This is a genomic window from Stutzerimonas stutzeri, from assembly GCF_000952685.1.
Taxonomy (GTDB): Bacteria; Pseudomonadota; Gammaproteobacteria; order Pseudomonadales; family Pseudomonadaceae; genus Stutzerimonas; species Stutzerimonas stutzeri_E.
In genome coordinates, this window is record NZ_JYHV01000013.1 from 57,395 (window position 1) to 113,866 (window position 56,472).

Annotated in this window: 52 protein-coding genes, 1 tRNA gene and 1 pseudogene (1 of these 54 running past the window's edge); 39 read left to right on the forward strand and 15 right to left on the reverse strand. The window is 59.8% G+C overall.

Translation table 11 applies throughout. The features are described from left to right. Nucleotides 1-164 precede the first annotated feature (164 nt). The 5 genes from UF78_RS06395 to UF78_RS06415 all read left to right on the forward strand — a co-directional run bounded on the left by UF78_RS06395 (nt 165) and on the right by UF78_RS06415 (nt 4,980). Entirely contained in the window at nt 165-2,297 is a 2,133-nt protein-coding gene (locus tag UF78_RS06395; RefSeq protein ID WP_045161239.1) for a glycoside hydrolase family 5 protein, read from the forward strand. Nucleotides 2,298-2,744: 447 nt separating this feature from the next. Further along, nucleotides 2,745-3,566, forward strand: coding sequence for a hypothetical protein (locus UF78_RS06400; protein WP_045161240.1), 822 nt, complete (start codon nt 2,745-2,747; stop codon nt 3,564-3,566). Continuing rightward, nucleotides 3,563-4,006 carry a phage holin family protein gene (locus UF78_RS06405; RefSeq protein WP_045161241.1) on the forward strand — a complete coding sequence of 148 codons (444 nt, stop codon included), beginning with the start codon at nt 3,563-3,565 and terminating at the stop codon, nt 4,004-4,006. The genes UF78_RS06400 and UF78_RS06405 overlap by 4 nt, the downstream gene beginning before the upstream one ends. Further along, a complete protein-coding gene (locus UF78_RS06410) occupies nt 4,003-4,812 on the forward strand; it encodes a DUF3618 domain-containing protein (protein ID WP_045161242.1) in 810 nt (269 codons plus the stop codon). Before UF78_RS06405 ends, UF78_RS06410 begins: the two co-directional genes overlap by 4 nt. Nucleotides 4,813-4,904: 92 nt before the next feature. Continuing rightward, nucleotides 4,905-4,980 (forward strand) — tRNA-Thr (locus UF78_RS06415). Between the two features lie 60 nt (nt 4,981-5,040). Here UF78_RS06415 and UF78_RS06420 read toward each other — a convergent pair. Next, nucleotides 5,041-6,279, reverse strand: coding sequence for a polysaccharide pyruvyl transferase family protein (locus UF78_RS06420; protein ID WP_045161243.1), 1,239 nt, complete (start codon nt 6,277-6,279; stop codon nt 5,041-5,043). Continuing rightward, nucleotides 6,276-7,547, reverse strand: coding sequence for a polysaccharide biosynthesis C-terminal domain-containing protein (locus tag UF78_RS06425; protein WP_045161245.1), 1,272 nt, complete (start codon nt 7,545-7,547; stop codon nt 6,276-6,278). Before UF78_RS06425 ends, UF78_RS06420 begins: the two co-directional genes overlap by 4 nt. A gap of 386 nt (nt 7,548-7,933) precedes the next feature. On the opposite strand from UF78_RS06425, the gene UF78_RS06430 reads away from it, so the two are divergent. From UF78_RS06430 to UF78_RS06450, 5 genes are all read left to right on the forward strand, one after another. Further along, nucleotides 7,934-8,809 carry a YihY/virulence factor BrkB family protein gene (locus tag UF78_RS06430; protein ID WP_045161246.1) on the forward strand — a complete coding sequence of 292 codons (876 nt, stop codon included), beginning with the start codon at nt 7,934-7,936 and terminating at the stop codon, nt 8,807-8,809. Nucleotides 8,810-8,999: 190 nt separating this feature from the next. Then, complete coding sequence (locus tag UF78_RS06435) at nt 9,000-10,115, forward strand: glycosyltransferase family 4 protein (RefSeq protein WP_045161247.1); 1,116 nt, start codon at nt 9,000-9,002, stop codon at nt 10,113-10,115. Further along, nucleotides 10,108-10,872 carry a DUF2334 domain-containing protein gene (locus tag UF78_RS06440; protein WP_045161248.1) on the forward strand — a complete coding sequence of 255 codons (765 nt, stop codon included), beginning with the start codon at nt 10,108-10,110 and terminating at the stop codon, nt 10,870-10,872. Before UF78_RS06435 ends, UF78_RS06440 begins: the two co-directional genes overlap by 8 nt. Further along, nucleotides 10,869-11,861, forward strand: a complete 993-nt coding sequence (locus UF78_RS06445; protein ID WP_045161249.1) for a lysylphosphatidylglycerol synthase transmembrane domain-containing protein — start codon at nt 10,869-10,871, stop codon at nt 11,859-11,861. Before UF78_RS06440 ends, UF78_RS06445 begins: the two co-directional genes overlap by 4 nt. Nucleotides 11,862-11,973: 112 nt before the next feature. Next, nucleotides 11,974-12,165 (forward strand): CsbD family protein, encoded by a 192-nt coding sequence (locus tag UF78_RS06450; RefSeq protein ID WP_045161250.1) that lies wholly within the window; start codon nt 11,974-11,976, stop codon nt 12,163-12,165. 58 nt (nt 12,166-12,223) lie between these two features. On the opposite strand, the gene fdxA is transcribed toward UF78_RS06450, so the two are convergent. Next, nucleotides 12,224-12,547 carry a ferredoxin FdxA gene (gene fdxA, locus UF78_RS06455; RefSeq protein WP_021206625.1) on the reverse strand — a complete coding sequence of 108 codons (324 nt, stop codon included), beginning with the start codon at nt 12,545-12,547 and terminating at the stop codon, nt 12,224-12,226. Between the two features lie 132 nt (nt 12,548-12,679). Beyond that, nucleotides 12,680-15,253, reverse strand: coding sequence for a DNA mismatch repair protein MutS (gene mutS / locus UF78_RS06460; protein ID WP_045161252.1), 2,574 nt, complete (start codon nt 15,251-15,253; stop codon nt 12,680-12,682). A gap of 270 nt (nt 15,254-15,523) precedes the next feature. Between mutS and UF78_RS06465 the strand changes: the two are divergent. From UF78_RS06465 to recX, 4 genes and pseudogenes are all read left to right on the forward strand, one after another. After that, nucleotides 15,524-15,947, forward strand: a pseudogene (locus tag UF78_RS06465) (potassium channel family protein). Between the two features lie 134 nt (nt 15,948-16,081). After that, nucleotides 16,082-16,582, forward strand: coding sequence for a CinA family protein (locus UF78_RS06470; protein WP_045161253.1), 501 nt, complete (start codon nt 16,082-16,084; stop codon nt 16,580-16,582). Nucleotides 16,583-16,666: 84 nt separating this feature from the next. Further along, on the forward strand, nt 16,667-17,710 hold the full coding sequence (recA, locus tag UF78_RS06475; protein ID WP_045161254.1) for a recombinase RecA: 1,044 nt from the start codon (nt 16,667-16,669) through the stop codon (nt 17,708-17,710). Nucleotides 17,711-17,715: 5 nt separating this feature from the next. Further along, entirely contained in the window at nt 17,716-18,183 is a 468-nt protein-coding gene (gene recX, locus UF78_RS06480) for a recombination regulator RecX (protein ID WP_045161255.1), read from the forward strand. A 57-nt stretch (nt 18,184-18,240) separates the two neighbouring features. Here the strand turns inward: recX and UF78_RS06485 are convergent, their stop codons facing one another. Together UF78_RS06485 and UF78_RS06490 are read right to left on the reverse strand one after the other, a co-directional pair. Next, complete coding sequence (locus tag UF78_RS06485; protein ID WP_045161256.1) at nt 18,241-19,323, reverse strand: LOG family protein; 1,083 nt, start codon at nt 19,321-19,323, stop codon at nt 18,241-18,243. A gap of 251 nt (nt 19,324-19,574) precedes the next feature. Next, nucleotides 19,575-20,984: an MBL fold metallo-hydrolase RNA specificity domain-containing protein gene (locus UF78_RS06490; protein WP_045161257.1), complete on the reverse strand. Its 1,410-nt coding sequence runs from the start codon at nt 20,982-20,984 to the stop codon at nt 19,575-19,577. A gap of 130 nt (nt 20,985-21,114) precedes the next feature. Between UF78_RS06490 and UF78_RS06495 the strand changes: the two genes are divergently transcribed. Next, nucleotides 21,115-23,520: a xylulose 5-phosphate 3-epimerase gene (locus tag UF78_RS06495; protein WP_045161258.1), complete on the forward strand. Its 2,406-nt coding sequence runs from the start codon at nt 21,115-21,117 to the stop codon at nt 23,518-23,520. Between the two features lie 50 nt (nt 23,521-23,570). On the opposite strand, the gene UF78_RS06500 is transcribed toward UF78_RS06495, so the two are convergent. Next, nucleotides 23,571-23,963, reverse strand: a complete 393-nt coding sequence (locus UF78_RS06500; RefSeq protein ID WP_045161259.1) for a PA3611 family quorum-sensing-regulated virulence factor — start codon at nt 23,961-23,963, stop codon at nt 23,571-23,573. A gap of 119 nt (nt 23,964-24,082) precedes the next feature. Here UF78_RS06500 and UF78_RS06505 point away from each other — a divergent pair, with 119 nt between their 5' ends. Beyond that, nucleotides 24,083-24,799 (forward strand): tRNA-uridine aminocarboxypropyltransferase, encoded by a 717-nt coding sequence (locus tag UF78_RS06505; RefSeq protein WP_045161260.1) that lies wholly within the window; start codon nt 24,083-24,085, stop codon nt 24,797-24,799. Between the two features lie 13 nt (nt 24,800-24,812). On the opposite strand, the gene UF78_RS06510 is transcribed toward UF78_RS06505, so the two are convergent. Next, nucleotides 24,813-25,736, reverse strand: a complete 924-nt coding sequence (locus UF78_RS06510) for a DMT family transporter (protein ID WP_045161261.1) — start codon at nt 25,734-25,736, stop codon at nt 24,813-24,815. A 228-nt stretch (nt 25,737-25,964) separates the two neighbouring features. On the opposite strand from UF78_RS06510, the gene erdR reads away from it, so the two are divergent. Beyond that, entirely contained in the window at nt 25,965-26,615 is a 651-nt protein-coding gene (gene erdR, locus UF78_RS06520; RefSeq protein ID WP_045161264.1) for a response regulator transcription factor ErdR, read from the forward strand. Between the two features lie 77 nt (nt 26,616-26,692). Here the strand turns inward: erdR and UF78_RS06525 are convergent, their stop codons facing one another. Next, a complete protein-coding gene (locus tag UF78_RS06525) occupies nt 26,693-27,619 on the reverse strand; it encodes a LysR family transcriptional regulator (protein WP_045161319.1) in 927 nt (308 codons plus the stop codon). Nucleotides 27,620-27,733: 114 nt separating this feature from the next. On the opposite strand from UF78_RS06525, the gene fpr reads away from it, so the two are divergent. Then, nucleotides 27,734-28,510, forward strand: a complete 777-nt coding sequence (gene fpr / locus UF78_RS06530) for a ferredoxin-NADP reductase (RefSeq protein ID WP_045161265.1) — start codon at nt 27,734-27,736, stop codon at nt 28,508-28,510. Between the two features lie 73 nt (nt 28,511-28,583). Here fpr and UF78_RS06535 read toward each other — a convergent pair whose 3' ends face one another. Further along, nucleotides 28,584-29,072: a YchJ family protein gene (locus UF78_RS06535; protein WP_045161266.1), complete on the reverse strand. Its 489-nt coding sequence runs from the start codon at nt 29,070-29,072 to the stop codon at nt 28,584-28,586. Between the two features lie 4 nt (nt 29,073-29,076). Next, the gene (locus UF78_RS06540) at nt 29,077-29,601 is read right to left on the reverse strand and encodes a response regulator transcription factor (RefSeq protein ID WP_045161267.1); all 525 of its coding nucleotides are present in this window, start codon (nt 29,599-29,601) and stop codon (nt 29,077-29,079) included. Between the two features lie 180 nt (nt 29,602-29,781). Here UF78_RS06540 and UF78_RS23180 point away from each other — a divergent pair, with 180 nt between their 5' ends. Further along, entirely contained in the window at nt 29,782-30,384 is a 603-nt protein-coding gene (locus tag UF78_RS23180; RefSeq protein ID WP_045161268.1) for an OmpA family protein, read from the forward strand. A gap of 65 nt (nt 30,385-30,449) precedes the next feature. Here the strand turns inward: UF78_RS23180 and UF78_RS06550 are convergent, their stop codons facing one another. Continuing rightward, on the reverse strand, nt 30,450-30,914 hold the full coding sequence (locus UF78_RS06550) for a CopD family protein (protein ID WP_045161269.1): 465 nt from the start codon (nt 30,912-30,914) through the stop codon (nt 30,450-30,452). A gap of 86 nt (nt 30,915-31,000) precedes the next feature. On the opposite strand from UF78_RS06550, the gene dinG reads away from it, so the two are divergent. The 4 genes from dinG (at nt 31,001) to pdxH (ending at nt 35,954) form a co-directional block, all read left to right on the forward strand. Further along, the gene (gene dinG / locus UF78_RS06555; protein ID WP_045161270.1) at nt 31,001-33,145 is read left to right on the forward strand and encodes an ATP-dependent DNA helicase DinG; all 2,145 of its coding nucleotides are present in this window, start codon (nt 31,001-31,003) and stop codon (nt 33,143-33,145) included. Nucleotides 33,146-33,284: 139 nt separating this feature from the next. Then, nucleotides 33,285-34,433, forward strand: coding sequence for an EstA family serine hydrolase (locus UF78_RS06560; RefSeq protein ID WP_045161271.1), 1,149 nt, complete (start codon nt 33,285-33,287; stop codon nt 34,431-34,433). A 138-nt stretch (nt 34,434-34,571) separates the two neighbouring features. After that, nucleotides 34,572-35,201: an OmpA family protein gene (locus UF78_RS06565; protein WP_045161272.1), complete on the forward strand. Its 630-nt coding sequence runs from the start codon at nt 34,572-34,574 to the stop codon at nt 35,199-35,201. Nucleotides 35,202-35,303: 102 nt separating this feature from the next. Continuing rightward, nucleotides 35,304-35,954 carry a pyridoxamine 5'-phosphate oxidase gene (gene pdxH / locus UF78_RS06570; protein ID WP_045161273.1) on the forward strand — a complete coding sequence of 217 codons (651 nt, stop codon included), beginning with the start codon at nt 35,304-35,306 and terminating at the stop codon, nt 35,952-35,954. A gap of 62 nt (nt 35,955-36,016) precedes the next feature. Here the strand turns inward: pdxH and UF78_RS06575 are convergent, their stop codons facing one another. Continuing rightward, nucleotides 36,017-36,253: a hypothetical protein gene (locus tag UF78_RS06575; protein WP_045161274.1), complete on the reverse strand. Its 237-nt coding sequence runs from the start codon at nt 36,251-36,253 to the stop codon at nt 36,017-36,019. A gap of 184 nt (nt 36,254-36,437) precedes the next feature. Here UF78_RS06575 and UF78_RS06580 point away from each other — a divergent pair, with 184 nt between their 5' ends. From UF78_RS06580 to UF78_RS06610, 7 genes are all read left to right on the forward strand, one after another. Continuing rightward, nucleotides 36,438-36,899, forward strand: a complete 462-nt coding sequence (locus UF78_RS06580) for a glycine zipper domain-containing protein (protein WP_045161276.1) — start codon at nt 36,438-36,440, stop codon at nt 36,897-36,899. 305 nt (nt 36,900-37,204) lie between these two features. Next, nucleotides 37,205-39,997 (forward strand): monovalent cation/H+ antiporter subunit A, encoded by a 2,793-nt coding sequence (locus UF78_RS06585; protein ID WP_045161277.1) that lies wholly within the window; start codon nt 37,205-37,207, stop codon nt 39,995-39,997. Continuing rightward, on the forward strand, nt 39,997-40,326 hold the full coding sequence (locus tag UF78_RS06590) for a Na+/H+ antiporter subunit C (RefSeq protein WP_045161278.1): 330 nt from the start codon (nt 39,997-39,999) through the stop codon (nt 40,324-40,326). Before UF78_RS06585 ends, UF78_RS06590 begins: the two co-directional genes overlap by 1 nt. Continuing rightward, nucleotides 40,323-41,825: a monovalent cation/H+ antiporter subunit D gene (locus UF78_RS06595; protein WP_045161279.1), complete on the forward strand. Its 1,503-nt coding sequence runs from the start codon at nt 40,323-40,325 to the stop codon at nt 41,823-41,825. Before UF78_RS06590 ends, UF78_RS06595 begins: the two co-directional genes overlap by 4 nt. Next, the gene (locus UF78_RS06600; RefSeq protein WP_045161280.1) at nt 41,822-42,322 is read left to right on the forward strand and encodes a Na+/H+ antiporter subunit E; all 501 of its coding nucleotides are present in this window, start codon (nt 41,822-41,824) and stop codon (nt 42,320-42,322) included. Before UF78_RS06595 ends, UF78_RS06600 begins: the two co-directional genes overlap by 4 nt. Further along, nucleotides 42,307-42,576 carry a K+/H+ antiporter subunit F gene (locus UF78_RS06605; protein WP_045161281.1) on the forward strand — a complete coding sequence of 90 codons (270 nt, stop codon included), beginning with the start codon at nt 42,307-42,309 and terminating at the stop codon, nt 42,574-42,576. The genes UF78_RS06600 and UF78_RS06605 overlap by 16 nt, the downstream gene beginning before the upstream one ends. 9 nt (nt 42,577-42,585) lie before the next feature. After that, complete coding sequence (locus tag UF78_RS06610) at nt 42,586-42,915, forward strand: Na+/H+ antiporter subunit G (RefSeq protein ID WP_045161282.1); 330 nt, start codon at nt 42,586-42,588, stop codon at nt 42,913-42,915. A gap of 15 nt (nt 42,916-42,930) precedes the next feature. Here UF78_RS06610 and UF78_RS06615 read toward each other — a convergent pair whose 3' ends face one another. Beyond that, complete coding sequence (locus tag UF78_RS06615; RefSeq protein WP_045161283.1) at nt 42,931-45,633, reverse strand: [protein-PII] uridylyltransferase; 2,703 nt, start codon at nt 45,631-45,633, stop codon at nt 42,931-42,933. 35 nt (nt 45,634-45,668) lie between these two features. Next, nucleotides 45,669-46,451 (reverse strand): type I methionyl aminopeptidase, encoded by a 783-nt coding sequence (gene map, locus UF78_RS06620; protein WP_045161284.1) that lies wholly within the window; start codon nt 46,449-46,451, stop codon nt 45,669-45,671. Nucleotides 46,452-46,763: 312 nt separating this feature from the next. Between map and rpsB the strand changes: the two genes are divergently transcribed. The 9 genes from rpsB to bamA form a co-directional block, all read left to right on the forward strand. After that, nucleotides 46,764-47,504, forward strand: coding sequence for a 30S ribosomal protein S2 (rpsB, locus tag UF78_RS06625; protein ID WP_025240918.1), 741 nt, complete (start codon nt 46,764-46,766; stop codon nt 47,502-47,504). A 126-nt stretch (nt 47,505-47,630) separates the two neighbouring features. Then, nucleotides 47,631-48,500, forward strand: coding sequence for a translation elongation factor Ts (tsf, locus tag UF78_RS06630; protein ID WP_045161285.1), 870 nt, complete (start codon nt 47,631-47,633; stop codon nt 48,498-48,500). Nucleotides 48,501-48,694: 194 nt separating this feature from the next. Next, nucleotides 48,695-49,438, forward strand: coding sequence for a UMP kinase (gene pyrH / locus UF78_RS06635; protein ID WP_019342381.1), 744 nt, complete (start codon nt 48,695-48,697; stop codon nt 49,436-49,438). Beyond that, on the forward strand, nt 49,435-49,992 hold the full coding sequence (frr, locus tag UF78_RS06640; protein ID WP_045161286.1) for a ribosome recycling factor: 558 nt from the start codon (nt 49,435-49,437) through the stop codon (nt 49,990-49,992). The genes pyrH and frr overlap by 4 nt, the downstream gene beginning before the upstream one ends. A gap of 159 nt (nt 49,993-50,151) precedes the next feature. Continuing rightward, on the forward strand, nt 50,152-50,913 hold the full coding sequence (uppS, locus tag UF78_RS06645) for a polyprenyl diphosphate synthase (RefSeq protein WP_045161287.1): 762 nt from the start codon (nt 50,152-50,154) through the stop codon (nt 50,911-50,913). After that, entirely contained in the window at nt 50,907-51,722 is an 816-nt protein-coding gene (locus UF78_RS06650) for a phosphatidate cytidylyltransferase (RefSeq protein WP_045161288.1), read from the forward strand. The genes uppS and UF78_RS06650 overlap by 7 nt, the downstream gene beginning before the upstream one ends. Continuing rightward, a complete protein-coding gene (gene ispC / locus UF78_RS06655) occupies nt 51,719-52,909 on the forward strand; it encodes a 1-deoxy-D-xylulose-5-phosphate reductoisomerase (protein ID WP_045161321.1) in 1,191 nt (396 codons plus the stop codon). Before UF78_RS06650 ends, ispC begins: the two co-directional genes overlap by 4 nt. Before the next feature lie 93 nt (nt 52,910-53,002). Further along, nucleotides 53,003-54,352, forward strand: a complete 1,350-nt coding sequence (gene rseP, locus UF78_RS06660; protein WP_045161289.1) for an RIP metalloprotease RseP — start codon at nt 53,003-53,005, stop codon at nt 54,350-54,352. Nucleotides 54,353-54,421: 69 nt separating this feature from the next. Then, nucleotides 54,422-56,472, forward strand: partial view of an outer membrane protein assembly factor BamA gene (gene bamA, locus UF78_RS06665; RefSeq protein WP_045161290.1) — the 5' portion only. 313 nt of this gene lie beyond the right edge of the window; the window shows 2,051 of its 2,364 coding nt (coding positions 1-2,051); its start codon is at nt 54,422-54,424; its stop codon lies beyond the right edge, outside the window.

The window sequence follows — 56,472 nt, forward strand, 5'->3', positions numbered from 1 at the left end:
TGCCGGGTTCCCCTACTGGTAATCCGGCGTTCGTTGTAACGCGGTTCGTCCGGTTGCGCGAAGTGATGCATCTGCCCAGTAAGCGCCTGTACGACTTAATTAAAACTCCCGCCACTTTTTTAAAGGCTTCGGCCTTTCGAAGTATTAAGTTCCGGAGAGACTGAATGTCTATCAATGTATTTACTGGTGCCCCTAAGGCACTTGTTCGTTCCATCGCTCTTGCTGCCATATTCGGCGCTGTTGTTTTCACTGGCGAAGCGGCTGCTGACATCACGGTAAGTGCCTCTTCCACGACCGCTTTCACTTCAAAGATCAATACCTTCACCAGCACCGATTTTCTCAACGGTGTGTGGCGCCGGACCGCGGCTCTTTCCGTGCCGGCGAGCTCTGCCGCTATCGCCGCGTTCAAGCCGGGCGTCCAGATCAAGTTTGCCGATGGCCAAGTACGCAAGATCACCAAGGTCTACGTCGTCGGTAGCAACATCAGTATTTACGTTGACGGTGGTCTGCTCGACGGCGCCAAGGTCGGCGCACCGCGCACAGTCAGCACCGTGGTTGCCTCCGCAGCAGCTCCTGCTACAACGGCTCCGGCAGCGACTGCCCCTAGCAGCACGCTCTCGGTCGCCCTGAACAACTTCACCAGCACTGATTGGGATCGCGGGATCTATCGCCGGTCGCCCGGTTTCTCCATCCCGGATACCGCTGCCAACAAAGCTGCGTTCGTTGTCGGTGCATCGGCGAAGCTGGCGGATGGCCAGGTACGCAAGATCACTGCGGTCTATGACACGGGTGCCAACCTGTCGATCATGATGGGCGGCTCCGCGCTGTCTGGCAGCGCCGTCGGCTATCCGAAGTCCGTCAGTGTGGCGTCGGCCACCGGCACCACTTCGCCTTCCGTAACCCAGCCGGCACCTGCTCCGGCGCCCGCCCCCGCGCCGACTGCCCCTGCGTCCGGCACGACGTACAGCGCCGGGTTGAACAGCTTCACCAACTCGGATTGGGAAAACGGTATCTATCGCAAGGCCGCTGGCTTCTCGATCCCAGACACCGCTGCCAACAAGGCCTCGTTCGTTAAAGGTGCATCGGTAAAACTGGCAGACGGCCAGGTACGTCAGGTTGCCGCCGTCTATGACGTGGGCGCCCACCTCTCCGTCATGCTGAGCGGCACAACGCTGTCCGCCAGCGCCGTTGGCTATCCGAAGACCATCAGCGTGGTGTCCAGCACCGGCGGCACGACTACGCCGACGGCTCCTGGTACCTCGTCGCCTGCTCCGGCACCGGCACCAACGCCTGCTCCGGCGCCCACCACTCCGGTGGTCAGCGACGGTAGCGGTATCGATCTGGTCGGCGTGAACTTTGGTTCGGGCGTGTTCGACCCGGCGAATGTTCCGGGCATCTACAACAAGGGTTACACCTACGCCGACGAGTCCTACTACAAGCGTCACGCTGGTCTTGGCTTCAAACTGGTGCGTCTGGGCTTCCTCTGGGAGCGAATCCAGCCCAAGCTGGGTACCGAACTGGATGCCGCTGAATTGGCGCGCATCAAGCAGTCCCTGGATTACGCTCAGAAATACGGCATCAAGGTCATCCTTGATATGCACAACTACTACCGTTACTACGGCAAAGTCATCAACTCGCCGGAAGTTCCGCGGGCGCAGTTCGCTGAAACTTGGCGCAAGATCGCTGTGCAGGTATCCAAGCACCCGGCCCTGTATGGCTACGGTCTGATGAACGAGCCGTACAACACCGGTAACAACCTGTGGCCGCAAACTGCGCAAGCCGCTGGGCAGGCAATCCGTAAGATCGATCCGACCAAGTGGATCATGATCGCTGGTGATCGCTACTCAAGCGCCTTCCATTGGCAGAAGTACAACACCCAGCTGATCAACGATCCGTGGATGCGTGATCCGAAGAACAACCTGGTTTACGAAGCTCACCAGTATCTCGACTTCGACTACTCGGGCACCTACACCAAGCGCTCCGAAACCTTCGCCCCGATGCTGGGTGTAGAGCGAGTCAAGCCGTGGGTCGAGTGGCTGAAGGCCAACAAGCTGCGCGGCTACCTTGGCGAGCATGGCATCCCGGACTTCTCTCCGTCTGCTGTAGTCGCCACCGACAAGCTGCTGGCGTACCTTGCCGAGAATTGCATCCCGAGCACCTACTGGGCAGCCGGTCCTCGCTGGGGTGAGAACATCATGGCACTGGACGTCGCGAGCGGTAAGCACCGTCCACAGCTGGCTCCGCTGCAAAAGCATGCCGCTGCGAAGAAGACTTGCTCCACCATCGGCCCGCTGTAACGGCGACCGGTATAAAAGACGGGCCCTCGGGCCCGTTTTTTTTTGCCTTCAACTATTTGAAGACATCATCGCGGTGCTGCTCGTCGGCTGCAGTTTCGTTTCCTGTCAGTTTCAACCGGTAAGTTCGGCTAATGGGCATTTTGTTAACGATAGATCATCCGTTTCGCTTGTTAGTTATACCGTTCCGCTTAAGTTCAATAACGACGCCGGTTTATAGATGTACGAAGGCAACTTGCCACTAATCAAGCGTGCCGAGGATTAGGCTTCCTGCCGTTCTTTCACAACCAAGGCGCGCTATTAATGGCGCGCCGAAATAATGGAACTCGAAAATAGCGCCCCGGTCACCTTATATGTGCACACCGAAATTACACAGTTTGCGGTTCCCCGCAGTTGCTGTGTTCCTACGGACCGTGGTCTTCCGGCCAAGCCATATAAAAGGTGAATCAAATGACTACACCCGACGAAGAAATCACTGGTTACGGTGGCCTATCCAAGACCGGCCCCGATACCGCTTCTGCGACATCCAACTCCACCAATGGCCAGTCGACTTCTAGCGCGTCGACCGGGCATGTCGCCGAGGATGCCAAAGCCAAAGCCAGGCAAGCCGCCGATCAGGTGAAAACTCAAGGCAAAAGCCAGCTCGAAGGCTACCGCGAAACAGCCGCCGACGAGCTCGAGAAGGTTGCTCAAAGCGCCAAGGCCGCCGCTGAGGAATTGGAAGGGCAGGATCGTCTGGGGCTGTCCAACTACGTTTCCAGCATGGCGCAAAGCATGGTCAAGCTCTCCGACGATCTACGCGGCAAGAGCGTGGACGAGCTGTTCCAGGACGTGAATCAGTTGGCACGGAACAATCCGGGTCTGTTCATTGCCGGCAGCGTCGCGCTGGGATTCGGTTTGACCCGTTTTGCCCGCGCATCCAGCAAGCGAGCTGCCCAGGGCGATTACGGCCATCGTGACAGTTCCACCTCGTTTTCCTCGGGAAGTCAGTATGGCTCCTCTCGCGATGGGTATCGCTCCGATCAGGAAGAGCTTAATGATCGCCTGAACACCGGCGAACCTGGAACCATCGGTAGCGTCAGTAACGCCGGCGTTTCGTCTGCAACCAGTGCTTCCCGCTCCACGACCTCCACCACGGGAACAGGTGTAGGTATTGGAACCGGTGCGGGCACCGGGGCGAGTAGCAATGGCTTGGGCTCCACGTCGGGGACTGGCCTGGGTTCCACTTCCAGCCGTGACGGCAAAGGTACTGACGGAGGGCTTTTCCCATGAGCGAAGCACGTAAGACAACCTCAACCACTGTGCATACGCCTGAACCTGGTCTACGCACCGAAAGCGATAGCTCTGTAGGCGGCCTGCTGCGGCAGCTGACTCACGAAGTGCCGTCTCTGATCACCAAAGAGCTGGCGCTGGCGAAAGCCGAACTGAGCGAATCCATTCGCGCCACCAAGGCCGGCGCCGCGAGCGTCGCGACCGGTGGGGCCGTCCTGCTCGGTGGATTCATCGTCCTGTTGATGTCGGCCGTCTATGGACTGAGCAAAGTCATGGAGCCCTGGCTCGCCGCGTTGATCGTTGGCGGAGTGGTGGTGGTGATCGGTTTGATCATGGTGTCCGCCGGCAAGAAGAAGTTCGAGGCATCCTCGTTCAAGCCCGAGCGCACCATTCATTCGGTTAACAAGGATAAAGAAGCCGTGAAGGGGCATACATCATGAGCACACGTAACCAGATAGATGTCGAAGCACAAAAGGATCCCGCAGAGCTGGAGCGCGAAATCGACCAGCAGCGTGCCGAAATCGGCAATATCGTCCATGCGTTGGAAAGCAAATTATCCCCGGGCGAGCTCATCGACACCGCATTGGGCTACATGAAGGGCGGCAGCGGCGAGTTCTTCTCCAATTTGAGCAATACGGTCAAGGCCAACCCGGTTCCAACGGTGCTGACATCCATAGGCCTGCTCTGGATGATGGCGGGACAGAATCGCCAGCCGCATTCGAACGTGACCACGACCGGCTATGGCAATGGATCAACCGGGCCCTCGATGGGTGAAAAGCTTTCCGCCAAGACCGCGAGCCTCAAAGAGCAGGGCTCGGGGATAAAGGACAAGGCCAGTCAGATGAGCCACAGCGTATCCGAGTCACTCGGTAACGCCCGTACTCGAGCCAGTGATTCCAAGCGCCATGCCTCAGAGCGGTTGCGGGGCGGGGCCGACCGGGCGCGTGGCGGTTTCAATCATTTGCTTCAAGAGCAACCCCTGGCGTTGGGTGCCATCGGTATCGCCCTGGGGGCGCTGCTAGCGGCCTCGGTGCCACCGACGCGACGTGAAGATGAGGCGCTGGGTGAGATGAGCGATCGCGTGACCGATCGGCTCCGCCACAAGGCCGAGGAGGGGTACCAAAAGGTATCTGCCAAGGGCGAAGAGGTGGCTGCCCAGGTCAAGCAGGGCGCCAGCAACGGCGAGGCCAGCCGATCGCCCTCCGGCACGGCGACTTCGACCGGCTCCACATCTGCCGGTCTATGACACCGCGCGACACCGCATAGCGAATGCGGCACGTTTTCACCGGTGCGGGCCTTGAGTCCGCACCGGCGAAAACCGATAATGCGCCGCTCCATGCCGGTGTAGCTCAGTAGGTAGAGCAGCGCATTCGTAATGCGAAGGTCGGGGGTTCGACTCCTCTCACCGGCACCACAGATCCACGAAAAGGCCCGCATTGCTGCGGGCCTTTTCGTTTGTCGGTTCGCTGTTCGCTCAGTTGGCTGCTACGGCTTCCGCCTTGGTCTGAGCCATCGACGACTCGCCACGTGCCGGTGCTTGTTCATACAGCGTAATCATATGGTCTAAATTGGCGCGTACCCGGCCTTTCATGGCTTCGACCACAGTGCTTAGCTCGGCCCGATGGCTTTCGCCGAATGAATTGATCAGGTTGGTGCCGATCTGGCTGATCTGTGGGACCTCAGCGAACCCGCATGACTGCTTGGGTACCCAGGTTTCGAGGAAGCTCGACAACTTGACCACTCGCTGCGGAAGCAGTGCGATCTGCGGCACGGCGAAGGCCAAGGCAGTGATGGCGCCATGCAGGCTGGTGCCACAATAGAGCTTGCTGGTAGCGATGCAGCGGATGATGTCGTCGATCTTGCCGCTATCGACGCGGTAGGCGCGCTCGTCACCCAGGAGGCTGTGCAGCTTGTCCAGTGGACCGTCGTCGGAGTGGCCGGGCGCCTTGCCGATGGTCAGCAGGGCGATCTTCAGGCCGGTGTTGACGTTGAGTTCGGTCAATTGCTGGGCGATCGCCTCGATGCGGCGCTTGGCATGGTGGTCGGAAATGTGAAACACGATATGGCCGGGCTCGGCCGGGTCGACCTGCTGCTGAAAAATATCCGAAATCAAGATCGCGCTGTCGGGCACCAGATTATGTTGGACCCCGAGCTTGTCCAGCTCGGCGGACGTTTCGCGGTCGCGAACCGATATGTAGGTGCAGTCGTTGAGGTTGCGCTTGATTGCCTCGTGGATCAGCGGTTTTTTGCGGCTGATCTCGTTACCGCCCACGCTGTTGTACATCACCTTGTAGCCGGGCAGGTCGCGTTCGCCCAGGACCAGCGGGATGTCCGATGGAATCGAGGTGAACATTCGGCTCAGGCGAATGAATGCCTTGTGGCCGATCAGGTAGGGGCTAGCCTTGATCGGGTAGTAAATCGCTTGCGGCGCGAGATAGCCGATGATGCTTTCCCATTGCGCCGTCAGGCATTCGCCACCAGCGACGATGAGCATGGTCTTGGGCTGCTGGCGCGTGGCCTCCAGGGCTTTTTTCAGCGGGACCGTCGGCAGTGCGCCATAGCCGGACAGGTCCGACTTCTTGGTTGCCGCGACCAGCACGTTGAAGCGGCCGTCGGCCTCCAGGTAGCGTTTGAGGACGATTGCAAAGAGCAGGTCGCCATAGTTGTGCCGGTCATAGGCTCCGTAAGCGATTACGTTAACCCGGTCAGTCATGGCGTCGGACTCCTTTCGATTTGTTTGAATTGCAGGTAGAGCAGGGCGTTTTTCAGTGCCAGCGCCACGGCCGTGGCGAAGCAGGCGCCATTGACGCCATAGCGCGGAATCAGGATGAGGTTGAGCGCGAGGTTGATCACGCACGCCGCTATGTTGTTGTGTAAATAGCGGCGGTGATTGCCCGTCATGGTCATGAAAATGCCCAGGGGCCCGGCGGCCAATACGAAGAAGTAACCGATGGCCAGCACCAGCAGGGGGTAGACACCCTGTTCACGGTATTCGGCGCCGAAGACGGCGAGGATGTATTCGCGCAGCAGGCCGATAGCGAGCAGGATCATTAGCGCCAGTGCCAGCATGAAGCGCGAGTATTTCCTGACCATGGCAAAGGCGCCAGCACGGTCGTGCCGGGCCCAGCGTCTGGAAATGTCAGGCCCGATGGTGCCGTTGATAATGAACAACAGGGTGGTCGAAAGGGCGGCGATCTTCGCAGCGATGTAGTAGATGCTGACTTCGCCTGCCGAGCGCAGCACACCGAGCAGCAGCGTATCGGAGAGTTCGATGACGCTGTTCATCACGGCGATGAGCATCAGCGGAGCGCAGAGTGTGAGCATCTCCCGCCAGCCGAGTGCGCGCTCTGAGGTTGAAGCGGGCAGACTGGCGTTGGCGCGCCATATAGAACCGAAGATGGCCAGGCCGTAGCTGATGACGAAGCAGCCCGCCACGGTGGTCAGGTCGTTACCGCTGACCGATACCAGCAACAATGTCAGGGCCGGCTGGAATGCGGTCTGCCAGAACAGCCCCTCGCTGGTTCTATGCTTGGCTTTCAGTGTTTCGCTGGCGATGCTCAGCAGTGACAGACCGAGCGCGGTGACGGCAAAGAGGACCGCTGCATGGGCGAAATATGCTTGGGTGGTTTTGGAGAAATACACCACGACCAGGCCGATCAGGAAGGCCGGTACGTTCATCAACGCGGCAAGACCCAGTGCGCGATGGAAGTAACGGCGCTGCTGGCCATCGCTCAGCGAGGAAATATTCTTCAGGCATGCGATATCCAGCCCTATCCGGGCTATCAGCGACAGGAAGATGCCCAGCGCCACGCAGAAAAACACCGTACCGGCCAACTCGGGGACGAGCAGTCGCGCCAGCAGGATGTTCAAGCCAAGCGTAGCGCCAGCCCCGCTGCCTTTGGTGACGATAAGCCTGGCATATTTGAGAAGGTCGGCTTTCATTCCTGGCTGTGGGGCGTCCGTTGCATATGCCGCTTTCATTCAATGCTCCTGCGGTCGCAAAAACGACTAAGCCATGTCTGGCGTATCCGAATGGCGATGCCGGGCGAGCCGAGGTTCGGAACAGAACTCTCCGCCTGCACCGATCGTTGCGCTGTACGGTTGCGCCTGCAGCTCAACGATGGGCTGAACTGGAGACTCCATCAAGAGCCTCGCTACGGCTGAAAGTTCCTTGAACGAAGTCGTCGTTGGGATGAATGCTGTTCGTCCGTTCAGGGGATGGCGAGCCGTTCACAACGTCGTAGACGTCTGCTCAACAGCCTGCAACAGGCCACCGACGACGGTCGGGGCGACCGGCAGCGAACTCTTGTTGCAGCTGGTCGTCCCATTTTTTGATGGCCTAATTTTGATGGTTCGGGGGAAACGCAATGGCATTGCTGGATACGCGCGGCATCGGCAGTTTCGAATTGCTGAAACGCACCTTCAAGGAGTTCAGCAATGACGACATGACGACTTACGCGTCGGCGTTAGCCTATCGAGCGATCTTTTCGTTGTTCCCCTTCTTGCTGTTTCTGATCGCCATGTTGGGCATGCTCGATCTGCAGACCTTCTTCATCTGGCTACGGGAACAGGTGTCGCTGGTGTTGCCACCTGATGCACTGAATCTGGTCAATCCGGTGATCGACCAAATGCAGGCACAGAAGAGCGGTCTGTTATCGGTGGGGATCCTCGTTGCGCTGTGGTCCGCGTCGATCGGTGTTCGCTCGCTGATGAACGCCATGAACAAGGCGTACGACGTCGAAGAGGGGCGCCCGACCTGGAAGCTGATGCTGCTGGCTGTTGCCTACACCATCGGACTGGCGCTGATTCTGCTCGCGACGGCGGGTTTGATGGTGACCGGCCCGCAGGTGATGGAATGGCTGGCCGATCAGGTGGGGCTGAAGGAAATAGTCGTGACGCTGTGGACGTGGCTTCGTTGGCCAGTCGTCGTGATCCTGATGATGCTGGTGGTGGCCTTGCTGTACTACGTCACGCCGGACGTGGAGCAGGAGTTTCGCTTCATCACGCCCGGTTCGGTGCTGTCGGTGATCGTCTGGATTGCCGCCTCGGTGGGTTTCGGCATCTACGTGCAGAACTTCGGCAACTACGACGCCACCTACGGCAGCATCGGGGCGGTGATCGTGCTGTTGCTCTATTTTTATATTTCGGCGGCGGTACTGCTGTTCGGCGCGGAAATGAACGCAGTCATCGAACATGCATCATCCGAAGGTAAGGAGCAGGGGGACAAGCGCGTCGATGGCTGAAACCAGCCGAGCGGTATTTATCGACTAGCTGAGCGTGCCGGCGAACAACCGCCTAGGCCGGTGGTCCATTGATTTCATTGCAGAATCTTTCGGGCGAGACCTGACGTTGACCCGATGGGGTGGCGATTAAATCTCCGTCGGCCTTCGCCTTCGACGGCTCTGCATCGAGACCTCACGGAGACGCTCCATTTTGCATATCGCCGACATGACCATGTTTTACGCACCCGCCAGTGGTGGGGTGCGTACCTACCTCGAAGCCAAACACCGCCGCTTGCAGCTGTATTCGGGGGTCCGTCACAGCATTCTGGTGCCGGGAGACAGCTACAGCCATGACGGCGGCATTTACCAGATACCTGCGCTGGCGCTGCCTTTCGGCAAGGGCTATCGCTTCCCGGTCCGACGTGCGCCGTGGCGCAATCAGCTACGCGCGCTGCGTCCCGATGTCATTGAGGTGGGTGATCCATACATGACAGCCTGGGCGGCTCTGGATGCTGGGCGACGCCTCGATGTTCCGGTGATCGGTTTCTATCACTCCGACCTGCCCCTACTGGTCAGCAATCGTATCGGCGGCTGGCTCGGCACCAACATGAATGGTTATGTCTCACGGCTGTACAGCAGTTTCGACCGGGTGTTGGCGCCCAGCCGGGTCATGGCGGAAAAGCTGCGGCAGCTGGGTGTCGGCAATGTCTACGTGCAGCCGCTAGGTGTCGATCTGGAAACCTTTCGCCCGGATCGCCGCGATCCCGGGCTACGCCAGGAGCTGGGGTTAGAAGACGATGCGCGGCTGATGATCTTCGCTGGGCGCGGCTCGAGGGAGAAGAATATCGATGTCCTGCTGGAAACCGCCCGTCTGCTCGGTAAGCCCTATCATCTGCTGCTGGTGGGATCGAGCATGCCCCACCGCGTGCCGGCCAACGTTTCGGTGATCGATCGCTTCTGTCCAGCATCGGACGTCGCGCGCTACATGGCCAGCTGCGATGTGCTGTTGCATGCCGGCAATCAGGAAACCTTCGGCCTGGTCGCGCTGGAAGCCATGGCCAGCGGTATTCCAGTGATTGCGGCGCGAGCCGGTGCGCTGCCCGAATTGGTGCCGTTTCATACCGGTCGCCTGTGCCGCCCGCTGGATGCCCAGGCGATGGCGCAGACAGTGCAGGAGCTGTTCGAAGACGATCCCAGGCTGCTGGGACTGCAAGCCCGCCAGCATGTCGAGGCGCATCACGCGTGGGACGCCGTGGTCGCGGGACTGCTTGCGCACTATCACGCCGTGTTGGGTACAGCCGATCTGCCGGTTGCCGTGCATGGCTGAGCGCAGTCTGATGCTGGTGCTGCACGATGTAGCGCCTGAAACATGGCTGGACTATCAGCCTTTCGTGCAGGCGGTCGACGCGCTGGGCGACATCCCGATTTCCTGGCTGGTGGTGCCGGATTTTCATCGGCGCAATCGGCTCGACGATCATCCCGAATTCTGTCGCATGCTCGACGGCCGGCTGGTGCGCGGTGATGAGCTGGTATTGCACGGCTACCATCATGCCGACGAAGCACCGCCGCCTCGCGCGCCGCGGGACTGGTTCATGCGTCGTGTGTTCACTCACGAGGGCGAGTTCTATCCGCTCGACGAAGCCGAAGCGGCGCGACGGCTGCAGCGAGGCATCGAGTTGTTCGCACGGCTGCAATGGCCGTTGTACGGCTTCGTGGCACCGGCCTGGTTGCTTGGGCCGGGCGCGCGACGCGCGCTAGCGACCACCGGATTGACCTATACCAGCGACCCTGGGCACTTTTACCTGTTGCCCGATTACGCCCCCTTGGATGCGCCGGGCCTGGTCTGGAGCGCGCGCAGCGCTTGGCGTCGCGGTATCTCCCGAGTGGTCAGCGAACAGATGCTCAATCGTCATCGGCAGGCACCGGTGCTACGTCTGGGGTTGCATCCGGTGGATATGCGGCATGATTTTTCGCGTGGTTACTGGCTGGACCTGTTAATTCGGCTGATGGAAGACGGTCGGCATCCGCGGACCAAGATCGATTGGTTGAATCACCATGCGCTGGCGCCGAGCGTTGCGGCATGAGCGGCCGTTGGTGGCTGCTGCTGGGGGCATTGCTGGTTGCGGCGCTGATCCCGCTGTTGTTAGGGGGAAGCGGGCTGTTCGAGCGGTTGTTGGGCTTTCCGCCGTGGTTATTGCTGAGCATGCTCGGGATGATTCTGCTCGGCTGGTACCTCAATGCGTTACGTCTGCGCTTGCTGGTGGGCAGACGGCGGATTGGGCAGCGCCGCGCCCTGGGTGTCGTCATTGCTACCGAATTCGCGATCTGCGCGACACCTGGCGGTGCGGGCGGGCCGCTGACGATGATGGCCTTGTTGCGTCGGCAGGGCGTTACACCCGCGAAGGGCACGGCAACCTATGCAGTCGAACAACTGACCGACCTGCTGTTCTTCGCGTGCGCCCTGGTGGGGGTGCTGATCTATGCGGTGACCCATTCGCTGAATGCTTACATCGCCAGCCTGCTCGGCTTCAGTGCAGCGTTGCTAATCGGCCTGATGGTACTGCTGGCGTTGCTTGGACGTTTTCACCGTCAGGTCTTTTTGCTGAATGGCTGGCTGGTCGGTCGGCTCGGCGTGGGGGCATCGCGCAAGCGTACCTGGGCCAGGAAGGTGCTGAGTTTCCGTAATGCTTTGCTGGAGTGCTTCCGGCTGCCCCGGACGATCTTGTTGGGGGTATTCATCCTGACCACGCTGCATTGGTTGCTGCGCTACAGCGTGTTGTATCTCACCTTGCAGGGGCTGGGTAGCCAGCTCGCCTGGGCCTGGACGTTCATCGTCCAATTGCTGGCATTGACCGCCGGCCAGCTGAGTCTGTTGCCGGGTGGCGCCGGTGGTGCCGAATTGGCTTCGGCGGCGTTGCTTGCACCGCTGGTGGGCAAGTCCACAGCTGCGGCAGCGATCCTCATCTGGCGCTTCGTGACCTATTACTTCTATCTGATCGCGGGTGCGCCGCTGTTCTTGCACCTGGCGGGTCGGCCTTTATTCAACCGCTTGGTGAAAGCGCGTAACGGTTGAGCATGCGGCCGCTTTGGAAGGCCGGTTGTCGGTACCGTTCTTGGAAAATCGAAACTATCCGGCCACCGTCCCGGTCCACTTAACGACACCCATGAAGAAAGAGGAATATGCCATGAGCAGTACCGAAGACAAGATGAAAGGCAACCTCAACGAAGCCGCCGGCAAGGCGAAGCAAGGCCTTGGTGAAGCAACCGACAATGAGCGCATGAAGAATGAAGGCCAGCGCCAAGAGATCAAAGGCGATGCGCAGCAGGTCAAGGGCGAAGCCAAGGACACCTTGAAGAAAGGCATCGATCGCGCCTGATCGACGGCTTATGAAAAATGCCCGCATCAGCGGGCATTTTTTTGTTTCGGCGAGCGTATCAGCGCTCCAGATGCTGGAGTTTATCCTTCACGCCGTCCCACTCTTCGGCGTCTGGCAGGGCGTCTTTTTTCTCGGTGATGTTCGGCCAGACTTCCGCCAGGTCGGCGTTCAGTTCGATGAACTCCTGCTGATCGTCGGGCACTTCGTCTTCAGAGAAGATCGCCTGAGCCGGGCATTCCGGCTCGCAGAGTGCGCAGTCGATGCACTCATCCGGATGAATGACCAGAAAATTCGGGCCTTCGTAGAAGCAGTCGACCGGGCAGACTTCCACACAGTCGGTGTATTTGCACTTGATGCAGTTGTCGGTGACGACGAAGGTCATTTCTAGCTATCTCCTCGGGCGTGTCAGGTGGCGTTGCAATGACGCCCCCGTTCGGCAGGGCTATGGCGACACCAGGCAAATGCCGCACATATCCAAAAAATGCGCGCGATTCTAGCAGCTTTTTCGCAGCCGTCAGACACGCGCTTTCAGGTTGTATAGCAGGTCCAGCGCCTGACGCGGAGTCATATCATCGGGTTTGATTCGTCCCAATTCTTCGACCACTGGGTGCGGCAGGCTTGCGAACAGGTCGTTCTGCATCGGTGGTGCGGGCTGGCCAGCGGCTATTTTCGGCGTTTCGTGGGGCAAACTGGTGGTTTCCAGCCGCGACAGATGGTCGCGTGCGCGTTGGATCACGCTGCCTGGAACGCCCGCCAGCTGCGCCACTGCCAGGCCGTAACTCTGGCTGGCCGGCCCCGGCAGAACGTGGTGGAGAAAGACGATGCGCTCGTTGTGCTCGGTGGCAGACAGATGCACGTTGGCCACGACCGGTTGGCTTTCCGGTAGCACCGTCAGTTCGAAATAATGAGTCGCGAACAGCGTGAAGGCACGTAAGTGCGCCAGATGCTCGGCCGCCGCCCAGGCCAGAGACAGGCCGTCGAAGGTGCTGGTGCCGCGACCGACCTCGTCCATCAGAACCAGGCTGCGGTCGCTGGCGTTGTGCAGGATATTGGCGGTCTCGCTCATCTCCACCATGAAGGTCGAGCGACCGCCGGCCAGATCGTCCGAAGAACCGATACGGGTGAATATGCGGTCGACCAGCGACAGCTCGCAGGTCTTTGCCGGGACGAAGCTGCCGATCTGGGCGAGCAGGACGATCAGCGCGGTCTGGCGCATGTAGGTGGACTTACCACCCATGTTCGGTCCGGTGATGATCAGCATGCGAGTGTCATCATCCAGCTCGAGATCGTTGGCAACGAAGGGCGTCTGCAACACTTGCTCGACGACCGGATGGCGGCCTTGCTCGATCTGCAGACAAGGGTGCTCGACGAAGCGTGGGCGATTGAGGTCAAGCGTCAGGGCGCGTTCGGCCAGGTTGCTCAGGACGTCGAGCTCAGCCAACGCCGCGGCGCTTTCCTGTAGCGGTGCCAGGTGGCCGATGAGCCGCTCGAGCAGTTCCTCATAAAGCTGTTTTTCCCGTGCCAGGGCCCTGCTCTTGGCCGACAGCGCCTTGTCTTCGAATTCCTTCAGTTCCGGGGTGATGAAACGTTCGGCGCCCTTGAGCGTCTGCCGGCGGATGTAATCGGCCGGTGCCGATTCGGCCTGCTTGCTCGGCAACTCGATGAAGTAGCCGTGCACGCGGTTGTACCCAACCTTGAGATTGGCCAGCCCCGTTCGGGCCTTCTCGCGGACTTCCAGATCCATCAGATACTGGCCGGCGTTTTCGGATAGCGATTGCAACTCGTCCAGCTCGGCGTCGTAGCCGGTTTTCAGCACGCCGCCGTCGCGGATGACCGCCGGTGGGTTATCGATGATCGCCTTGGCCAGCAGCTCGGCCAGTTCGGGATAGGTGCGGATGGTGTCGGCCAGCGCGGTAAGGTGCGGCGCTACCAACTCCCGCATACCGTCCTGCAACTGTGGCAAGGCGGCCAGGGCATCGCGCAGGCGCGCCAAGTCACGCGGGCGGGCGTTGCGTAGGCCGATTCGCGCGAGAATGCGCTCTAGATCGCCGATTTCCTTGAGCTGCGGCTGTATCTGTTCGAAGCGGTAATGCTCGAGCAGGCAGGTGATCGAGTCCTGGCGGGCTTCAAGCACACTGCGATCGCGCAACGGGCGGTTCAGCCAGCGGCTGAGCAGACGACTGCCCATAGCGGTCTGGCAGCGGTCGACGACTGACTGCAGGGTGTTGTCGCGTCCGCCACCAAGATTGATGTCCAGCTCCAGGTTGCGCCGGGTCGCACCGTCAAGGATCACGGTATCGTCGAGACGTTCATGGCGCAGGCTGCGCAAATGGTGCAGAGCTGTTCGCTGGGTTTCCTTGGCGTAGGTCAGCAGGCAACCGGCGGCGCCGATGGCCAGGGTCAGCTTTTCGCAGCCGAATCCTTTCAGATCCTGAGTCCCGAACTGCTGGCATAGGCCCTTGAACGCGCTGTCGCGGTCGAAATCCCAAGGCGCGCGCCGGCGCACGCCACGGCGTTTTTCCACCGGCAGGTTGGTGGGCCAGTCGTCCGGAATCATCAGCTCGGCGGGATTCAGGCGCTCCACCTCTGCCAGCAGGGTTTCCCAGCCGCTGAATTCCTGCACGCTGAAGCGGCCGCTGGTGATGTCCAGCACCGATAGCCCGAACAATTTTTCGTCGCCGACCACCGCGGCCAGCAGGTTGTCACGGTGCTCGTCGAGCAGCGCTTCGTCGCTGACCGTGCCTGGCGTGATGATGCGTACCACCTGACGTTCCACCGGTCCCTTGCTGGTCGCGGGGTCGCCAATCTGCTCGCAGATCACCACCGACTCGCCCAGCTTGACCAGGCGGCCAAGGTAGCCTTCAGCAGAGTGGAAAGGGATCCCTGCCATGGGGATCGCATTGCCGCCGGACTGGCCTCGAGCGGTGAGGGTGATGTCCAGCAGTTTCGCGGCCTTCTTGGCGTCTTCGTAGAAGAGCTCGTAGAAGTCGCCCATGCGGTAGAACATCAACTGGTCTGGATGCTCACGCTTGAGCTTCCAGTATTGCTGCATCATCGGGGTGTGGTGGGACAGGTCTTGTGACGACATATAGCTCGATACTTGAAGTGGATGCAGAAGTGGCGGCCGTTGTCTGCGCGTCTCGGCAACTGTTGCGACCATCGGCTGGCAACCCTATTGTGCCGGCTGGATCAAACCGGCAAGGTTAGCATGGGCTGCCGACGTACCGATGCGGCACTTCTCTGATTGCTTTGGCTGGGTTCTGCTGCTGACAGCAGAGGGGCAGCACCTCCGCCATGTCAAAGTTGCTGTATCGAGCACATGACAGAACTGACGCAAGCACTGGATTCGGCACCCAATTTGATGGTCGTCTCGCTGGTGAACCTCCTTATCGTCGTGACAGTCGTGGTGTGCATTACGAGTTTCTGTCGTGTCTGTCGGTTCGCCGAGTCGAGCCGCGCTTCAATATTCGAATCGGCGTCGTTTTTGGCGTATGCGGCGCGATCGCGGCGCATACGGTGGAAGTGTGGATATTCGCGTTCGCCTACTTCTTCGTGCATTGCGCGTCTGGATGGGGCGAACTTTTGGGACAGTTCGGCGGTGGTCTGATGGACTGCGTCTATTTTTCCTTCACGACCGTCACCACCCTTGGCTTCGACGATATCCACCCGGTTGGGCCGGTCAGGTTTCTGACCGGGGTCGAGGCGCTGACGGGTTGGTGCTGATTACCTGGACTGCTTCGTTCCTGTTTCTTGAGATGCAACGGCACTGGGGTAACAGGTGAGCTTCCGAATGCGCCGCCGAGGCACTGCCATCTGGCGCTGCGCCGAGGCCTGGCTGTTGTGATGACGGCGGGATGGATCATCGCTCGGCAAGGCCTGTTAATGTACGCATTTCGAATCCGCTGTCGGAGCACTCATGGCGTCTTTGACCGATCTGGCTGCGAGGCTGGGCGCTGCGCTAGACGCGCAGTCTGCACAGGTGACCACTGCCGAATCCTGCACCGGCGGCGGTATCGCCGAAGCCATCACCCGCATTGCCGGCAGCTCGGCCTGGTTTGAAGCGGGCTTCGTGACCTACTCCAATACGCAGAAAACCCGTCTGTTGGGAGTGCCGCCCGAGTTGTTCACGCAGGTGGGCGCCGTCAGTCGCGAAGTCGTCGAGGCCATGGTCCGTGGCGCGCAGCATGCCAGCGAGGCACATTATGGTGTCGCGGTGAGCGGTGTCGCCGGGCCAGGCGGGGGCTCGCCGGAGAAGCCGGTTGGCACGGTGTGGCTCGCCTGGGCGGCGGGCGAGCAGGTCGTTGCCCGGCGCTTCCAGTTTGACGGCGACCGGCAGGCCGTACGCGAGCAGAGCGTGGAGGCCGCGCTCGTCGGATTGATCAGGCTCACGGCGGGAGAAAATCCGCTTCAGGGCTAGGCGCATCATTTTGCCTATGCTCTAATACTGTCTACTTATACAGTTGTTGTGGCCTCTGGCCCTCTTGATCAAGTGAGGATTGTAATGGACGAGAACAAGAAGCGCGCCTTGGCTGCTGCCTTGGGCCAGATCGAAAAGCAGTTCGGTAAAGGCGCGGTCATGCGCATGGGCGATCATGATCGTCAGGCTATTCCTTCCATCTCCACCGGCTCGCTGGGCCTGGATATTGCGCTGGGCATCGGTGGTCTGCCGAAAGGGCGAATCGTCGAAATCTATGGACCGGAATCTTCCGGTAAGACCACTCTGACGCTGTCGGTCATTGCCGAAGCGCAGAAGATGGGGGCGACTTGCGCCTTCGTCGATGCCGAGCATGCGCTCGATCCCGATTACGCCGGCAAGCTCGGTGTCAATGTCGACGACCTGCTGGTCTCGCAGCCGGATACTGGCGAGCAGGCGCTTGAGATTACCGACATGCTGGTGCGCTCCAATGCGGTCGACGTGATCATCGTCGACTCTGTAGCTGCCCTGGTACCCAAGGCGGAAATCGAAGGCGAGATGGGTGATACCCATGTGGGGCTGCAGGCGCGTCTGATGTCCCAGGCGCTGCGCAAGATCACCGGTAACATCAAGAACGCCAATTGCCTGGTGATCTTCATTAACCAGATCCGCATGAAGATCGGCGTGATGTTCGGTAGCCCGGAAACCACCACAGGCGGTAACGCGCTGAAGTTCTACGCCTCGGTTCGTCTCGACATCCGTCGTACCGGTGCGGTGAAGGAAGGTGACGAAGTGGTCGGCAGCGAAACCCGCGTCAAGGTCGTCAAGAACAAGGTGGCGCCCCCGTTCCGTCAGGCCGAGTTCCAGATTCTCTACGGCAAGGGTATCTACCGCAACGGCGAGGTCATCGACCTTGGTGTGCAACAAGGCCTGGTCGAGAAGTCCGGCGCCTGGTATGCCTACAAGGGCAACAAGATCGGTCAAGGCAAGGCCAACGCGGCCAAGTTCCTGGAAGAGAACCCCGAAATCGGCCGCGAAATCGAGCAGCAGATTCGCGACAAGCTGTTGGTGGTGGCGCCGAATACCAAAGCCAACCCGGTTGCAGAAGATCTGGCCGAAGCCGATCTCTGATCTGCATGCCTGTTGTGCTCGATAGCCCCGCCGCGGTGCGGCGGGCTGCCATGGATCTCCTGGCCCGCCGTGAGCATGGTCGCATCGAACTGAGCCGCAAGTTGCGCTCACGCGGCGCGCCTGTAGAGCTCATCGAGCCGGCGCTGGATCGGCTGGCTGAGGAAGGCCTGCTCAGCGAAGCACGCTATTTAGAGAGTTTCGTACGCATGCGCGCCAATGCGGGTTACGGTCCCTTGCGCATCCGTGAGGAGCTGTCCCAGCGCGGCTTGTCCCGTGAGGACATCGAACAGGCCCTGCGTGATAGCGGTTTCGATTGGAGTGCGCAGCTGCAGGACGTCTGGAGGCGCAAATTTGCTGGCGAATTGCCGAGCGATCAGCGGGAAAGAGCGCGGCAGGGCCGTTTCCTCAGTTACCGGGGTTACCCGTTGGACCTGATAAGCCGGCTGTTACGGGGTAACTCAGCCGACGACTGAGGCACTTCATCGGCCGCTTCTCTCCTTTAGCTAATCCGATAGCCGCACCGGCCCGGTTCAGCTCCCCGCGCCCACCCAGTTCTGCGGTTCATTGATGAAATCGGTCAGCTCGCGCAGACGACCATGGTCGCGGCCGTTGAACACGAAGCTCAGCCGTGGCAATTGCTGCAGCTCCGGCTCGTCCAGCTCCATCTCGCAGCAAGTTTGCTGCTCGAAGCGGCCTTTGAGGCGCAAATCGGCGAATTCGCTATCCAAGAACTCCAATGCGGCATCGGTCAGCATATGGTTCATGCGCATGACGAAGCGTTCTTTTATCCAGCGGCTCGAGTGGAAGTTACTATAGAACCTATCGATCTCTGCGGCGGCATCTTCGGCGTTATCGACCAGCCGCATCAGGCGCATGTCCGTGGGCAGGATGTAGCGGTTTTCCTCTAGCTGGCGATGAATGAAGCTCAACGCGTCTTTCCAGAATGAGCCGTCGGGCTCGTCCAGCAGCACCACCGGTACCAGCGGGCTCTTGCCGGTCTGTATCAGTGTCAGCACCTCCAGTGTTTCGTCCAGCGTGCCGAAACCGCCCGGACAAAGCACCAGTGCATCGGCCTCCTTGATAAAGAACAGCTTGCGCACAAAGAAGAAATGGAACGACAACAGATGGTCGGTGCCGTCTACCGTCGGGTTGGCGTGCTGTTCAAAGGGCAAGGTGATGTTCAGTCCGAGGCTGTTGTCCGTACCGGCGCCTTCATGCGCCGCCGCCATGATGCCGCCGCCAGCGCCGGTAATGACCATCAGGTCATAGCGCGCCAGCGTTTCCCCGAGTTCTCGTGCTAGCGCGTATAACGGGTGCTCGATGGGTGTTCGCGCCGAGCCGAAGACCGTGACCTTGCGGCGGCGTTTGAACTGGTCGAGTCGGCTGAATGCGTGTTCCATCTCACGCATGGTCTGCAGCAGAATCTTGGCATCCCAGCGACTTCGATCGGCCTGAGCCATACGCATGACGGTGACCAGCATTTCACGGTAGAGAGGGAGGTTTTGGCTGTTGGGTGGGACGACCAGTTCCACCAGCTCATCGAGCTTTTTCGACAGTTCTGCACCGCTGGTCTTGAAATGCCGCGAAAGGTAATCGTCCGGGTCGAAAGGCATACTACGTCTCCCTTGTATTGAAACTTGCGGCTCTGTGTGGTGCCGCCCTGCGCAAGGTGCTGCCCGTGTGTAAGCGTGTGCCAGCGGTCCAGAAATGGCGTGAATGGTGTCGCACGACGAACCGTGCGGCACCTATTGCAAGCCTAGCAGCCGCCCATCACCAATAGCGCGCGCTTTCGGCCGTCGATGCTGAACCGTGAACCCGGGAGCGGCTTCTCGGTTATCGCATGGCTAACGCAAGATTGTCTGGATCAGAGGGCGATGCGATCACCGGGTTCCGGAATGTTAGCCTTCCAGTCGAGGCGGTCGTCCAGCGCTTGCTGCAGGGCTCGCATCTTTTCCAGCTCACCGTGTACGAGATAAAGCTCCGGGCGAGCCTGAAAATGGCTCGCCCATTCGATCAGTTGCGATTGCCCTGCATGCGCTGAAAAACCGCCGAGCGTATGCACCTGAGCTTTGACCGCGATCCGCTGATGCATCAGCTTGACGGTCTCGGCACCATCGACGATGGCGCGGCCGAGTGTGCCGCGAGCCTGGAACCCGGGGATAACCACATGGCATTCCTTACGCCAGAGGTTGTGCTTGAAGTGATGGAGAATCCGCCCGCCGGTACACATGCCGCTGCCGGCGATGATGATCGCGCCACTCTTGAAGCGGTTGATGGCCATTGATTCTTCGGGCGTCGGCGTGGCCCGGAATATCGGCAGCCATTTCTCGATACGCTGTATCTGCCCGCCGCCGAGTATCTCGGTGGGCGCGGCATCAATATCGAGCTGCTTATGAAAGAGTGAATAGACAGCGTTCGCGCCGATGGCCATCGGGCTGTCCAGAAACACCGTCTGCTGCGGTACTCGACCCCGCTGATAGAGAAGGCCGAGGTAATAGATGAGATCTTGAGTCCGGCCAACGGCGAAGGACGGCATCAATACGTTGCCGCCGTCGCGGTGGGCCTGCTGAAGAATGTTGGCCAGCTCCTCGATGGTTGTCTCATGGTCACGATGGTCGCGGTCGCCGTAGGTGGATTCCATAAGCACCACATCGGCTTCGCTCAGCGGCGTCGGCGCATGCATCAGTGGTGAGCAGGCATTACCCAGGTCGCCAGAGAATACCAGGCGGCACCTGCGACCAAAGTCCTCCACGTCGACCTGGACGATAGCCGAGCCGAGGATATGCCCCGCGTCGAACAAGGTCACGCTGAGGCCGGGTGCGGCTTCGAAGGTTTCGCCATAGGCATGCGGTTCACGCTGCGCCAGCATGCGTTCGGTATCGACTCGAGTGTAAAGAGGCTTGATCGGAGGTTTACCCAGGCGCGCGCGCCACTTGTTTTCCCACTCGGCGTCTTTCTCCTGGATATTGGCCGAATCGAGCAACATGAGTTCGACCAGCTTGCAGGTCGCGTCAGTGGCGTGAATGGGTCCCTTGAAGCCCGCCGCCACCAGTTTGGGCAGCAAGCCGCTGTGGTCGATATGCGCGTGGGACAGCACCACCGCATCGAGGGTAGCCGGATCGAAGGTGAATCCCGCTCGATTGCTGTCTTCTTCCTCGTGTCGCCCTTGGTGCATCCCGCAGTCGAGCATCACGCGCGCGCCTGCGTGGGTTTCGATCAGATAGCAGGATCCGGTGACCTGCCGAATAGCGCCGAGAAAACTGAGCAAAGCCATGAGAACCCTTCCTCTGTGTACGGTTTTGATCAGCATGCCCGTCAATCCGCTTGGCCATCTTGATGTACATCAGCGATGGCCCCGCAGCCGCTGACTAGACTATCGGCACCGCCACTCAACGGAGCGCTCCATGAATCAGCTACTGCCCAGTCTCGCCGAGCTGGATCGCCACGCCGAAATCCAGTCGGAATTCGCTCGCTGGAGAACCGGCTATGGTGTCATCGAGCATGCCTTGGAAACCCAAGCCGCCGTATTCCGCCTGGCCCATCAGTTGGTCCAGGCGCATCTGCAGCCGGATCTCGCCAGTGTCTATCGCTTGTTGCAGGCAGTCGATCGGCTCGGCTCGGCAGGGTTATGGCTGGTCGTGCACATGACATATGCGCGTCGTGCCCGGCTCGATGGCTCGGCGCTGGATGCCGAGGATTTCAAATCATCCCCGGAGGGGCATACCGGCGGCTCGCTGAATATGGTTCCGGCCTACGCTGGCTACCTCGGGTTGAATGCTCTGACCGGTAGCACCCGTTCCTGGCTGATGGGGCAAGGCCATTGTGTCGCAGCGATCGAAGCGTTGAACCTGCTCACCGATAATATGCAGCCTGAGCAAGCTCGGGCCTACGGTGAGGGCGAGGCTGGCATCAATCGCTTGCTCGAAGATTTCTATGGTTATCACCTGGCGGCGGATGGCAGCCCGTCCGCGCCGCTGGGTAGTCACGTTAACGCGCATACCGGCGGCGGCATTGCCGAAGGGGGGTACCTTGGCTTCGCGGAGCTGCAGTACGCCCATATGCCGCTTCCGGGCGAGACGCTGGTGGCCTTTCTGTCCGATGGCGCGGCCGAGGAGCAGCGCGGCAGTGACTGGATTCCGCGCTGGTGGCGCGCCGAGGATTGCGGTATGGCGTTGCCAATCATGATTGCAAATGGCCGGCGCATCGAACAGCGAACCCAGCTCGGCACACATGAAGGACTGGAAGGGTTTCGTCAGCACCTGAGCCGTTGCGGTTTCGATCCGATTCCCTTCGACGGGCGTGATCCAGCGGCCTTCGTTTGTATGCTTTGGGAGATGGAGCAGCGCCTGGCCCGGCGCGTAGAGGAAAAGGCGCGTGGGTTGCTCAGCTACCCGTTGCCGATTCCTTATGGCATCGCTGAGACGGTCAAGGGGTTCGGCTTCTATGGGGCTGCGAGCAATGCCGCGCACAACCTGCCGCTGCCGGGCAATCCGCGTTTCGACGACTCCTCGCGCGAGCTGTTCAATACCCACGTTGCGCCGCTTTTCGTGCCGCAGGACGAACTCGAGTCCGCTCGTGACCTGCTGCGGCAATCCCGGCAGGGGCGTCCGGCGGAGCGGGATAGTGCTCTGGCCCTGCGACGCCCCGCCGAGCCGGTGATACCACCGCTCAATTACCAGGGGAACGCCTGCTCGCCAATGGCAGCGGTGGATGATTTCTTCGTCGCGCTCACCTGCGCCAACCCGTCGTTGCGTCCCCGTGTAGGTAATCCGGATGAACTTGCGAGCAACCGCCTCGGTGGCGTGCTTCAAGCGCTCAAGCATCGTGTGATCGATCCGGAGAGTGAGCTTGAGGCCGTGGACGGGAAGATCATTACCGCTCTGAATGAGGAGGCGGTGGTTTCCGCATGCCTGGCCAACCAGGGCGGGTTGAACCTAGTTGCAAGTTACGAAGCCTTTTGCGTGAAGATGCTCGGCGCGGTGCGCCAGACGCTGATCTTCGCGCGTCAGCAGAAGGAAGTGGGACGTCCGGCAGGCTGGCTCGGCTGGCCGTTGATTGCCACTTCCCATACCTGGGAGAACGGCAAGAATCAGCAATCGCACCAGGACACCAGTTTCTGCGAGGCGCTGTTGGGGGAAATGAGCGATATGGTCAGGGTGCTGTTCCCCGCGGACCATAACAGTGCTTTGGCGTTGCTGCCGTCGATCTATCGTGCGCGCGGCAACTTGGCCTGTCTGGTCATGCCCAAGCGTGAGCGCCCGGCGGTATTCAATCAGGCGCAGGCCGAGCAGCTGGCAAAGGACGGAGCGATCATCGTCGACGAGCAGGCCGGCGGCGATGCCATTCTGCTAATAGCCAACGGCAGCTATCAGCTGACCGAAATGCAGCGTGCAGCGGCGCGCCTGAAAGAAGCGGACGTTGCTTATCGGCTGATCTATCTGCAGGAGCCCGGACGTTTCAGGGCCCCGCGCGATCGTTGGGAAATTGATGGGCTTGCAGCAGATGGCGTGACCGAGCGACTCTTTCCTGAACGAATGGAGTTGCGGGTGATGCTCACCCACATGCGGCCAGAGGTCGCGCGCGGCCATCTCTGGCCCATACTGCCGGACGCGCGGCGAAACTCCGTGCTGGGCTATCGCAATCGCGGCGGTACGCTGGACACGGAGGGCATGCAGTTCGCCAACCGGGCGTCCTGGGCCAACGTATTGGCCGCTTGTGCGCGATTGCTCGACGTACCGCGAACCGCCCTGCTCAAACCGGACGAGGCTGCCGCGGTGGCCGGTAAGGGCGACCCGCGAGTTTTACGCTAGACGGGGTTGCCGAGGGCGGCGATTGCTGTTGCCCTCGGCAGGTGAGGGCATCAGCAATCGCTGGAGCGGTACCGTTCGGTAGTGATCGGCTTCTTGCTCTGGTATTCGCTGAACTCGAAGCGCAGCACCGCACCCTGGCTCATCAGTTGACGCAGGCCGTCATTGTTGCAGACGCTCGCCGCTAGCTGGGTGCGAACCTGCTTTGGATTGTCGCGCATCTGCGCGGCGTGGCGCGGTTGGACGCTCAGGTGGTTGACCAGTTCGTTGCCGTCGACACTGTAGCCCTCGTCGAGAAGGTCGGAATTGATCGCGCGCGGCGTGCCTACGCTACTTTCGCGGGCAACCTTATCGAGCAGTTGGCCCAGTGCCTGGTCCTGTGCCGAGGCGGCATGGGCGAAGGGCAGGGCGAGGCAAAGCGTGAATAGGGTGGTCAGACGGTGCATGAGAAATCTCCTGGTAACTGCCGTCGTTCGACCGGTGTCTGTCGACACGGTTCAGCGGCGCATGGATTCCGGTCGGGCTGATAAACTGCCGCTCCACTTGAATCGATCGAAAGACTCCCATGCCACATGCAGTAGCCCGTTTACGCGATGCGCGCCTGGCCCGTAGCGCCAAGCCCTTTATCGCGCGGGGGTCGCGTACACCTCGCTGCGCCCGTTGCCGCGTTGCCAGCAGTCATTGTCTCTGCGAATGGCTTCCGCACGTAGCGGCGGACAGCTCAATGTGCCTGATCATGCACGACATCGAGCCGTTGAAGCCGAGCAACACCGGCTGGCTGATCGCCGACATCGTGGCCGATACCCACGCTTTCACCTGGCAGCGGACGGGTGTGGAACCGGCCTTGCTGAAATTGCTGGCTGATCCTCGATATCAGCCGTTGGTGGTGTTTCCTGGCGAATATGCCGAACCCGAGCGGGTGGTTTCCGGCGTCGAGCTGTCGACGGACAAGCGTCCGCTGTTCATCCTGCTCGATGCGACCTGGACCGAAGCGCGCAAGATGTTTCGCAAGAGTCCCTATCTGAATCGTTTACCAGTGCTGAGTCTGCAGGTCGACGTATTGTCGCGCTATCGCCTGCGCCGCTCGACACGCAACGAGCACCTGTGCACCGCTGAGGTTGCTGCGTTGTGCCTGGGGCTAGCAGGTGATGACCAGGCCGCAGGCGCGCTGGACGCTTGGCTCGACGCCTTCACCGATCACTATCTGGCTGCCAAACATCACCGTACACCCGACCTAGGTGATGTTACTCACCGAGCGCTGGCTGCGTTCAGACAGCGCTGATCGGCCAGTGTAGTCAGTGCCTGGCCGTTTGCGGAATTCCGTTATCGGTCGTCGCCGGCATTGCCTTGCGCGGCCAGAGCTGCGCGGCGAGCATGCCAACGAACATCAGTGCGCAGCCGAAGTAACCACGCAAACTGAGGCTTTCATCGAGGAACAGGGCGCCGGCCATGGCTGCGAATACCGCCTCGAGCGAAAGGATGATGGCTGCATGCGAGGCAATCGCGTGCTTCTGTGCCACGACCTGCAGCGTATAACCCACGCCGACCGCGAACAGCCCGCCGTAAATCAGTGCCGGTGCCGCCAGCCAGACACTCTCCAGACTGGAACGCTCGAAGACGGCCGCTAGCGCAAGACTGACGACGGCGCAGGTGACGAACTGCAAAAAAGCCAGGCGGATAGCGTCGTGACGGCTGACGAAGAAACTCACCAGCAACACGTGGACGCCCCAAACGAATGCACCGGCCAGCTGTATCCAATCACCGGAAGCGACTTGAAAGTTTTCGTCGACGCTGAGCAGGGCCATACCCGCCACTGCCAGAGTCGCACCCAACCAGGTACCCAACCCGGTTTTCTGGCCTATGATCAGCCCCAGCAACGGCACGACGATGACATATAGGCCGGTGATGAAACCGGAGTTGGTGACACTGGTGAAGAGCAGGCCGACCTGTTGCAGGTTGATGCCCAACGTGAGTGCTAGCCCCATGCTGAGACCGCCCAGCAGCAAGCTTCGCTGAAAGAACGGCTCATGCCGAGCGGCGCCGCGGCCCTGGTGCAGCAGCAAAGGCAGCAGCACGATCGCACCCAGTGCGAAGCGAAGGCCGGTGAATAGAAACGGGCCGATGTTATCCATCCCGACCCGCTGTGCGACAAAGGCACTTCCCCAGATCATGGCCGTTATGAGCATCAGGAAATCGGCGCGAAGGGCTTGGTTACGCATGTTCGGGCTCTTGTGGGAAAGCCGCGAACTTTGCCTCAATCCGATGCGCTTGGCCACAACTGCACCGCTCTGGGCTCCTGAACGCTTGATTAAATGCGGAACGATGATCGAATTTCGAGTGGTGGCGCGATATCATCACGCGGTCAATCCCGAGCAATATTCCGGGTTCTTGTCGACCTGATACCGATCCGGTCGGCGAAAGCGCCAAATAAAAACTATAGGTCCGCCATGGCTGCTTACGAAATCCTTATCGCCGACGATCACCCTCTGTTTCGCAGTGCCCTTCAGCAAGCGTTAACGCTTGGCTTAGGTGACGGTGTGCGATTGTCAGAAGCGGCGAGCATTGCCGAACTGGAAGCTCAATTGACCCGAACCTCGGATTGGGACCTGGTCTTGCTGGATCTGAACATGCCGGGCGCTTATGGCTTTTCCGGGCTGGTGCTGCTCCGGGGGCAGTATCCGCAATTGCCGGTGGTGATGATTTCTGCCCAGGAAGATGCTGCGGTAGTGGCCCGCTCCCGCGAGTTCGGTGCCAGTGGCTTCATTCCCAAATCCAGCTCGCTGGAAACCATCCAGGAAGCGGTGCAGGTCGTACTCGACGGCGACGTCTGGTGGCCCGCCAACATCCAGGATGTCGCGTATGTCAGTCCCGAAGCCAAGGCGGCCAGCGAGGGGCTCGCCAGTCTCACGCCGCAGCAGTTCCGGGTTCTGACCATGGTCTGCGACGGCTTGCTGAACAAGCAGATCGCCTACGAGCTCGGCGTTTCCGAAGCGACCATCAAAGCCCATGTCACTGCGATCTTTCGCAAGTTGGGCGTCCGCACCCGGACCCAGGCAGCCCTGCTTCTGCAACAGATGGGCTCGATTCCAGGCAGCTGACACAGACGTGCCGATACGGGTTCGGAGACTGTATCGACCAGCCATTTCAGCGGAGCGAAGCCGCCGCTTCGCGATCATCAGGCTATGGTTGGCAGCACGATTTCGTCACTGCGTCGAATCCCTGCGGTCAGCGCCCGGCATTGTTCGACGAATTCGCGCATCGCTGCGGTCTGGTACTTCGATGAATGCCAGATGAAATAGAACTGCCGGGCCAGATCCAACTCGGGTGTCTCCACGGCAACCAGGCTGCCCCGGCGAAACGCGTCACGTAATGCCAAACGGGAAATACAGCCGATACCCAATCCGGACTCAACGGCGCGCTTGATCGCCTCGGTATGCTCCAGTTCGAGCCGGATGTTCAATTTGGCTGGATGATGGCGCATAGCATGGTCGAATGTCAGGCGCGTCCCCGAGCCTTGTTCGCGAAGGATCCAGGCTTCTCGAGAAAGCTCGTCCAGGCTCACTTCGGCGCGTTCGGCCAATGCATGTTGCGGCGCGCAGAACACCACCAGTTCATCCTCGACCCAAGGTAGCACCTCAATATCCGGGTGCTGGCAATCGCCTTCGATCAGACCCAGATCAAGTTCATGCTGCGCGACCTGCTGGACAATATGTGCAGTGTTCTGCACGTGCAGCTTCACTCGGCACTCAGGATGGCGCTGCATGAAACTGCCGATCAGTAGCGTGGCGAGATAATTGCCGATCGTCAGCGTTGCGCCGACATTGAGCGAACCGAAGCCGGTCTTGCCGGCCAGCAAATCTTCGATGGCCTTGGCCTGATCGAGCAGGCTCACGGCTTGCGGGAGCAGTTGTCGGCCCAGGGCATTCAGCCACAGGCGCTTGCCGGCACGATCGAATAACTGGCAGCCGGACTGACGCTCCAGTTCAGCCAGTGAAGTGCTGGTAGCCGACTGGGATAAAGCCAGGCTCTGCGCAGCGCGGGACACGCTCTCCTGGCGGGCGATGGAGACGAACACTTGCAACTGGCGCAGCGTAAAATGCATATCTATATAACCGATAAGCCATATCATTAATATTCGTTTAACGGATATTAACGATGCCGGTAGACTCTCGTAAATATCGAAGCGCCCATCGCGCGCGAGAAGGGGAATCCGTACATGAGCAACCTGAACGTCGAGCGAGTCCTCAGTGTGCATCACTGGAACGACACGTTGTTCAGTTTCAAAACTACCCGTAATCCGGGGCTTCGCTTTGAAAATGGCCAATTCGTGATGATCGGCCTGGAAGTGGAAGGCCGGCCTCTGATGCGTGCCTACAGCATCGCCAGCCCCAATTACGAAGAGCATCTTGAGTTTTTCAGCATCAAGGTCCCGGATGGCCCGCTGACATCACGCCTGCAGCATCTCAAGGAAGGTGACTCGCTGATGATCAGCCGCAAGCCTACCGGTACGCTGGTGCTGGACGATTTGCTGCCCGCCAAGCACCTCTATTTGTTGAGCACCGGGACCGGTCTGGCACCGTTCATGAGCGTAATTCAGGATCCGGAAACCTACGAGCGTTTCGAAAAGGTCGTGCTGATTCATGGTGTGCGCTATGTGAACGAGGTTGCTTACCGGGAATTCATCACCGAGCACCTGCCGCAGAATGAATTCTTCGGCGAGGCTTTGAAAGAAAAGCTGATTTACTACCCGACCGTGACGCGTGAACCCTTCGAAAACCAAGGCCGCCTGACTGACCTGATGCGCAGTGGCAAGCTGTTCAGCGACATTGGCCTGCCTCCGATCAACCCCGAGGATGACCGGGCAATGATCTGCGGAAGCCCGAGCATGCTGGCCGAGACCAGCGAGGTTCTGGACAGCTTCGGTCTCAAGGCTTCACCGCGTATGGGTGACCCGGGCCATTACTTGATCGAGCGTGCATTCGTCGAGAAATAGCCGCTCGGAGTGGAAAAAGAAAGAAGGCCGGCTGGGCGCGATGCGCTGGCCGGCTTTTTTGTTTGTTGCGCGCTTACATATAGGCGGCGCAGCACTTCTTGAATTTCTGGTTGCTACCGCAGGGGCAGGGATCGTTACGACCGGCTTTGAGCGGGACGGTCGGGTCGATGAAATACCATCGACCGTCATGTTGGACGAAGGCCGAGCGCTCATGTTGCGCATGTTCGCCGCTCGGGTCGTGCCAGCGCGCAGTGAAACTGACCAGCGCATGTTCCGGCTGCCCGCCGAGCAGCAGGCTTTCTTCGACCTCAAGCCCCAGCCAGACACTGGCCGCGCTCCACTCCGTCATTGATTGAAGATCCAGCGATTCTTGCTGAACAGGCAGTGTGGTGGCTTTGAGGTAGTCAATGAGCCCCAGCACATAGGCGCTGTAGCGTGATCGCATGAGTTGTTCCGCGCTCGGTGCCGGAAGGCCATCGTGATAGCGTCCGCAGCACTCGCCGAGTCGGTCACCACTACCGCATGGGCAGTTCACGCCACTTTGTGAGTGATCGCTAATCATTGTTTCACCACCAATATTTGCCGAACATCTGCGGATTGGCCCAGAACTTCGCGTTCAGCCAATCCGGAACCTGTTTGTAATCGAGCAGGTCGTAGGTGAAGAGGGTTAGGGTTTGCTCGTCTCGTTCGAAGCGGGCGCTGATTTGCAACGCGAGTGCGAAGAAGTCCGTGGCTTGCCAGTTGCATGCGCTAAGGTCCACTAGGACTGCCATACGGCTGGTATTGAGGTTGCGGATACCACCCAGCAGCTGTAGACCATCGCGCTTCGGCAGGTGCTCAAGGCAATCAGCGACAAGCACCAAATCATATCGGCGACCAGCCAGATGTTCGGATAACGGTGCCGCTGGGGCGCGATCGATTTGGCTGTTTTCATGGCTGCGGCTGAATGCATCGACTGCTGGTATATCGCTACTGCCGACATGCAGCAGCCGTGTCGGAACATGGTGTTCGAGCAGGGCGGCCAATGCCTGTTGTGGCGTTTGTGATGTATTGGATGCAACCAAGCCGGGATCCTCGGTATCAGGTGACATTGATCGTAGAAATGCGATTCGTACGGTCTGTCAAAGCGTAAAGACTAGCGCGGCGGCGCGTGCCGTCCTAGTCTCGTTGTTACTGGAGCCGCTTATGCCGTCCGCATGGCGCTCTGGCCGATCCCAAACTAGGAGGTTTTACCAATGAGTAGCTTACGGACAGCAGTACCCGTGATAGTGATGACCACCGTCCTGGCCGGCTGTGCAGGGGTGCAGAAACAGGATTGGCCCACCTGTGCGGCTGTTGGTGGCGTGAGCGGCGCCGCATTGGGCGCAATAGAAAGCAGTACCTATGCTGGATACGGCGCGTTGATCGGCGGCGGTATGGCAGCAGCTTACTGCTGGGCCAACGGTACCGAACAGGAAACCGTCGCTATGGTCGAGACCGTCGAGCCGACCCCTGTTGCCGAGCCGGAGCCCGAGCCCATGGCAGAGCCTGTTCGCGTCGAGCTAGACGTCAAGTTTGACTTCGATCGTGCGGAGGTCAAACAGGACAGCATGGCCGATATCAAGGATCTGGCAGACTTCATGAAGCAATACGGGCAGACGTCGACTGTGGTTGAAGGACACACCGACTCGGTGGGTACCGATGCATACAACCAGCGTCTATCCGAGCGTCGTGCCAATGCCGTGCGTGATGTGCTGGTCAATCAGTACGGCCTGGAAGCAAGCCGTGTCGACTCGGTCGGCTACGGCGAGTCCCGTCCGGTTGCAGACAACTCGACGGATGAAGGCCGCGCCATCAACCGCCGTGTAGAAGCCGAGGTTGAAGCGCGTCCATGATGGGATGCTGAAACGAAAGCCGGGCTTTTTAGCCCGGCTTTTTTTGCGCTGCCGATCCTCCCTGGTCAGAACAGAGGGCGAGCACTGGCCAGCGCTACGACCAACAGTCCCAGCAACAGATTGATACCCACGAGTCGGCGGATCTTCCCTAGCGCTGCGCCGCCTTCCGGCCAATTCTGCGCGGCGATTGCGCGCTTGAGCTCAGTCAACTGCAGCAGCTGAATGCGCAGGAAAAGCGCCAGCATCACCAAAAATATTCCGGTCATGATGTGTACATAGCGGGGCGCCGCATTCAGACCGTCGAAGCGCATGTGCCACATGCCGATACCGCTGATCGGCAATATCAACACCGTGACCCAGACCCATTTGAAGAAACGGCGAAACACCTCGGCCCAGAGTTTAAGTCGTTCGGGTGCCTGCAGCTCGGAGACGGCGGCGGGGCGTAGCACCATCCAGGCGAAGAACATGCCGCCGACCCAAATCACGGCGGCCAGGACATGGAGTGAATAGGGCAGAGCGAAGGCGGTCATGGGAAATCTCCGGTGGCGATTGAAGAAACGCGCGCTATCATAGCCACCCACTTGAAATACTGAAAATATATACAGCTTCCGCGCCCATGCTCAGCACCGAACTCAAGTCCCAGATCCAGGGCGCCTACTCTCGATTTCTCGACGCCAAAGGTCTCAAACCCCGCTATGGCCAGCGCCTTATGATTGCTGAAGTGGCGAAAGTCCTGGGTGCGATCAAGGCTGACGACGAAGGTCGACGAGATGGGGAGCCTGCAGTGGTCGCGGTCGAGGCCGGGACGGGTACCGGCAAGACGGTTGCCTACAGTCTAGCGGCCATTCCCACGGCGAAGGCCGCCGGCAAGCGTCTGGTGATCGCGACGGCAACCGTCGCGCTACAGGAGCAGATCGTGCACAAGGATCTGCCCGACCTGATGCGCAACAGCGGTCTGAACTTCTCCTTCGCCCTGGCCAAAGGCCGCGGGCGCTATCTGTGCCTGTCCAAGCTCGATGTCTTGCTGCAAGAAGGCCAGGCGCAGAGCGCCACTGCTCAGCTGTTCGAAGAGGAAGGCTTTCGCATCGACGTGGACGAGCGCAGCGAGAAGCTGTTCGGCAGCATGATCGAGAAGCTTGCCGGCAACCGTTGGGACGGCGATCGCGACAGTTGGCCTGAAGAGCTTGCCGACCCGGATTGGGCCCGTCTGACCACTGACCACAGTCAATGCACCGGCCGCCACTGCCCCAATTTCCAGCAATGTGCGTTCTACAAGGCGCGCGAGGGCATGACCAAGGTCGATGTCATCGTCACCAATCACGACATGGTGCTCGCTGACCTGGCGCTGGGCGGTGGGGCGGTACTGCCGGATCCGCGCGACACCCTCTATGTGTTCGATGAAGGCCATCACCTGCCGGACAAGGCCATCGGCCATTTCGCCCACTTCACGCGGCTGCGCTCCACCGCGGATTGGCTGGCGCAGGTCGAAAAGAATCTGACCAAGCTGCTCGCCCAGCATCCGCTACCAGGCGACCTCGGCCGGCTGATCGAGGCGGTGCCTGAAATCGCTCGTGATCTGCGCAGCCAACAGCAATTCATGTTCAGCGCCTGCGAGCAGCTGGCCGATTTCAAGGCCGGGGAAGACATGGAAGGCCGCGAGCGGCCACGACACCGTTTTGTCGGCGGCGTGGTACCCGAGCACCTGATCGAACTGGGCGTCGAGCTGAAAAAGGGCTTTGCCAAGCTCAACGACCTGTTCACGCGACTCACCGAGCTGCTCAAGGAGGCGATGGATGGCGAAGCGGGGGTCGGCATTGCCAGTCACCAGGCAGAGGAGTGGTATCCGTTGTTTGGCAGCCTGCTGACCCGGGCGCAAGGCAACTGGGAGCTGTGGACGGCCTTTACCGCCGACGACCCCCAGGACAGCCCGCCGATGGCGCGCTGGCTCACGTTGGCCGAAGGTGGGGCGCTGTTCGATATCGAAGTCAATGCCAGCCCGATCCTGGCGGCCGAGACGCTGCGGCGCAATCTGTGGAATGTCTGCTACGGCGCACTGGTGACTTCGGCGACGCTCACCGCGCTCAACAGCTTCGATCGATATCGCATGCGTGCCGGTTTGCCGCGCTGCGCGATCACCGCAGTGGTGCCTAGCCCGTTTCATCACGCCGACGCCGGTGTGCTGCGAGTGCCCAATCTCAATGCTGATCCACGCGATGCGGCGGCGCATACGGCAGCGATCACGCGCGATCTGCCTGAGCTGGTCGAAGCCTCGCGTGGCACGCTGGTGCTGTTCTCATCGCGCAAGCAGATGCAGGACGTATTCGACGGGCTGGAGCGCGACTGGCGTCGGCGGGTACTGATTCAAGGCAATCTGTCCAAGCAGGAAACGTTGAACAAGCACAAGGCGCGTGTGGATGACGGCGAAAAGAGCGTGCTGTTCGGGCTCGCCAGCTTCGCCGAAGGCGTGGATCTTCCGGGCGCCTACTGCGAACACGTGGTGATCGCCAAGATCCCCTTCGCGGTACCCGACGATCCGGTGGAAGCAGCGCTGGCCGAATGGATCGAGGCGCGGGGCGGCAATCCCTTCATGGAAATCGCCGTACCCGATGCATCGTTGCGTCTGGTTCAGGCCTGTGGGCGACTGCTACGTACCGAGGAGGATCGCGGCACCATCACGTTGCTCGATCGCCGGGTCGTCACTCAGCGCTACGGCAAGGCCATTCTCAATGCTTTGCCGCCGTTTCGACGTGAGATCGGTTAGCAAGTTACGCGTCGGCCCGCCCGCCGCATGCATCGCTATTCAGACGATTAATGATCCGGCAATCGATGACGGGTTTGTTTTCATGATCCGGTGCGGCTGAAACAATGCATCGATCAATACCTAAGCGAGAGGCGCGAGCGTGCAGATCCAGGGATATTTCGATCTTCGTTTCGAGGCAGTCAAAGAAGCGTTCAGTGACCTGTTCGAGCAAACCCAGCAGCGTGGCGCCGCGGTCTGCGTGAAGGTTGGTGGCGAAACTGTCGTCGATCTCTGGGCAGGCGTAGCCGATAACGCCGGTGAGCAGGCCTGGCAGAGCGATACGCTGGTCAATCTGTTCTCCTGCACCAAGACCTTTACCGCGGTGGCTGCCCTGCAGTTGGTCGGCGAAGGCAAGCTGCAGCTGGACGAGCCGGTGGCGCGGCTTTGGCCTGAGTTCGCCGCCAACGGCAAGCAGGCGATTACGCTACGGCAGCTGCTCAGTCATCAGGCCGGGCTGCCCGCCATTCGTCAGCCGCTTCCCCCGGAAGCGTTGTACGACTGGGACGTGATGACCGCGGCGCTGGCCGCCGAGGCTCCTTGGTGGATGCCGGGCGACGGTCATGGCTACGCCGCGATCACCTATGGATGGCTACTCGGTGAGCTGATCCGTCGCGCCGATGGACGTGAGCCGGGGGAGGCAATCGTCGCGCGTACCGCTCGGCCCTTGGACCTGGACTTCCATCTCGGTCTGGCCGATTCCGAATTCGACCGTGTCGGATACCTGACCCGGCAGAAGAACAACTTCGGCGATGCGGCTGCCCAGCGCGTATTCAAGGCGTTGACCGGGGATCCGCAGTCGCTGACTGCGCGCGCCTTCACCAATCCGCCGTCGATCATGAACAGCGCCAACAAACCTGAGTGGCGTCGGATGGCACAGCCCGCGGCCAATGGTCATGGCAATGCACGCGCGTTGGCGGGCTTCTATGATGGGCTGCTACGCGGCGAGCTGCTCGATTACGACCTATTGACCGAGATGACGCGCGAACACTGCCTCGGCGAGGACCGCACTTTGCTCAGTCGCACACGTTTCGCGTTGGGCTGTTGGCTGGATCAGCCGGAGGTGGAAAACGCGACCTTCGCGATGGGTCCCGCCGCCTTCGGTCATCCGGGGGCGGGTGGTTGCATTGGTTTCGCTGATCCGCAACGTGATCTGGCGTTCGGTTATGTCACCAATACGCTTGGTCCCTATGTTCTGATGGATCCACGCCCGCAAGCGTTGGCGCGGGTCGTAAAAGCCTGCCTGGGTTGAACCGCTCGTCTGTTCGCCATGGAGGGACTTTTCATAACAATGACCTGCGTCCACAATTTGAGACAAATCCTTGCTTAAGCTCGTTGCCTGCTCCGCGCGGCTTGTATTCGCAAATTCACCTTTCACGGAACCTGGCTCATGAACCTGCTGAAAAAAAGCGCCTCCTTTATTCTCTGCATGGTCATTGCCGGCTGTAGCTCCAATAGCGACAAGCCGACCGAAGTAGCCGTTGTGCCAGAACCCGTGATTGATCCTGCCTGGGCGGATAATTATGAGTCCCGATTGCGTGATGCCTTGAAAGACAGTCGTTTCGAGCTTGAGCGTCGCGAAGGCATGCTGGTAGTCACCGCGCCTGTCGACGCATCGTTCAACCCGGACCGCCCTGGCATGTTGCTGCCTGTGACGCTCGGCCCCATCAGTCGAGTGGCGAAATTGGTGGAAGGTGACGAGAAAACCGCTGTGGTCGTGCTGGGACATGCCGACAGTACCGGATCGGCCGATATCAACCGTGACATCAGCCGTCAACGTGCCGGCGCGGTAGCGGCGATCTTCCGCCTCAGCGGTTTGAAGCACGACCGGCTGCGCATTCGCGGGCTGGGCTCCGATCTGCCGCGGGCCTCGAATGAAAATGAAGAAGGTCGTGCGCTGAATCGTCGTGTCGAAATGGTTCTGGCGCCACAGCCGACTCTTCTGACCTTGATTGCCCAGTACAGCGAGGCGCCCAAATCGACTCAAGTGGCCGCTGCAGAGGTAACCAAAGCCAAGTAAGACAGACTGAATCTGCTGCGATGGCTTGTTTTGCGTTGCGTCAAGTTGGGCTCGCGACCAAACGGGTACCCTCAGGCTTCGACTGTTTCAGGAATTGCTGCGATGACCCAGACCTTGGCCGATATGCGCCGCGACTACACTCGTGAAGGCCTCAGTGAGGCGAACGCACCCGATGAGCCCTTCGCGCTCTTTCGCCAGTGGTTCGCAGATGCGGTACAGACGGAGCAGCTTCCGGTCGAACCCAACGCCATGACCCTGGCCACAGTGGATGCCGAAGGGCGTCCGCATTGTCGTGTACTTTTGCTTAAGGCGCTGGACGAGCGCGGCTTCACGTTCTTCAGCAACTATGACAGTGCCAAGGCGGAGCAGATGCAGGCCTGTCCGTTCGCCGCAATGACCTTCTTCTGGCCGAGCCTTGAACGCCAGGTGCGCATCGAAGGACAGGTCGAGAAAGTCAGTGCTGCCGAGTCGGATGCCTATTATCAGGTGCGGCCGCTGGGCAGCCGTCTGGGTGCCTGGGCGTCACCGCAGAGCCAGGTTATTCGTGATCGGGCCGAACTCGAGCGATTGCTCGCCGAAACCGAACAGCGCTTCCTGGACCAGATGCCACATTGTCCGCCTCACTGGGGTGGCTACCGCTTGCTGCCGGAGCGAATGGAGTTCTGGCAGGGCCGTCCCAGTCGTCTCCATGATCGACTCAATTATCGACGCGTCGCCGCCAGCACCTGGCAGCGCGAGAGGCTGGCGCCCTGATTCGTTGAGAGGGAGCGGGACATCGCTGAGGTCATGGTAAGGGACCGTCCTTTATCATGACGTCACTTCGCGCTGTAACGCTCCAGGTCTCGTTCCAGCCAGCTCTGCAAATCTTTCCGTTTCACGCGGGCCGCCTTTGCTGCCGCGAGCCGTTGCAGCGCCCATTCACGTTTCTTCGGATCGTTACCCGCCAGGGATAGCGCCAAATCCCGGTCGGCCCAGCGCCTGAAACGAACGAACAGCCAGGCATGGAAAACCAGTCCGGCCAGGGTGGTAACGGTGATGATGAAATAGTCCATAACAAAATTCCGTGAAACAGCTCAGCGAGCGTCATGCATGCGAGGCGGGATCGCCTCGGGTAAAGTAGGGTCCTAATTGGCACGAATGCTGAGTCAGGTCGAGGCCGCTGCCAAGCGTCTCTTAGCCGCAGGCGCCTGTTCAACGCGGTCGGGGATGAATATCTGTTTCCCAGGAGAGTACATCATGCGCAACTCCTTTTTTGTGGCTTCCTTTACCGCTATGGCCTTGGCCGTAGGCGGCTGCACATCCAACCTCACCGGAGACTCCTATTCTCGTGACGAGGCGCGAACGGTGCAGACCGTCCGATACGGAACCATCGAGTCGCTACGTCCGGTCAAGCTCGAGGGTACGAAGACGCCGATTGGCAGTGGTGCCGGCGCGGTGGTGGGCGGTATCGCCGGTAGTGGCGTTGGTGGCGGGCGTGGTAGTGCGGTCGCAGCCGTAATCGGCGCTGTTGCAGGTGGCATGCTCGGCGCAGCGGCAGAAGAGGGCATCACGCGTGCACAGGGCGTCGAAATCACCGTGCGTGAGGACGACGGCAACATGCGCGCCTATGTTCAAGAGGTCGAGCCGAACCAGGTCTTTCGGGTCGGTCAGCGCGTACGCATCATGACGGTCAATGGCACCAGTCGCATTGCGCCCTGAAATGGCTTGCTTCGGTAGGCCAGCGACAGGTCTGTGATCTGAGGTCTTGCAACTATCTGCAGTTGCTACGGTGAGCAAACGCAGGCGGCTGGTTGCACCGCTGCGTAGTGATATAGGCGTGGCCTGAGTACCGTCTGTTACGGTGGTTGGGCTGCGCCTTTTGTTTTTCGAAATACATGAATTCATGACGTCGCTGCTATCGGTATGGATAATCGGCGCACACCGCCATGCCTGCTCGGGCTGAGATACGGTCGACCAAAGGATATAACCGCTGCGCGACTGCGCGGCTCAAGGGGTTTTTGCTCATGGCGCTTGCGCTGATAATCGCTTTGCCATTTCTAGGAATTTGCCTGCCGCTGGTGTGCGAGCGCTTTGGTCGTTCCGCCTGTGCATTTGGCGCCGGGCTGGCCCCTTTGTTGGCGCTGGTATTGCTGTTATCCAAGCGTGGCGCCGTGTTTGGTGGTGAAACGCAAGTGCTGACCATGCCCTGGCTCCCCGAGCTGGGGTTGAATCTCAGCCTCAGACTCGACGGTTTGGGCTTCCTGTTTGCGTTGTTGATCCTTGGCATTGGCCTGCTGGTCATTCTTTACGCGCGTTATTACCTTTCTAAAAGCGAGCCGATGGGCCGCTTCTTCAGCTTTTTTTTGTTGTTCATGGGCGCCATGCTCGGTGTGGTGCTATCCGAAAACCTTCTGTTGATGTTGATGTTCTGGGAGCTGACTAGTCTCTCCTCGTTCCTGCTGATCGGCTTCTGGAATCATCGCTCCGATGCACGCCAGGGCGCGCGGATGGCCCTCGCCGTAACAGGCGGTGGCGGTCTCGCATTGCTGGCCGGCATCCTGTTGATCGGCCATATCGTTGGCAGCTTCGAGTTGAGCGCGGTGTTGGCATCCGGCGACCTGATCCGGGCCAGCTCGCTGTATCCGCTAACGCTGATCCTGGTGCTGCTCGGCGTGTTCACCAAGTCCGCGCAATTTCCATTTCACTTCTGGTTGCCCCAGGCGATGGCGGCGCCTACGCCGGTATCGGCGTTTCTGCACTCGGCGACTATGGTCAAGGCGGGCGTGTTTCTACTGGCGCGGTTGTATCCGGCGTTGTCGGACTCGGAGTGGTGGTTCTACCTGGTCACCCTGACGGGGCTGGCTACTTTATTGATCGGCGCTGTGATGGCGCTATTCCAGCACGATCTCAAAGGGCTATTGGCTTACTCGACCATCAGCCATCTCGGGTTGATCACGTTGTTGTTCGGCCTCGACTCGCGGCTGGGGCCGGTGGCGGCGATCTTTCACATCATCAACCACGCGACGTTCAAGGCATCGTTGTTCATGGCCGCCGGGATCATCGATCACGAGACAGGAACGCGCGACATGCGACGCATCAACGGTATGCTGAAGTACATGCCGCACACGGCGGCACTGGCGATGGTAGCCTCACTGGCGATGGCCGGAGTGCCGCTGCTCAATGGCTTCCTGAGCAAAGAGATGTTTTTTGCCGAGACCCTCGATCAGCATTTGTTGGGCAGCTTCTACTGGACAATTCCGGCGTTGGCGACCTTGGCGAGTGCCTTTTCGGTCGCTTACTCGCTGCGCTTCGTGCATGACGTCTTCTTCAATGGCGAACCGATCGACTTGCCTAAATATCCGCCGCACGAGCCCGCGCGGTACATGAAGATTCCTGTCGAAATTCTGGTGTTGCTCTGCCTGCTGGTGGGCATGTTGCCTGCCTATACCGTGGCGCCACTGCTGGCCGCTGCCGTTGCCGGTAGCCTGGGCGGCGATGTGCCCGAGTACAGCCTGGCGATATGGCACGGCTTCAACCTGCCCCTGGCCATGAGCTTCGTTGCCTTGGGGGGCGGCCTGCTCATCTATTCGATGCGTAAGTGGGCGTTTCGCTGGTACGAAGGGCTGCCACGGGTCGATTCCCTGCAAGTCTTCGCACGCGTAGTCAGCGACATTGCCGGAACGGCGCGCTGGGTAACCGAGCGCATGGAAAATGGATCTCTGCAGCGTTACCTGGCGCTTATGCTGTTCAGCTCATTGCTGGTAGTTGTGTATGCACTGACACCTCTACGGTCGTTGCGCGGCTCTGTGCCGATGACGCCGCTGGACGGCATCACCGTGCTCGGACTGGTGATCCTTGGCCTGGCTTCGGTAATGACGGTTGTATTCCACCGCAGGCGCCTGATGGCGTTGATGGTGCTGAGTGTCGTGGGCTTGATGGTTGCCCTGGTGTTCGCTCGCTACTCGGCACCCGATCTGGCGTTGACGCAGATATCGGTAGAAGTGGTGACCATCATTCTGCTGATCCTGGCGCTTTTCTTCATGCCTGACCGGACGCCGGTCGAGTCGAGCAGTCTGCGCAGTTTTCGCGACCTGATCCTCGCCGGTACTTTCGGCACCATGGTGGCTTTGCTCGCCTATGCGGTGCTGACGCGCCCCTACGACAGCATTGCGTCGTTCTTCCTCGAGAACAGCGTGGTCGGCGGGGGCGGGGCTAACGTGGTCAATGTGATTCTGGTGGACTTCCGTGGCTTCGATACGCTCGGTGAGATTGCCGTGCTGGCCATCGCTGCGGTTGGCATCTACGGCCTGCTTCACGGGCTGCGCCTGCCGCATCCGATACGCGACTATGGCGGCAGGCTATGGTCGACGGACCGGCATCCGATGGTGCTGGATACGCTTTCACGCGTGCTCTTGCCGATGGCGCTGCTGGTTTCGGTGTTTATCTTCCTGCGCGGTCACAACTTGCCGGGTGGCGGCTTCATTGCAGGGTTGATCACCGCGGTCGCGCTGATCTTGCAATACATCTCGCATGGCGTCGTCTGGGCGCAACAGCGTCAGCCGTTCAGTTATCACGGCGTGGCTGGGGCCGGTGTGCTGATTGCAGGCCTGACCGGACTGGGCAGTTGGCTGTTCGGTCGGCCATTCCTGACATCCGCCTTCGGCCATTTCCATCTGCCGCTGGTTGGCGAGTTTGAATTGGCAACCGCAATGCTTTTCGATCTGGGCGTTTACCTGGCAGTGGTGGGGGCCACTCTGCTGATTCTTTCCAACCTAGGTCATGTCAGCCAGGACGAGTCGTGCAAGGAGGTGCTTTGATGGAGTTTGTCTTCGCGATAACGCTCGGCGTGATGATGGCCAGCGGTGTTTATCTGCTGTTGCGTGCTCGCATATTTCCAGTGGTGATGGGACTGACGCTGATTTCCTACGCGGTGAATCTGTTCATCTTCGCCATGGGACGCCTCGCGACCGGGGTTCCGGCGATTATCGGAAAGAGTGCCGAGTATGGCGATCCCCTGCCGCAGGCGTTGGTGCTGACCGCCATCGTCATTGGCTTCGCCATGACCGCGTTCGTGGTGGTGCTGGCACTTCGCGGTCTCGGCGAGTTACGTACCGATCATGTTGACGGTCGGGAGCCGCGGGAATGAATCACGCATTGATCCTTCCGATCCTCCTGCCGTTATTGACCGGTTGCGTCTTGCTTTTGGCTCATCGGCAGGGCGCGCCATTCAAGCGTCTGGTGTCGGTTGCAGCGACGTGGTTATTGGTCCCGCTGACGCTTTGGCTGTTATTGCAGGCGGACTCCGGCGTGCTCTCGGTATACCGACTCGGCGACTGGCGACCACCGTTCGGCATCATGCTGCTGCTCGACCGGCTGAGCGCGCTGATGCTGCTGGTCACCGCCGTGCTTGCGGGCTTCTCGGTGCTCTACGCAGCGCGCGGAGACGACGAGCGTGGTCCGAATTTCCATGCGTTGTTCCAGTTTCAGCTGGCGGGTATCAACGGAGCATTTCTAACCGGTGATCTGTTCAATCTCTTCGTGTTCTTCGAGATTCTGCTGATTTCTTCCTACGCGTTGTTGCTGCACGGTCATGGCGCGAAACGGGTGCAGGCTGGCATCCACTACGTCGTGCTGAATCTGCTGGGGTCGTCATTGTTCCTGATTGGGGTCAGCATGCTCTACGGGCTCACCGGGACCCTGAACATGGCGGACCTGGCGGGGCGAGTGGCTGCGGCCGACCCGGCGGATGCGCCGCTACTGGCTGCTGCGGGTTACCTGCTGCTGGTGGTGTTCGCCTTGAAGGCAGCCATCCTGCCGCTGTACTTCTGGTTGCCGCGAGCCTATGCCTCGGCGACCGCACCGGTCGCGGCCCTGTTCGCGATCATGACCAAGCTCGGCCTCTATGCCATCGTACGGGTGTTCACGCTGATTTTCGGTAGCGAAGCGGGCGTACTCAGCAACATGGTGCTCGACTGGTTGTGGCCGCTATCGATGTTGACCCTTGTCGGCGGCGTGTTGGGCGCGTTGGCTGCACGCAATCTGCAGATCCTGCTGTCCTATCTGGTGGTGGTTTCGGTGGGGACGTTGCTGGCCGGCGTTGCGCTGGGAACGGAAGCAGGGCTGGGGGCGGCGCTTTACTACCTGGTGCATAGCACCCTGGTATCAGGCGGTCTGTTTCTACTGGCAGACATCATCGCGCGACAGCGCGGCGATACGGCATCCGAGCTGATATCGGCGCCAGCCTTAAGGCAGCCGTTGGTGTTGGGGGCGCTATTCTTCGCCGGCGCGATTTCCATTGCTGGGCTGCCTCCCTTTTCGGGCTTTCTGGGCAAAGTGATGTTGCTGCGAGCCGTCTCTCCAGGTATCGATGCCTCGATACTCTGGCCCGTGATTCTGGTCGGTGGGTTGGGCATGGTAATTGCGCTGAGCCGGGCCGGCAGCATGGTGTTCTGGCGCCCGAGTGACGCAGTCAGCGTAGGAAAGCCGGCTGACACGGTACGTCTTGCCACGGCCTTCGGCTTGTTGCTGGGCAGTGTGATGCTGGTGGTGGCGGCACAGCCGATCCAGGCATACGTGCAGGCGACTGCCACGCAGTTGTTCGATCTCGCACCCTATCTGCAGATCATTCGGGGAGGCGAAGTATGAGATCCCGTATGTTGCCCAAGCCGGCGCTTACCCTCTTGCTGGCCATGCTCTGGCTGATGCTCAATAACACCCTTGGCGTAGGACACCTCCTGCTCGGTCTGTTTCTCGGCTGGGCGATTCCATTGCTGGCGAAGGGCTTCCTGGTGGATCTGCCGGCGGTTCGGCGTCCGCTGAAGCTCTGCCTGTTTTGCGTCAAGGTTTTCTACGACATCGTCCTCGCCAACCTTCATGTCGCCAAGTTGGTGCTCGGGCCTCGGGGGCGTTTGCAGCCTGCATTCGTCGAAATACCGATGGCGATCGAACACCCCTTTGTTCTCGCCGTATTGACCAGCATCATTTCGCTCACGCCAGGAACCGTATCAGCGGCATTGCGACCCGATCACAAAGTCCTTTTGATTCACGCGTTAGACGCCCCTGACATCGAGGCGCTGGCCGCCGAGGTGAAGAACCGTTACGAAACACCGTTGCTGGAGATATTCGAATGCTCACGTATGTGATTCCGCTGTGCATGGCGATCATCGGGCTTGCGGCGGTGCTCAATGTGATGCGATTGGTCCAGGGGCCTGACATGCCTGACCGGGTGTTGGCGCTCGACACGCTGTATATCAATGCGCTGGCGCTGATCGTAATGTTCGGTATCTGGCTGGCTTCCGATCTGTTCTTCGAGGCCGCCTTGCTGATCGCAGTGATGGGGTTCGTCAGTACCGTTGCGGTGGGCAAGCACCTGTTGCACGGTGAAATCATCGACTGAGGAGTCAGCATGCCATTCTGGATCGAACTGTTGGTGAGCGCGTTTTTGATCGTGGGCAGCGTTTTCGCGCTGGTCGGAGCGATCGGTCTGTATCGCCTGCCTGATTTCTTCACTCGGCTTCATGGGCCTACCAAGGCAAGCACCATGGGAGTGGGCGGTATCGTGATCGCGTCGATGATCTTTTTTAGTAGTCAGGGCGATGGCCTCAGCCTCCACGAAATGCTGATTACCCTGTTTCTGTTTCTGACCGCGCCGGTCAGTGCCCACGTACTGGCCAAAGCCGCGATGCAGCAGAAGCTGCCATACACGGCGAGGACGCGTGGCAAGCCCTGGGATTGACGAAGGCCGGACGTGTCAGATGACGATGCTGCTCGGTGAAGGTTGTCGCTCATTTTCCTGTGACAGTTGCTTGATCATCGCCTGCTGCAACTGGATACACAGCTGCGGATCCGACAAAGGTTGATTATCGGCGTTGGTGACGAAGAACACGTCTTCCACGCGCTCGCCGAGCGTCGCGATCTTGGCGTTCTGCACTGACAGATCGAAGTCCAGGAATAGCTGGCCGATGCGTGCCAGCAGGCCGGGGCGATCAGGTGCGACAACTTCGATGATCGTCTGCGGGCGCTGCATGTCGTTGTGGATGGTGACCTGGGGCGGAAAGGCGAAATGCTTGAGCTGCCGGGGTACCCGCTTCTGAATGATCGTCAGGTAATCATCCGGATTGCGTAGTGCATCGATCAGGCCTTGGCGAATTTCCTCGGTACGTTCGGGATCGTTGCCAATGGGCGTACCGTCGGCATCCAGCACAATGTAGGTATCCAAGGTGAACTGGCTGCTCGAGGTGATGATCCGGGCGTCGTGAATGTTCAGGTTCAACTGATCCATGGCCGCCACGGTTACGGCGAAGAAGTCATGCTGATCAGGCGCGTAGATGAAAATTTGCGTGCCGCCTTCGAATTCGCGCTGAGTGGTTTCCTTGATCAATACCAGCGGCCCGCCGTCGCTCGGGTGATCGATGATGGCCTCGGTGTGCCAGGCGACGTCGGTGGAGCTGTGACGCATGAAATAATCATCGCCCAGCTGCGACCAGAGCTGTTCGGCATCGTCCGGATCGGTGCCGTTGCGCACCAGATTATCGAGCGCGGCGCGTTGGGTCTGACGAATCTGTTCCTCGCGCCCCAGCGGATTTTCCAGGCCACGCCTGAGCGCCCGCTTGGTTTCGGTGTACAGCTGGCGCAGCAGGCTGGCCCGCCATGAATTCCAGAGGGTTGGGTTGGTCGCGTTGATGTCCGCCACCGTCAGCACATACAGGTAGTCGAGGTGGGTCTCGTCGCCAACCAGTTGGGCAAAATCGTTAATCACTTGCGGATCGGAGAGGTCCTTGCGCTGCGCGGTTGTGGACATCACCAAGTGATTTTCCACCAGCCAGACCACCAGGCGCGTATCCCATGCAGGAAGCTTGTGGCGCAAACAGAACTCCTGAGCGTCCACCGCGCCCAGCTCCGAATGATCCCCGCCCCGGCCCTTGGCGATATCGTGATAGAGGCCCGCAATGTAGATGAGCTCGGGCTTGGGCAGGCGTTCCACCAGCTTGCTGGCCAGTGGGTACTTCTCGGCGACGCCGGGTTTGCTCAGCTTTCGCAGATATTTGATGACGTTGAGCGTGTGGGCATCGACGGTATAAATATGGAAAAGGTCATGCTGCATCTGTCCGACGATATGACCGAACTCTGGCAAATAGCGCCCCAGAATGCCGTAACGATTCATTCGTCGCAGGTTGCGATGGATGCCTTCCTTGCACTTGAACAGCTCGATGAACAGGCTGGTATTGCGAATGTCGCTGCGAAAATCATCGTCGATGAGGTGGCGATGATCGCGCAGAAGACGAATGGTCTCGGCACGGACACCCTGAATTTCAGGGTGTTGTGCCAGCAGTACGAAAATTTCCAAGATCGCGAAGGGTCTGCGCTTGAATACCGAATCATCGGTCACTTCGAGGTAGCCGTCGCGCACTAGGAAGCGGCTGTTGAGCGGCACGGCGTCACCGCTGTCGCCTTCCCAGAGAATGACCTCGGCAAAGTGCTGCCCGACCAGATCGCTGAGCTCGGAAATGCTCATGACCACGCGGTAGTACTTCTGCATGAAACGCTCGATTGCCAGCTTGGCGTCGTTGTCTTTATAGCCGAGGAGGGCGGCCAGGCTGCGCTGGTGGTCGAACAGCAGGCGGTCCTCGGCGCGCCCGGCGAGCATGTGCAGCCCGTAGCGGACTCGCCAGATGAACTCCTGGCTGGAGGCGAGCAGGGAATATTCACCTTCGGTCAGAAAACCTTGGTCGAGAATTGCGCTTAAATTCAGGCTGCCAAGCTGGCGCCTTGCGATCCACAGGATCGTCTGGATGTCACGCAGCCCGCCGGGGGAGCCTTTTACGTTGGGCTCAAGGTTGTATTCGGTGTTGTTGTATTTGGAATGACGTGCCGCTTGCTCGTTGCGTTTGGCAAGGAAGAACTCCTTGCTCGGCCACATCTCCGATGGGCTGGTGACCTTCAGCATGTCCTGTCGCAGGCGCTCGGGACCGGCGATGGTGCGACTCTCCATCAGGTTGGTGATCACCGTCAGGTCTGCGCGTGCCTCTTCGGCGCATTCCGCCACCGAGCGTACGCTCTGGCCGACCTCGAGCCCGATATCCCAGAGCAGGGTCAGGAAACCTTCAATGGAACCGCGGAATTTCTCGTGATCACCGTTATCGAGCAAAATCAGCAGATCGATATCGGAATAGGGATGCAGTTCTCCGCGACCGTAACCGCCCACGGCCACCAGAGCGATATTAGAATCGTCGCACCAGTCGAAGCGGCCCCAAGCGGCTTGCAGAATCTGGTCGACGAACCAGGCGCGATCCTCGATCAGACGACGGATATCGTGGCCCGCTAGAAAGCGTGCATCGAGCACCTCTCGGGCTTTACGAATGACTTTCTTGAAGGCCGCGATGGGGCTTGCCTTGAGCGCCAGTTCGGCCTGGAACTGGCCTCCATCGAACAGCTCTGGATCAACCGGATGCATGCCTTCGTCCTCGAAACTGCGGAATCGATCAGTGATCAGGCTGACGTGCGGGCGATGCTGTCATCGCTGCGCAGGGTAAAGATTTCGTAGCCGTCAGCGGTGACCAGAATGGTGTGCTCCCACTGGGCAGAGAGCTTGCGATCCTTGGTGATAGCCGTCCAGCCGTCCCCGAGCAGGCGGGTCTCCGAGCGGCCCTGGTTGATCATCGGCTCAATGGTGAAGGTCATGCCTTCCTTCAGCTCCAGGCCGGTCCCAGCGCGGCCGTAGTGCAAGACCTGGGGTTCCTCATGGAAGACCTTGCCGATGCCATGCCCGCAATACTCCCGGACGACCGAAAAGCCATTCTTCTCGGCATGCTTCTGGATCACTTCACCGATGTCGCCGAGGCGCGCGCCGGGGCGAACAAGCTCGATACCTTTATAGAGGCATTCCTGTGTCACCCTGCACAGGCGCTCGGCCCATTCCGGAGTCTTGCCGACCATGAACATCTTGCTGGTATCGCCATGGTAGCCATCCTTGATGACGGTGATGTCGATATTGAGAATGTCGCCATCCTTCAAGGGCTTGTCGTTGGGGATGCCGTGACAGACCACATGATTGATCGAGGTGCAGATCGACTTGGGAAATCCCTTGTAGTTGAGCGGGGCGGGTATGGCTTGCTGGACGTTGACGATGTGGTCGTGGCAGAGGCGGTCGAGTTCATCGGTAGTGACGCCTGGCTTGACGTGCTCACCGATCATTTCCAGCACCTCGGCTGCCAGGCGGCCGGCGATGCGCATTTTCTCGATATCTTCAGGCGTCTTGATGGAAACGGTCATGCAACCCTCTTGGCGCCAAGAGGCGCAGGCGGAAAAATTGAAGGGATCAATGATAAACCAAAGCGCCCTTTGGCTGCAGGCGGGCCCGGAACGGGAACGTGGCGGGATAACTTTGAGTCCGTTCTGCTGACGGTGCCTATCTTGGGAGTGCGCTAGCCTCTGGCGCTTCTTTGTGCTATAAAACGCGCCGCTCTGCGGGAGTGCCCGCCGAGCCTGACCCCACACACGTGTCGACACGGTATCCTGGGTGCTCGCAAGAGTTGGATATCGGGACGCGTGGAGGCCTAACCCGACTTATTCTGAGGAAGTCCCATGTCTCAAGTCACTATGCGCGATATGCTGAAGGCCGGTGTGCACTTCGGCCACCAGACCCGTTACTGGAACCCGAAGATGGATAAATACATCTTTGGCGCGCGTAACAAGATTCACATCATCAACCTCGAAAAAACCCTGCCGATGTTCAACGACGCGCTGCGTTTCGTTGAAAAGCTGGCTGCGGGCAAGAACAAGATTCTGTTCGTCGGCACCAAGCGTTCCGCTGGCAAGATCGTTCGCGAAGAAGCTGCTCGCTGCGGTTCTCCGTACGTCGATCATCGCTGGTTGGGCGGCATGCTGACCAACTACAAGACCATTCGCGCCTCGATCAAGCGCCTGCGTGAGCTGGAAACCCAGTCTCAGGACGGTACTTTCGAGAAGCTGACCAAGAAAGAAGCTCTGATGCGTACCCGTGATCTGGAAAAGCTGGATCGCAGCCTGGGTGGTATCAAGGACATGGGCGGCCTGCCGGACGCGATGTTCGTTGTCGATGTTGATCATGAGCGCATCGCGATTTCCGAAGCCAACAAGCTGGGCATTCCGGTTATCGGTATTGTCGATACCAACAGCAGCCCGGAAGGCGTCGACTACATCATCCCTGGTAATGATGATGCCATCCGTGCCGTGCAATTGTATTTGGGCTCCATGGCAGACGCTGTACTGCGTGGCCGTCAGAATGGTGCCGGTGGCGCTGACGAGTTCGTCGAAGAGGCCGCCCCTGAGGCTGCTCAAGGCTGAGCGCAACTGTCGCCTAGCTGATACCCGTTGAACAGAAAGGGGGCTATGCCCCCTTTTTGCCACTTCCGAATTGATCGTCCGATTGATGGGCGATGATCGAAAATCGAATCGAGAGGATTTGCGAACATGGCAGAGATCACTGCAGCCCTGGTCAAAGAACTGCGCGAGCGCACTGGCCAAGGCATGATGGATTGCAAAAAAGCACTCACCGCTGCCGGCGGCGACATCGAAAAAGCCATTGACGATATGCGTGCAGCTGGTGCCATCAAGGCGGCCAAGAAAGCGGGCAACATCGCTGCTGAAGGCGCTATTGCGGTCAAGGTTGCTGATGACAACAAGCGTGCCGTGATCATTGAGGTCAACTCGCAGACCGACTTCCTGGCCCTGCAGGACGACTTCAAGAATTTCGTCAACACTAGTGTCGAGAAAGCCTTTGCCGAGAAGATGACCGATGCGGCTCCGCTGATCGCCGCTCAGGAAGCCGATCGTGAGGCGCTGGTTGCCAAGTGCGGCGAGAACGTCAACATCCGCCGTCTGACCACTGTCGAAGCTGATCTGGTTGGGTCCTACCTGCATGGTCATCGCATCGGCGTTCTGGTCGCCCTGAAAGGTGGCAACGTCGAGCTGGCCAAAGAAATCGCTATGCATGTGGCGGCCAGCAATCCTCAGTTCCTGGATCCGTCGCAGGTTTCCGAAGAAGCCGTTGCCAAGGAGAAGGAAATCTTCCTGGCGCTGAACGAAGACAAAATCAAGGGCAAGCCCGCCGAGATCGTCGAGAAGATGGTTGCTGGACGCATCAGCAAATTCCTTGCTGAAGCCAGTCTGGTCGAGCAAGCCTTCGTCAAGGATCCTGAAGTCAAGGTTGGCGATCTGGCGAAGAAAGCTGGTGCAGAGATCGTTTCCTTCGTTCGCTACGAAGTAGGCGAAGGCATCGAGCGTGCTGAAGTCGACTTCGCTGCCGAAGTTGCCGCCCAGGTCGCTGCTACCAAGCAATAAGACGCTCCTGTTGTCCTCGAAGAGGCTGCCCGCTCACGCGCGCGGCCTCTTTGTCGGACTGGGGCGCAGAAAAGTTTTTTGCCGCGCTATAGTCAGCGCTTGGCACCAACTCGCGACTGCGCTGTCATAGCGCAGATATTTTCTGGCCATAGCGCCAGTCTGATCATACGAACGCCGCAGGAGAAACAACGCCAATGGCTCAGCAGATGAGTGCACGCAATCCTCGCTATAAACGCATTCTGCTCAAATTAAGCGGCGAAGCCCTGATGGGGTCGGAAGACTTCGGCATCGATCCCAAGGTGCTTGATCGCATGGCCTTGGAAGTCGGGCAATTGGTCGGAATCGGCGTCGAGGTTGGTCTGGTCATCGGTGGCGGCAACTTGTTCCGCGGCGCGGCGCTTTCTGCGGCCGGTATGGATCGCGTCACTGGCGACCACATGGGCATGCTGGCGACGGTGATGAATTCCCTGGCCATGCGTGACGCTTTGGAGCGCTCGAACATTCCTGCGCTGGTCATGTCGGCGATTTCCATGGTCGGTGTCACCGATCATTACGACCGCCGCAAGGCTATGCGTCATCTCAAGAGCGGGGAAGTGGTGATTTTCTCCGCCGGCACCGGCAATCCATTCTTCACTACCGACTCGGCTGCCTGTCTTCGCGCCATCGAGATCCATGCCGACGTCGTACTCAAGGCCACGAAGGTTGATGGTGTGTACACCGCAGATCCATTCAAGGATCCAAATGCCGAGAAATTCGAGCAACTGACCTATGATGACGTGCTCGACCGCAAGCTGGGCGTCATGGACCTGACCGCCATCTGCCTGTGCCGCGACCACAACATGCCGCTGCGGGTGTTCAACATGAACAAGCCCGGTGCCCTACTTAATATCGTGCTCGGCGGCGCTGAAGGAACTTTGATCGAGGAACAGAACCAATGATCAACGAGATCAAGCAAGACGCTCAGGAACGCATGAAGAAAACCCTGGAATCGCTGGGGCATGCATTCGCCAAAATCCGCACCGGTCGTGCCCATCCGAGTATTCTCGACAGCGTGATGGTGTCCTATTACGGCAGCGACACCCCGTTGCGCCAGATCGCCAACGTAATTGCCGAAGACTCCCGCACCCTTGCATTGACCGTGTTCGACAAGGGCATGATTCAGGCGGTCGAGAAAGCCATCATGACTTCAGACCTGGGTTTGAATCCGGCCACGGCGGGCACCACCATTCGTGTTCCCATGCCGGCCCTTACGGAGGAGACCCGCAAGGGCTATACCAAGCAGGCGCGCGCCGAGGCCGAAAACGCTCGGGTCGCGGTGCGTAACATCCGCCGTGATGCTATCGCACAGCTCAAGGATTTGGTGAAAGAGAAGGAAATCAGCGAAGACGAGGAACGCCGTGCGCAGGACGACGTTCAAAAGCTGACCGACAAGTATGTTGCGGAAATCGACAAGGCGCTTGAAGGCAAGGAAAACGACCTGATGGCTGTTTGATGGTGCTGTACCGGACTTCGTCCGTACTGCTCACGTCGGAGCGCGCCGATCCGGTAGGGACCGAAGCGCGAGGGGCTAACCAGTCGTATCCCCCGGAAATTGCCGCCGGCAGTTTCTCCCATTGTTCGCAGCGTGATTGAGCGCAGGTAGAGTCGTTTCATGGAAAAGGTCAGGCAGACTGCCGGGCGGAATGTACCCCGTCATGTCGCAGTCATCATGGATGGCAACAATCGCTGGGCAAAACGGCGTCTTTTACCGGGCGTGGCTGGGCATAAGGCCGGAGTCGATGCGGTGCGAGCTGTCATCGAGGTATGTGCCGAGGCGGGTGTCGAGGTGCTGACACTGTTCGCCTTTTCCAGCGAGAACTGGCAGCGGCCGGCCGAGGAGGTCGGTGCGCTGATGGAGCTGTTCCTGACCGCGTTGCGCCGTGAGGCGCGCAAGCTCAATGAAAACGGCATCAGCCTGCGGATCATTGGTGATCGCTCGCGCTTCCATCCCGAGCTGCAGGCTGCAATGCTCGAAGCGGAAGAAATGACCGCCGGCCCTGGCCGTTTCGTACTTCAGGTTGCTGCCAACTATGGCGGTCAATGGGACATTCTCCAGGCCGCTCAGCGGATGGCTCGTGAAGCACAGGCGGGACACCTCGATCCGAACGAGATCTCGCCGGCACTTTTCCAGAGCTATCTCGCAACGGCTGATATGCCATTACCTGACCTTTGCATTCGTACTGGTGGTGAGCGGCGCATCAGCAATTTTCTGTTGTGGCAACTGGCTTACGCCGAGTTGTATTTTTCTGATCTGTTCTGGCCGGATTTCAAACACGATGCCATGCGCACTGCACTGGCCGATTTCGCCAAGCGGCAGCGGCGTTTCGGCAAGACCGGTGATCAGGTTGAAACAGAGGTTCGTGCCGAATGCTGAAACAACGCATCATGACCGCCGCCGTTCTGCTACCAATCGCGCTGATTGGCTTTTTCCTTCTCGAGGGCCTCGCATTCGCTTTGTTCATCGGCGTTGTGGTGGTGCTGGGTGGCTGGGAGTGGGCGCGCCTTGCGGGCTTTGCTGGGCAGCTCGCGCGGATTGGCTATGCCGCGGTGGTCGCACTGCTCTTGATTTTGCTGTATCGGATGTCGGTGGCCGCTGCGTGGCTGCTCCCGCTCAGTGTGCTCTGGTGGCTGGCTGCCACCGCGCTGGTGCTCGGTTACCCTGGTAGTCAGCGCTACTGGGGGGGGCGTGTGGGTAGCCTGGTGATCGGTTTGTTGATTTTGTTGCCGGCGTGGCAGGCCTTGGTACAGCTCAAGCAATGGCCACAAGGCAACTGGCTGATCGTGGCGGTGATGGTCCTGGTCTGGGCTGCTGATATCGGAGCCTATTTTTCCGGTAAAGCGCTGGGGCGGCGCAAGTTGGCGCCTCAGGTCAGTCCGGGCAAGAGTTGGGAAGGCCTGGTCGGTGGGCTCATCACCAGCCTGTTGATTACGCTGGCTGTCGGGCTTTATCGGGGGTGGTCTCCCCGCGAGCTGGTACTGGCGCTGCTCGGTGCTGCAGTGGTCGTCGTGATTTCGGTGGTAGGTGATCTGACCGAAAGCATGTTCAAGCGCAGCTCGGGAATCAAGGACAGCAGTCAGTTGTTGCCTGGGCACGGGGGCGTGATGGATCGCATCGACAGCCTGACCGCTGCGGTGCCGGTTTTCACCGTTCTGCTGTGGCTGGCTGGGTGGGGTGCTTGGTGAGCGCACCCCTACAGGTCACGGTCCTTGGCGCGACGGGATCGATCGGGCTGAGTACGCTGGATGTGATGGCTCGTCATCCCGAGCGCTACCAGGCCTTCGCACTCACGGCGTTCAGTCGTATCGCCGAGCTGCGCGATTTGTGCCGCCTGCATCGCCCCCGATATGCCGTGGTCGATGGTAGCGACAAGGCTCGGGAGCTCCAGGGGCAGCTCGACTCCGACGGAATCAAGACTCGTGTGCTGGTAGGCGAGGGTGGACTGAGCGAAGTTGCGGCCCATCCCGAAGTCGATGTGGTGATGGCTGCGATTGTCGGCGCCGCAGGCCTGCGCCCCACTCTGGCGGCGGTTCAGGCCAGCAAGCGGGTATTGTTGGCGAACAAGGAGGCGCTGGTCATGTCCGGCGCGCTGTTCATGCAGGCGTTGCGCGACAGCGAGGCGGTGCTGCTGCCCATCGATAGCGAGCACAACGCTATATTTCAATGTCTGCCGGGCAACTATGGCCATGGGCTCGGCAGCGTCGGGGTGAGGCGGATTCTGCTTACCGCATCCGGCGGGCCGTTCCGTCAGCTCCCGCTGGAGCAGCTTTCAGCGGTCTCCGCCGATCAGGCATGTGCGCATCCGAACTGGTCCATGGGACGAAAGATCTCTGTGGACTCGGCCAGCATGATGAACAAGGGGCTCGAGCTCATCGAGGCGTGCTGGCTGTTCAATGCGCGCCCCGATCAGGTCGAGGTGGTCATTCATCCGCAAAGCGTCATTCACTCGATGGTCGACTACATCGATGGCTCTGTGCTGGCACAGCTCGGGAACCCGGACATGCGCACGCCTATCGCTCATGCGCTGGCGTGGCCGGAGCGAATCGATTCAGGCGTGTCGGCATTGGATCTGCTGCAGACCGGCCGTCTGGATTTCGAAGCGCCCGACCAGCAGAGGTTCCCTTGTTTGCGTATTGCTCGGCAGGCTGCCCAGGATGGCGGAACGGCACCGGCAATGCTCAATGCGGCGAACGAGGTGGCGGTGGATGCATTTCTCAACGGTCGCATTCGCTTCACCGAGATCGCGAGTATCATCGAGGACGTTCTCGATCTGGAAGCGTCGGTTCCGGCCCGCTGTCTGGCGGATGTGTTTGCGGCCGATGCGCAGGCCCGAACGTTGGCGGCGCGTTGGTTGCATAGTCGCAATCGCTAACGGTTGAGGGTGTTCGCTTAGCAAAGCGATACAGGGCTCTGGGTCCGCCGGAGTCGGGAGCCGCTGAACAAGCCTTTCGAGGCAGAGGAAAATATGGGCGCGCTGTACATGATTATGGGCACCCTGGTGGCGCTGGGTGTGCTGGTAACCTTCCATGAATACGGGCATTTCTGGGTCGCGCGTCGTTGCGGCGTCAAGGTCCTGCGGTTCTCGGTAGGCTTCGGTCGTCCCCTACTGCGCTGGCATGATCGCCAAGGCACCGAGTTCGTCCTGGCGGCGATTCCGCTTGGCGGTTACGTGAAAATGCTCGATGAGCGAGAGGGTGATGTACCTCCGGCGCTGTTGGAGCAGACGTTCAATCGCAAGACGGTCAAACAGCGCTTCGCTATCGTATCGGCTGGGCCCTTGGCCAACTTTCTGCTTGCCCTGGTGTTCTTCTGGGCGCTGGCGATGCTCGGCACCGAGCAGGTTCGGCCAGTGGTGGGCGCCGTCGAGGCTGGCAGCCTCGCCGAGCGAGCCGGGCTGGCGGCCGGGCAGGAAATCGTCGAGATCAACGGCAAACCCACCTCCGGCTGGGCTGAGGTTAACCTTCAGCTGATCAGGCGGCTTGGAGAAAGCGGTTCGCTGGAGATTCTGGTGCGTACCGATGGTGATCGGACGCGGCGTCTGCAGCTGGAACTCAATGACTGGCTCAAAGGTGTCGAGGAACCGGATCCGATAGGTTCGCTGGGTATCCGGCCCTGGCGGCCGGAAATCGCCCCGGTCGTTGCACAGCTGGATCCCGAAGGGCCTGCGCAGGCAGCGGGCGTGCGTCTTGCTGATCGTCTGGTCAGCCTGGACGGCAAGCCGCTGAATGAATGGCAGCAAGTCATCGATCGCGTAAAGCCCTTGGCTGGTCGATCTGTGCAGTTGGAGGTCGAGCGTGACGGACAGCTCGTCGACCTGCCTCTGACACTGGCCGAGCGTGGCGAGGGCGAAAGCCGTCGGGGCTATTTGGGGGCCGGCGTTGCCGCTAGCGAATGGCCTGCGGACATGCTTCGAAGCGTCCGCTATGGGCCGGTCGAAGCAGTGGGGGAAGGGCTTCGCCGCACCTGGACGATGAGCGTCCTAACGCTCGATTCGCTGAAGAAAATGGTCTTCGGCGAGCTCTCGGTAAAAAACTTGAGCGGTCCGATAACCATTGCTAAAGTGGCGGGCGCTTCTGCACAGTCCGGCGTGGGCGACTTTCTCAATTTCCTCGCCTACCTGAGCATTAGCCTTGGAGTGCTCAATCTATTGCCTATCCCGGTCCTGGATGGTGGGCATCTGCTCTTCTATCTGGTCGAGTGGGTCCGTGGACGTCCCTTGTCGGACAAGGTCCAGGGCTGGGGAGTACAGATCGGCATCAGCCTGGTAGTTGGGGTGATGCTGCTTGCGTTGGTCAACGACCTTGGCCGCCTTTAACCGCCATATACCTTGATGTCGCCGCGCCACGCGCAGGTTCAATTATCAGGTTTGAAAAGAAAGGACTTCATGAAACGTCTGCTGCTACCTGCGGTAATTTCCGCACTGATGATTGCCGAAGTTCACGCCGAGTCCTTCACCATCTCCGATATACGTGTCAATGGCCTGCAGCGTGTCTCCGCCGGTAGCGTCTTTGGCGCCTTGCCGTTGAACGTCGGACAGGCCGCCGATGACAGTCGTCTGGTAGACGCAACTCGTGCGCTCTTTCGCACCGGCTTTTTCGAGGACATCCAGCTCGGGCGTGAAGGTGATGTGCTGGTAATCAATGTGGTCGAGCGGCCATCGATTTCTGGCATCGAGATCGATGGCAACAAGGCGATCAAGACCGAAGATCTTCTTTCCGGTTTGCAGCAGTCGGGCCTGGCCGAGGGCGAGATCTTCCAGCGTGCCACGCTCGAAGGCGTGCGCAACGAATTGCAGCGCCAGTACGTCGCGCAAGGCCGTTACTCGGCCACCATCGAGACCGACGTGGTCCCACAGCCACGTAACCGCGTTGCGCTGAAGATCAATATCAACGAAGGATCGGTTGCTGCGATCAAGCACATCAATGTCGTTGGTAACTCGGTCTTCCCCGAGGAAGACCTGACCGACCTATTCGAGCTGAAGACCAGCAACTGGCTGTCGTTCTTCCGCAATGACGACAAATACGCGCGCGAAAAGCTCTCAGGCGACCTTGAGCGCCTGCGTTCCTATTATCTGGACCGCGGCTACATCAACATGGATATCACCTCGACCCAGGTATCCATCACGCCGGACAAGAGAGACGTCTATATCACGGTCAACATTGCCGAGGGCGACCGCTACACAGTCAGCGACGTCAAGCTCAGCGGTGATTTGAAAGTGCCGCAAGAGGAACTGCAGACGTTGCTATTGGCCAAGCCAGGGCAGGTTTTCTCGCGCAAGGTCATGACCACCACGTCGGAGCTGATCACTCGACGCCTGGGGAATGAGGGCTACACCTTCGCCAACGTTAACGGCGTGCCGGAAACGAACGACGAAGACAATACCGTCGCGATCACCTTTGTGGTCGATCCTGGCAAGCGGGCCTACGTCAATCGCATCAATTTCCGCGGTAACACCAAGACGGAAGACGAAGTGTTGCGTCGTGAGATGCGCCAGATGGAGGGCGGCTGGGCATCGACCTACCTGATCGACCAATCCAAGACGCGTCTAGAGCGCCTGGGCTTCTTCAAAGAAGTGAATGTCGAAACACCGCAGGTGCCCGGCACCGACGATCAGATTGACGTGAATTACAGCGTCGAAGAGCAGCCGTCCGGCTCGATCATGGCGAGCATCGGCTTCGCCCAGAACGCTGGTCTGATTCTCGGTGGCTCGATCAGCCAGAACAACTTCCTCGGCACCGGCAACCGAGTCAGCCTCGGGCTGACGCGCAGCGAATATCAGTCGCGCTACAACTTCGGTTTCGTCGATCCTTACTGGACTGAAGACGGCGTCAGCCTCGGCTACAACGCCTTCTATCGCACTACCGATTACGACGAGCTGGACTATGACGTGTCCAGCTACTCGGTCGACAGTCTAGGTGCGGGCGTCAATATCGGCTATCCGATCAGCGAGACGTCACGGCTATCCTTCGGCTTGTCCGCGCAACAGGACACCATCGACAGCGGTCGTTACACGGTCGACGAAATTTTCGATTTCATGGAAGAGGAAGGCGATAGCTACCTCAACTTCAAAGCATCGGTGGGCTGGTCCGAATCCACCCTGAACCGCGGCGTGTTGGCGACGCGAGGACACTCGCAGAGCCTGTCGCTGGAAACCACCATTCCGGGCAGCGACCTGTCGTTCTACAAGCTCGACTACAATGCGCAGCTTTTCGTTCCGGTGACCAAGACGTACACCATGCGGCTACATACCCAGTTGGGCTATGGCGACGCTTACGGATCGACCTCACGCCTTCCTTTCTATGAGCATTACTATGCCGGCGGTTTCAATTCGGTTCGTGGCTTCGAGGACAGCAGTCTAGGACCGCGCAGTACGCCGAGCCGAGGCGAGGACGTGACCGGGAATGAAGGCACCATTGCCGACCCGGACCAGGATGC

Excerpts from the sequence above, each read along its gene's own strand:
- rseP (WP_045161289.1), top strand. The coding sequence starts at position 53,003 with ATGGGCGCGCTGTACATGATTATGGGCACCCTGGTGGCGCTGGGTGTG.
- UF78_RS06540 (WP_045161267.1), bottom strand. The coding sequence starts at position 29,601 with ATGTCACCTGATACCGAGGATCCCGGCTTGGTTGCATCCAATACATCA.
- UF78_RS06595 (WP_045161279.1), top strand. The coding sequence starts at position 40,323 with ATGAATCACGCATTGATCCTTCCGATCCTCCTGCCGTTATTGACCGGT.
- UF78_RS06495 (WP_045161258.1), top strand. The coding sequence starts at position 21,115 with ATGAATCAGCTACTGCCCAGTCTCGCCGAGCTGGATCGCCACGCCGAA.
- UF78_RS06425 (WP_045161245.1), bottom strand. The coding sequence starts at position 7,547 with ATGAAAGCGGCATATGCAACGGACGCCCCACAGCCAGGAATGAAAGCC.
- fpr (WP_045161265.1), top strand. The coding sequence starts at position 27,734 with ATGAGCAACCTGAACGTCGAGCGAGTCCTCAGTGTGCATCACTGGAAC.
- fdxA (WP_021206625.1), bottom strand. The coding sequence starts at position 12,547 with ATGACCTTCGTCGTCACCGACAACTGCATCAAGTGCAAATACACCGAC.
- erdR (WP_045161264.1), top strand. The coding sequence starts at position 25,965 with ATGGCTGCTTACGAAATCCTTATCGCCGACGATCACCCTCTGTTTCGC.
- mutS (WP_045161252.1), bottom strand. The coding sequence starts at position 15,253 with ATGTCGTCACAAGACCTGTCCCACCACACCCCGATGATGCAGCAATAC.
- UF78_RS06430 (WP_045161246.1), top strand. The coding sequence starts at position 7,934 with ATGGCATTGCTGGATACGCGCGGCATCGGCAGTTTCGAATTGCTGAAA.
- UF78_RS06575 (WP_045161274.1), bottom strand. The coding sequence starts at position 36,253 with ATGGACTATTTCATCATCACCGTTACCACCCTGGCCGGACTGGTTTTC.
- recX (WP_045161255.1), top strand. The coding sequence starts at position 17,716 with ATGCCTGTTGTGCTCGATAGCCCCGCCGCGGTGCGGCGGGCTGCCATG.
- UF78_RS06580 (WP_045161276.1), top strand. The coding sequence starts at position 36,438 with ATGCGCAACTCCTTTTTTGTGGCTTCCTTTACCGCTATGGCCTTGGCC.
- UF78_RS06490 (WP_045161257.1), bottom strand. The coding sequence starts at position 20,984 with ATGGCTTTGCTCAGTTTTCTCGGCGCTATTCGGCAGGTCACCGGATCC.
- uppS (WP_045161287.1), top strand. The coding sequence starts at position 50,152 with ATGGAAAAGGTCAGGCAGACTGCCGGGCGGAATGTACCCCGTCATGTC.
- map (WP_045161284.1), bottom strand. The coding sequence starts at position 46,451 with ATGACCGTTTCCATCAAGACGCCTGAAGATATCGAGAAAATGCGCATC.
- UF78_RS06615 (WP_045161283.1), bottom strand. The coding sequence starts at position 45,633 with ATGCATCCGGTTGATCCAGAGCTGTTCGATGGAGGCCAGTTCCAGGCC.
- rpsB (WP_025240918.1), top strand. The coding sequence starts at position 46,764 with ATGTCTCAAGTCACTATGCGCGATATGCTGAAGGCCGGTGTGCACTTC.
- UF78_RS06470 (WP_045161253.1), top strand. The coding sequence starts at position 16,082 with ATGGCGTCTTTGACCGATCTGGCTGCGAGGCTGGGCGCTGCGCTAGAC.
- UF78_RS06395 (WP_045161239.1), top strand. The coding sequence starts at position 165 with ATGTCTATCAATGTATTTACTGGTGCCCCTAAGGCACTTGTTCGTTCC.
- UF78_RS06510 (WP_045161261.1), bottom strand. The coding sequence starts at position 25,736 with ATGCGTAACCAAGCCCTTCGCGCCGATTTCCTGATGCTCATAACGGCC.
- UF78_RS06485 (WP_045161256.1), bottom strand. The coding sequence starts at position 19,323 with ATGCCTTTCGACCCGGACGATTACCTTTCGCGGCATTTCAAGACCAGC.
- UF78_RS06445 (WP_045161249.1), top strand. The coding sequence starts at position 10,869 with ATGAGCGGCCGTTGGTGGCTGCTGCTGGGGGCATTGCTGGTTGCGGCG.
- UF78_RS06610 (WP_045161282.1), top strand. The coding sequence starts at position 42,586 with ATGCCATTCTGGATCGAACTGTTGGTGAGCGCGTTTTTGATCGTGGGC.
- UF78_RS06405 (WP_045161241.1), top strand. The coding sequence starts at position 3,563 with ATGAGCGAAGCACGTAAGACAACCTCAACCACTGTGCATACGCCTGAA.
- UF78_RS06565 (WP_045161272.1), top strand. The coding sequence starts at position 34,572 with ATGAACCTGCTGAAAAAAAGCGCCTCCTTTATTCTCTGCATGGTCATT.
- UF78_RS06650 (WP_045161288.1), top strand. The coding sequence starts at position 50,907 with ATGCTGAAACAACGCATCATGACCGCCGCCGTTCTGCTACCAATCGCG.
- pdxH (WP_045161273.1), top strand. The coding sequence starts at position 35,304 with ATGACCCAGACCTTGGCCGATATGCGCCGCGACTACACTCGTGAAGGC.
- UF78_RS06440 (WP_045161248.1), top strand. The coding sequence starts at position 10,108 with ATGGCTGAGCGCAGTCTGATGCTGGTGCTGCACGATGTAGCGCCTGAA.
- UF78_RS06590 (WP_045161278.1), top strand. The coding sequence starts at position 39,997 with ATGGAGTTTGTCTTCGCGATAACGCTCGGCGTGATGATGGCCAGCGGT.
- UF78_RS06450 (WP_045161250.1), top strand. The coding sequence starts at position 11,974 with ATGAGCAGTACCGAAGACAAGATGAAAGGCAACCTCAACGAAGCCGCC.
- UF78_RS06410 (WP_045161242.1), top strand. The coding sequence starts at position 4,003 with ATGAGCACACGTAACCAGATAGATGTCGAAGCACAAAAGGATCCCGCA.
- UF78_RS06585 (WP_045161277.1), top strand. The coding sequence starts at position 37,205 with ATGGCGCTTGCGCTGATAATCGCTTTGCCATTTCTAGGAATTTGCCTG.
- frr (WP_045161286.1), top strand. The coding sequence starts at position 49,435 with ATGATCAACGAGATCAAGCAAGACGCTCAGGAACGCATGAAGAAAACC.
- UF78_RS06525 (WP_045161319.1), bottom strand. The coding sequence starts at position 27,619 with ATGCATTTTACGCTGCGCCAGTTGCAAGTGTTCGTCTCCATCGCCCGC.
- dinG (WP_045161270.1), top strand. The coding sequence starts at position 31,001 with ATGCTCAGCACCGAACTCAAGTCCCAGATCCAGGGCGCCTACTCTCGA.
- UF78_RS06600 (WP_045161280.1), top strand. The coding sequence starts at position 41,822 with ATGAGATCCCGTATGTTGCCCAAGCCGGCGCTTACCCTCTTGCTGGCC.
- UF78_RS06420 (WP_045161243.1), bottom strand. The coding sequence starts at position 6,279 with ATGACTGACCGGGTTAACGTAATCGCTTACGGAGCCTATGACCGGCAC.
- tsf (WP_045161285.1), top strand. The coding sequence starts at position 47,631 with ATGGCAGAGATCACTGCAGCCCTGGTCAAAGAACTGCGCGAGCGCACT.
- UF78_RS06400 (WP_045161240.1), top strand. The coding sequence starts at position 2,745 with ATGACTACACCCGACGAAGAAATCACTGGTTACGGTGGCCTATCCAAG.
- pyrH (WP_019342381.1), top strand. The coding sequence starts at position 48,695 with ATGGCTCAGCAGATGAGTGCACGCAATCCTCGCTATAAACGCATTCTG.
- UF78_RS06550 (WP_045161269.1), bottom strand. The coding sequence starts at position 30,914 with ATGACCGCCTTCGCTCTGCCCTATTCACTCCATGTCCTGGCCGCCGTG.
- UF78_RS23180 (WP_045161268.1), top strand. The coding sequence starts at position 29,782 with ATGACCACCGTCCTGGCCGGCTGTGCAGGGGTGCAGAAACAGGATTGG.
- recA (WP_045161254.1), top strand. The coding sequence starts at position 16,667 with ATGGACGAGAACAAGAAGCGCGCCTTGGCTGCTGCCTTGGGCCAGATC.
- UF78_RS06505 (WP_045161260.1), top strand. The coding sequence starts at position 24,083 with ATGCCACATGCAGTAGCCCGTTTACGCGATGCGCGCCTGGCCCGTAGC.
- UF78_RS06535 (WP_045161266.1), bottom strand. The coding sequence starts at position 29,072 with ATGATTAGCGATCACTCACAAAGTGGCGTGAACTGCCCATGCGGTAGT.
- UF78_RS06605 (WP_045161281.1), top strand. The coding sequence starts at position 42,307 with ATGCTCACGTATGTGATTCCGCTGTGCATGGCGATCATCGGGCTTGCG.
- UF78_RS06500 (WP_045161259.1), bottom strand. The coding sequence starts at position 23,963 with ATGCACCGTCTGACCACCCTATTCACGCTTTGCCTCGCCCTGCCCTTC.